Here is a 57,671-nt window from a genome sequence, read left to right as displayed (position 1 = left end):
TAGATCTCCTTCGGCAACACCCTGATCGACAATCACGATCTCGCTGGGGTTAAGCCAGACTATCCGATGATCGGCAGGGATATCAACCTTTTTCCTGACTACATTTTTTGTGACAAGGTCTCCTTCTTTCAGATTGACAACCGTAATGGAATCATCAATATCATCCGATTGTTGGATAAACGACTCGACCTGTGCGTTTTTCGGCATTTCAACCCACGTAATGTCACCTTTCTCAAGTGAAGTATAGGATTGGATATCCTTATCTGCTGCGGCTACTTTCACTGTTTCGCCAAGTGAATCCTGAGCCATCTGGATCTGGTTGATGATAAAACCAGCTGCTGCAACTGCTAATATGAATGCAATCGTCAAAAAAATGAACGCTTTTCGTTTGGCATCGATCATTGCTTCGTCACTCCATCAATTTAAGGTAGGTTGAGTTACTATATGTACAAATGGTACGTTGACAGGTAAATTGTAATCTTCTAATCTGTGTTGTTTCACATGATCATCAATCGGCAGATTACCTGAGAGTCCCTTGTGAACTAGCCAGGTTTTGGATCCTATGTCCTCCCTGGGCAAGATATCCCCGATCAATTCTTCCACCGTACCGGATTTTTTGATTTTCGCCTTCCCACTTTCTGAAACAAGCAGTTTGTATGGTTTTGATTTCTTCTTTTTATGAATAGATTTAATCCTATTTTTATAAAAAACTTTAGGGTCAGGTGTGATGATCCATTCTTGAATCGTATTGCTTTCTTGTTCAATAACATTGATGATCGAGCCTGATGATCCGTGATTGTATCGGGTTACTTTATCGAGCAGCATATAGAGGGTTGCGCGATTATGAAAGATGGGATAGCTGACTAATGACTGTTGTGGATACAGCCAGTTTTGCAGCCTACGAATGACATTGCGATCCGTATAAAATGGATCGTAAAAATAAATGATTTCTGAAGCATCCGATAAATTCTTAAAAAAATGGATTTCCTCCAGCTGGTTGTATACGGTAATATCTAGTGATTTTGAAAAGGTTTTAGACTCATGATCATGGATGACTTCTTTAATCCGCCTTTGGCCATTTTTCGTGTTTACCGGTTTGATGACTACACCTTCCATTTGAAAGTCACCTAATGTTTCATCGATTACAAGTTTCATAGAAGACATCCTCCAAAAATCGACTGTTTATGGTCGAAATTGCATAAATTGTTCATAGCATAAGGAAAAACTACCAAACAATGACATACCCGTCAAAATTGTTTTTATTGTAAAAATGTAAATATATGTATTTTAATTGATTCCTCCGGACTAACTTCTTGAATTCAAGGTATTTTCCTTTGCCACCTCGGGGTAAAAAGGGCCTTAGACCATTATTTTTGGTAATTTTAACCTTTTGCAGGATTATGTATATAGTTCCTTTAAGACATACCTATCTAAACCTTTTTTTGTTAAGTTTTGTGATTTTTTATATTTCATTTTTGTTACAAGTATTTTCTTTTATCGACTTTTACTAGGACTAAAATCACGTTCTTTCAGTTCTACAAATAGTTTCGAAAAAATCTGTTCACTTCTTCACGAAAATGAAAAAGGATGATCCGAGGTGTTTATAACTACACCCCAGGTCATCCCTGATTGGTTAGAAAACCAACAAAGCATTTGATAATGCTATCTACGTCAGAAACGCGAAGTACAAGATAAAGATGAAGAACATGAAATACATGATCGGGTGGACTTCTTTCGCTTTTCCTTTAACGAGCATCGTGATCGGATATAGGATGAACCCAAGCGCAATTCCTGTCGCAATGCTGTATGTCAATGGCATGGCGATGATTGTCAAAAAGGCCGGAGCTGCTATTTCGAAACGATGCCATTCGATCTTACCAAGTACAGCTACCATCAAGACACCGACGATGATCAGTACGGGTGCTGTTACAGAAGGTGTGACAACGCCAAGCAATGGTGAAAATAACAGTGCTAATAAGAAGAAGCCTGCTGTGACCACTGAGCTGAACCCAGTACGTCCTCCGGCTGCAACCCCTGAAGAGGATTCGATGTAAGCCGTAGTAGTAGATGTTCCAAGTACCGCTCCGATTACTGTTGCGGATGAGTCAGCCATAAGTGCACGTCCCGCCCTCGGAAGCTTGTTATCCTTCATCAGACCAGCCTGGGAAGCAACGGCCATAAGTGTTCCAGCAGTATCAAAAAAGTCGACGAACAAGAAAGTCAATACGACGACAAGCATATCGATGGTCGTAATCTGGTTCAAATGTTTAACCGCTTCACCGAAAGTCGGCTCTAGGCTCGGAACTGCTCCGACAATACCTGAAGGCAGTGGAATCTGTTGGAAAATAAGGCCGACAATTGCAGTCAGGACCATTCCGTAAAAGATCCCGCCTTTGATGCCTCGTACCATGAAAATGACGATAGTGATCAGTCCGAAGATGGCAAGTAACGTATCCCCACTAGCCAAATTTCCAAGCTGTACGAGTGTCGAATCGTTATTCTCTACAATTCCCGCGTTTTGTAATCCAATAAAGGCAATGAACAACCCGATCCCGCTTGCCGCAGCAAACTTCAACTCTTGTGGAATCGCATTGATGATGGTTTCTCTGATTTTCAAAACAGTGATGACGATGAAGACAAGACCGGAAACAAGTACCCCAGCAAGGGCCGTCTGCCAGGGGATCCCCATGACCATGACGACGGAATAGGTGAAAAAGGCATTCAATCCCATCCCCGGTGCCAGCGCAATCGGATAGTTCGCCAATAATCCCATCACAAGGGTACCGATTGCTGCTGCAAGAGCCGTCGCTACGAAGACAGCGCCTTTGTCCATTCCTGCATCACCTAGAATCGCTGGGTTGACGAATAAAATATAAGCCATAGATAAGAACGTAGTAAGACCAGCGATGAACTCTTTCCTGTATGTTGTTCCATACTCCTTAAATCCAAAAAAACGATCCATTCCCCAAACACTCCTTTTCCACTTAGCATTCCCCGGTGCCTGTCACCAAAAAAGAAGTCAATGGCACCAAGGGTTCTCAGATGGTGCCAGGCACACTTTCAAAACCCTTACGTACCAAGGCTTCCCAAATGGTGCCTGGCACACTTTCAAAACCCTTACGTACCAAGGCTTCCCGAATGGTGCCTGGCACTGATGAAAATCGAACAAAAAAGCTTCAGGCATGATACCTGAAGCTTTGACAAACAAGGGAATGGAACACACCTAATACAAACAAGGTTGTCCCAGATGAACCATCCCTCGTAGTCAAGCTATTTACGGTAGCCTGGTAGAAACTTTCGGGCCATATCCCCGACATTATACGATGATGTTATTATCTTTTATTTTTCATTAGTGTAATGCGAATGACGAAAAATGTCAACAGAAAAACCGAACATTCGTCATCTGATTATTCATTATTGTTCGTATCACATTCCATCTACACCATAAATCCGCTTATTTTCGTTTATTCCCACTCGATTGTAGATGGCGGCTTAGAGGTGACGTCATAGACAATACGATTCACATGATCGACTTCGTTGACGATACGATTGGAAATCCGTTCGAGGACTTCCCATGGGATCCGCGCCCAATCGGAAGTCATCCCGTCAATGGAAGTGACTGCACGAATGCCGACTGTATAGTCATAAGTCCTCATATCTCCCATGACACCGACGCTTCTCATGTTCGGAAGTGCAGTGAAGTATTGCCAGATTTCACGGTCCAATCCTGCATTCTTGATTTCTTCTCTTAAGATTGCATCCGAATCACGGACGATCTTCAGTTTCTCTTCGGTTACCTCTCCAAGGACACGGATTCCAAGGCCCGGCCCCGGGAACGGTTGACGCCAGACGATATCATCCGGCAAGCCTAATTCGGTACCGACTTTACGAACTTCATCCTTGAATAGGGCATTCAACGGCTCGATCAATTGGAATTTCATATCCTCTGGTAAACCGCCGACATTATGATGTGATTTGATTGTCTGGGCTGTATCTGTACCACTCTCGATGATATCAGTATACAACGTACCTTGCGCGAGATAATCGATTCCTTCAAGCTTGGACGCTTCTTCATCGAACACATAAATGAATTCGTTCCCGATGATTTTCCGTTTCTGCTCTGGGTCAGTTACACCCTTCAACTTTCCTAAGAAACGATCCTTTGCATCGATTTTGATTAGATTCATGTTGAATGATTCACCGAATGTTTTCATGACGCTGTCCGCTTCCCCTTTACGGAGCAAGCCGTGGTCGACGAACATACAGACGAGCTGGTCACCAATCGCCTTATGGATGAGTGCTGCGACAACAGAAGAATCGACTCCGCCACTGAGTGCACAAAGGACTTTCTTATCCCCGACAATTTCCCTGACCTTATTGATTTCATCCTCGATGAAGTTTTCCATTGACCAGAGTGCTTCACACTTACAGATGTTCATGACGAAGTTTTTCAACAATTCGATCCCGAATTCACTGTGTCTTACTTCAGGATGGAATTGAACCCCATACAGGTTTCGTGAAGGATCGCTCATACCAGCTACGGGACATGAAGGACTGGTCACATCCGTCTGGAATCCTTCTGGAGGAGCTACAACCAAATCACCATGGCTCATCCATACTGTTTGTTCTTCAGGCAGGTCCTTGTACAGCTCATTGTAATTTCGCAATGCGACCGTCGCTTTACCGTACTCACGATGGTTCGCTTTTTCAACCTTTCCACCGAAGTGATGCGTCATCAATTGCATCCCATAGCAAATTCCAAGAATAGGAATGTCCAGATCGAATATTCGCTCATCACATTTTGGAGAGTCAGGCGTATATGCGCTGTTCGGCCCACCTGAGAAAATGATTCCTGTCGGATTCAGTTCCTTGATCTTTTCTGCAGTGATTTTGTGTGAATGGAGCTCACTATAAACCCCATGGTCACGGATACGTCTTGTAATCAATTGATTGTACTGGCCGCCAAAGTCCAGTACGATAATCATTTCTTCAGTTGAATTCATGTCAGCCACCTCTCTAACGGATCTATTATTTAGTTTGTCTACTATCTCGAATCGTACTACCCTTCATTCTGAGCTGTTTCTTATTTGTTTTGACTTTCATAAGCAAATTCATGACACTCCTGCGGGAAAAGTGAACCATGCGAGACCCCGCACAAAGGATCTTCAACCATAATAATGACCTTCGACTTAATGTCAACGTCGAAGCCAACAAATCCTGAGCTAGTGATGCTTGCGGGTCGCCCTCGGAAAGGGAGTGAACTTCGTGAAATCAACTTTTCATATTCCAAAGGCTAAAACAAAAGAAAAAGAACCCAGACCAATGAAGGCAGGGTTCTGGTTGACATGCACAAACAGGCCTGCCTCCATAGTCAGATCGTTTAAGGTGATCTGGTAGAAACATCCGGGCCATATCCCCGAACATATATGAAGGGAGTAGAGTTATCCGTATAAAATATGGATTTATTCTAACAGTCGCCTATGGCGCGGTCAAGGTCGTATCCTTTTAATTAAATTTTCCCACAATTCCTTTGTATCAGACCAATCCACTTGATTTGGATTGTTGCTATAACGGGTATGCTCGTATTTCTTCGTCAAGATCCTCATATCTCCCGTATCAAGGTAACGGTCGACTTCCAGTGCATACTCACGCAAAGTCTGCTGGGGTCGCTTCTTGATCCCATATTGTTCCAACAGCCAAAGCAGTCGATGGTAAGCATCATTGAACACACGCTCATCATCATCCTTACGTTTTCTGTACCGCCAGATGAAGTATTTATGGAGCCAATTTTTACGGGTCAAGAATCCAACTAAACCTGAAATTACCAACAACGTCACAAGTGTCAGTGAAGTCCATTTCAACCATGTGAGGACTTTATCAAGATCGATCGGGAATTGAAAACCAGAAGATCCAGTTGAGTCTTCGCCGTTTCGAGCCTGTTCTTCCTGTTGATCATTTTCTTCAGGCGCATCCACTTCTGCATTTTCTTCCTCATAATCGCTTACAAAGTTAGGCAAGTCTAAAAATCCTTGTGTCGGTTCAAATGGAACCCAGCCGACCCCTTCAAAATAGACTTCCACCCAGGAGTGAGCATTTGAATTCGTGACTTGGTACATACGACGTCCATCATCTAGTGTCTGTTCATAGTCTCCACTGGTGAAACCCTTGACCCAGCGCGTCGGAATTCCGATCGTCCGGAGCATGACAGCCATGGATGTCGAGAAGTTATCACAATAACCGAGCTTCGATTCGAACAAGAATTGAGCAACATAGTCATCATCACGGCCTGGAACCGCTACGTCCGTCGTATTGTATGAAAACCCGTTTCTGGAAAAATACCCTTCCACAGCCTTGGCTTTCGCGTAAGGATCATCTTCATCAGCGGTGATATCTTCTGTGAGCTCTTGGATTTCTTCCGGGAGATCCTCGGGAAGCTGAAGATAGCGTTCAGTTATTTCAGCAGGATAATCGGTACTGCTGTTCTTAAGCATTTCTTCAGAAAACTCCGGTACTTTATAATTGACTGTATATTCCTCTAGTCCGGATTCCCCCGCTTGTTCGAAGGTCATCAATTTATTTGTGATCGTATTCATCTGGTAATCCCGATCTTCTTCACTTTCAACAGTCTGGAGTTCGCCAGGATAAACAATGAATGGATACGGGTTATTCCTCAAAACTTCTACTTCTGCTGTTAAATCTTCTGAACGTACATTGTCATCATAAGTGACAGCATGAACGGGATCGAGTGACACATCATTCGGCTGAACCTTCTCGCTTGGAGGCTCAGCAGGATCTGTATCCCAGCCTAATCCTGTATAAACTTCTTTCGATTCAACTCGCCAGTAGTGCAGTTCCTCGATCGTCGTCATGAAAACCGGGTTGTCATCGTACACGAATGGACCACCCAGCCGACTGTCATTCGTCCCATAGCCAATCTTTTGGATCCCTCCACCGTTACCCGGTCCATCCCCTTCATCTGTCTGGTTTCCGACAGCAGTAATAAACGGTACTGGATCGGGCCATTGTGGGGCAGCTTTTGGAGCGAGATAACCAAGTACCGAAGAAAATGTGATCAATATCGCCAATGGTACGATCCACATAAGCGGAAATTGGTGTTGGTGCACCCTGAAACCTTTCAATTCAATGATCCGTATGAACCTCAGGATTCCCAAGAGTACGAACCCGATGATCACTGTCCGCACGATTGCACTTGAAGCATCATACATCGTGAACGTATCGACCACCGTCACATATAGAACCGTTATGATGAAAAACAGAAATATTCTACGCGCCTGGATCAGCCAGTAATGCATCAAATAGCTGATCAGCCATAACAAGACCAGGAACAGAAACGTTCTACTGATGCTGGTCATACCTTCCCAATCACGTGAAAAAGCATTTTTCAGACTTCCTGCCAGATCGGCCAACAGATAGCTCACCCATTGGAAATCGAAAAAAGAGACTGGAAAATAGATGGAGTGCAAGGCATAGGCTAGAGCCAAAAGTTTGATCGGGAATGCCACCCAAATGGATAACTCAAAATATGAGAGTGTAAAAAGAAAGGCTGAAAACAAAACGAATATTGACAGGTAATCCGTATCTGTAAATGTAGATAATGGACGCAGCCATTCCCAAAACAACAGAAATCCAAGCATATATAAGAGGAATGAACCAACGGAAAACTTTTGCTCATTCTCATACTGTGGCATTTTTAACACCTGCCTTCACGACTTCACTAAAATCGTCATGATTCACTGGGTAAACGGTGATCCCGCGTGCGCGCAATCTGGTCAAAAGGTGCTTTTCTTCATCCGATAGGATTTTCTGCTTCGCAACATAAAAGAAAATCGTCTGTATTTTATTCGCAGCCATTCGCTCAATCGTATGCACGAATGCATCAGATAGATCCGGACTGATGATCAGGACCGAGACACCCTTCGACATCTCATGGACTTCCCTTTTCAAAACATTTGTGAGCGGTGTTTTCGTATCAAGCTGAATCCTGGCAAGATGGTGCATGAGCTTCGCTTCGAAATTTTGTCCCGATTGAAATGACATGTTCGTATGCTCTTTCGAAACGCTGTGGAATTCGACAGATGTCCCTTTGCTGATTGAAAACTTCAATATTGAAGCAGCTAGTGAGACAGCCCTTTCGAACGACTGCTGTCCATTCCGCTGATAGCTTGGATGACTTCCATCAAGGAAAATGACGAAATCATCATTCCGCTGCGTTTCAAACACTTTCGTCACCAGCTTGTTCGACCGTGCTGTCGCTTTCCAGTGCAGCCAGCTCAGCTTATCCCCAGGTGTATAATCCCTTATGCTCACAGCAGAAGTGAAATCTTGCTGGGCTTGCTTTCCTGCACGTTTCATTCCAGAAGGATGAGTTTCGAATATTTTCCACCCAGCCAACGAATGTGTCTTCGGATAAACTTGTATGGTCTTCTTCAACGGAATTTGTACCGATTTGGAAATGAAACCGAATAAGTCTCCTGATTCCAAAGTAACCCCTTTGAACTTATGGATTCCACGCGGAACAGGCTTCACGAGATATGTGAAGGTGATCCTTCTTTTAAAGAGTGGGAATAGCAGGGCTTTGGCTCCTGATTGATAGCTGTATCCCTGATCATCCGCATGTGGAACCATGAGTCCTGGCAATTCGTCTTTCACCACTAAGAAGAACAACGGAATCGGCAAACCGCTGGTAATGGTGACGGTTACCTCCATCTTTTCTCCAGCAATGAAATTCAATTTATTGATCTGCCGTTCTACAGAAAGCCTTGATAGACGGAATGTCAATATGAAGACAGTATATAATACAAGCGGCAGTACGGAATAGAACAGAAACCAGCTAACGAATCCACCCTGGAACATCGCATAGGAAAATGAACTCCCTAACAACAGAACGATCCCTATGATCCCGAAAATTGTGCGGTATTCAGCCAGTCGTTTTTTGATCATGCTTTTTCTTTCCTAATCACAGGCACTGGCGTACGCTCCAAAATCTCTTCGACGATCTTTTCTGGTGTGTACCCATCAAAACGTGCTTCTGGCTTTAAAATGATCCTGTGGCATAGTACGTGTGGCGCTAAGTATTTCACATCATCTGGTACGACATAGTCTCTGTTCAACAATAGAGCATAAGCCTGGGCAGTCTTCATGAGCGCTAATGAACCACGAGGACTCACGCCAAGATGGATTCCGCTGTGTTTTCTCGTCCGGATGACCATGTCGATGATGTATTGTTTGACTGTTTCCTCAACATAGACAGCCTTCACCTGTTGCTGCAATTCGAGTAAATCATCGAGCTGGAGGACAGGCTTTAATTCATCGATCGGATGCTCTCTTTCATTTCTTGTCAAAACCTGAAGCTCTTCGTTCGCAGATGGATAGCCCATATTGATTTTCAGAAGAAATCGGTCCAGCTGCGCTTCAGGCAATGGATATGTACCTTCATATTCGATCGGATTCTGTGTAGCCATTACAAAGAACGGTTCCGGTAAATGATGGGTAAAACCATCGACCGTAATGCTCTGCTCCTCCATCGCCTCTAAAAGTGCCGACTGTGTCTTCGGTGACGTCCGATTGATCTCATCGGCGAGCACAATATTCCCCATAAGCGGTCCCGGACGGAATTCGAATTCCATCGTCTTTTGGTTATAGACGGATACACCTGTCAAATCCGACGGTAAAAGATCGGGTGTGAACTGGATCCGGTTGAATTTCGCTCCAACAGATTGAGCGATGGAACGGACCATCATCGTTTTCCCGACACCAGGCACATCTTCAAGTAAAATGTGTCCCCCGGTCAATAATGAAATGATGCTTAATTCGGTCGCTTTTCTCTTTCCGACCATTACTTTCTCTACGTTTTCAACGATTTGTTCCAACTGTGGATGATATGACTCATACCTGAAGTTGTTTGCTGCCATTGAATACAATCCCCCTCTAGCAATCTACCTGCCGATTGATTCCTGTAAAAGTTATCGGTAACCTGACGAAACTCACACCGAATCCTGTCAGGTTGAATCTGAATGATTTGTCCCAACATGTAAAAGTCTCATCTATTATAAATTCGGAATGAATAGACAAAATCCTTGTTTATTTGAAATTTTCACTCATATTGTAACAAATTGGCATGCAGAAGGATACGATTGTATGGGGGATTACACATTGTGAAATTTGATGGGGGAGAGATGGCGCTCATTCGCTCTATGGCCAAAACCATGCCTGGTAGAGATCGATTAATGGATAATCGGACAATTTAAGGAGGCAGATCTAAACATTGATTTCAAACGATAGAAGTCATTAAAGAATGTGCGGTTCATAGAATCATGCGAGTTTAACACTGATTCCGGCAGGTTTAACTAGTATTCCGGCCGTTTCGGGTAATAATCCGGCCGATTTAACTATTGATCCGGCGGTATTCAGCACTATTCCGGCCAAAGTTTACATTTTACACTTTTCGGGATCAGAAATACCTTAAAACAAAAAAATCCCTATACTCCACTTTCGGAGTATAGGGGTCTCATCTCAGTCTGTTACTCTGCGGTCGTTTCTTCTTCTAAGTCCTAATAGTCCCAGAAGACCAGCCAGGCCGATCCATTCCCAGTTACGATCTCTTGGAGCGCCAGTTTCACGGATTCCAACACGATCATCAGCATCGCGAATACCAACTCTGTCATTGTCCCTATCGGTGCGGATACCTGTACCGATTCGATCCCTGTCGTTGTCTTCATTCATGATGCGATTATCATCATCCATATTAGCTAACGCTGGTGCTCCTAGAGATGTAAGAACAAGCGTTGCTGTAAAAAATACTGCAATCAACTTTTTAGTCATTTTAAAATTCCTCCTATTTTCCGCAATTTCTAATGCAGTCATAGATTAACCAAAAAGTTGATTATTATGCAGATGATTTTTCCATTCCTTACTGATCTAAATGATGCCTTCCTCACTTGTAGGATCGTTCTCACAAAATGAAGTTTAGTGATGATGAGAAAAGATAATACAAGTATGGAGGTGATGTCCAAATGATTAATTTTCTTGTAGGCGCAACGATAGTCTTTATCGTAATCAATCTCTTTTATTTTTTCACAAATAAAACCTACCGAAAAAGTAAATTCAGCACAGCTCTTTTTCTTAAATTATTCATCGTATTATGCGGTGTTTTGATCGGGTTCGGAATTCTGTACTATCTCTTATCTTTAAAAGGGATGATCCTAGTAGATAATCTCACTGATCAACAACCAATTGAACCTACCATCTGGAACATGCTCTACTTTAGCGGCGTGACAATGTTATCTGTTGGTTATGGAGATATGCTTCCAGTAGGGATAACTCGTTTTTTCGCCCTTATTCAAGCAGGAATAGGTGTACTTCTACCGACCGCTTATTTCATGAAAACATTCGATTCTTCAGAAGCATCACAGTGACAATGAGACATTACATCGTTCTTGGGCCGTGTACCGATTAATAACGTGAACTATTTGTCGATTTTCTACTCGGAATTTGTAGATATTTCTCGGGAAATTTGTTGAAATTCAAAAAATATTGAAGTAGACAATAACAGGTGGTAAATCCATCTTCTATGAATATCGCCATATGATACGAAAAGATTTCTTCATCAATCGATTGCGAACCTGGGGCTAATTGTTATATATCGCTTGTTGTGTTTAATTACAAGTTCACTGTATCGTAGGGCGATATGCTTGCATCTTTTCTTAGAAACATAGTCATTAATTTAAACCTTTCAAAATACGCATCCATATCGTCTGACGATACAAAACAAAAAGAACCGACCAAACACTTTTGACCAGCTCACCATGGATGTATTCTGTTTTCCTTACTTAATCAGTTTCATTGCTTTTTTCCAAATGCAAATCGCTTGCCGATATCCCCACTGAAATATAATTTCTCTAACCGATACATCAAGCTACTTATTTCGGAACATAGAGAAAAGGCCGTTCCATTTTCCTTTAGGTTTTTGTTGGATCGCTTCTTCTAACCGTTTGTTGAAATCATTCTGTGAACGCCATTCTTTAATCTGTTCCTGTCTCATATTCCGTAGTTCCTGTTGCAATTCTTCACTTCTCTGCTTTTCTTGTTCAAGTAATGTTTGATAATGCGTTTTTTCTTGTTCCATCAAAGTTTCATAATGACTTTTTTGTTGTTTGGACAGATTTTCAATTTTGACATTCGTTTTTTGTGCTGAATTTCCAATATTCGAACTAATCGCATGGTGATCATGCTGAAGTCTGGAAACCGTTGTTTTAAGATGTGCCATATCGTTTGTCAATTGGGCGTTCATTTCACGTGTGGCTGCGAGTTCATTGACGACATACTTTAAGACTTCTTTTAATTGGTTAGGGTCGTAGGGCACATTTTCGTATGTATCGGTTAGCGCTATGTCTGTTTCATCGGAACTTAGTAATTTTTCTTTCTGTTGATCCACAATCTCTTTAGCTGTACCGTCCAGGGGTTTGTCCGTATCGCGTAGCGCTACAAGCGCTCCGATATCAGATTGGACAAAAATACGCCGATCGCCATCTTTCAAAAACTCGTATCCGTTCCGCTCTAAGATTTGCCCATACTTACGGACAGTCGGGGTGGCAATTCCTACTTCTTCTGCTACTTCCTTTGTAGAGAATGCTCGTTCATTCGGTTGTATATCGCGTCGCATAGCGGGCCTCCTTTTCTTATAAATATGAAGGTTTTCGACATTAATTGCAAGCCATATCGGTAAGCGATACACAATTGTAATACATAAAAAAAGACTACCTCCTTATCCCTATGTTATGCTCACTTAAAGGACATTTAAAAATACAAAAAACCTGAATGATAGACACTTTTTTTGAAGTATCCACCATTCAAGTTAAGTTCCCAAAACAAAGTCACCTTTCTATTTTTTGCCTTTATTCATCTTCGCTTTCACATCATTGAACACTACCGTTGAATCCCATACATTTAACCCAAAATACCCCTCTCTAAATGTGGAGTCCATTATGTCAATAACTAGCATTTTGTCCAAATAAACTTTCATTCGGTCTCCTTTCGTTTCTACCTTTATACGATAGTCCCGATTGGCTTTTAACTTCAAATTACCATCGTCATTGTAGGTTGCCAGGTCAATTCCCTTTCCATCTAAAAACTTGATAAGCTTGACTTCATTATTTTTTACATCGATATTGGCTGCATATCCATTCTTTGCATCAGGATCAGAACGAAAAACCAAAGCTCCTGCCCCAACTAAATTATCGACTAAATCTTGTTCAGGGTCGTCCGGATGGGAGTCCGAATCCAGTACTTTAATATAGCCTTCATACCGAAAATCATCGCCTTCTTGCGCCGATATATTAAAAGAATCGCCATTGCTTTGGCCTTGAAAACCTTCCCTAGTCTCCGCCCATCTCCCCGAAGCAGGTTTCCAGCCGGTTAAATTTGTTTTAAAACGATTCTTATCTTTCCAAATACTTTTTATTGGATAAATTACTAACGAATTTAAGGTGACCTCTCCACCTTCGCTATATATCTCCAAACCTTTACTTGATGGATCAGGAAAAATCTGGTCGGTGATTACGGTTTCTCCATTAGTTCCGAATACTTCAACAGCTGAGCGATCAACAAAAATATGCATTTTCACTTTACCATCTGAAGCTGTCAGGGGGCCATCATGCCTATCTACAACATGATCACCATAGTCAAAATCATCGGAACTGGCACGATCAACAAAAAGCTGTTCCCCTGCAATGTCGTACCCTATTTTTGTGTATTCTTCTCCATCCCCTTTTCTGACTTTAAAACCAAACTCCGATGCATTCGTATTAGAAACATCGAATTCGGCCATCATTTCATACGTATCTCCTGAGAAATCAGAAAGAAGGCTGCTGTTGTTAGAAATAACTACATTATTATAGGAAGTCATTTGACTATTGTTTTGAATCCTTTTTAGAGAAACAGGCGTTTGTTTTAAACGAGTTCCCTCTTCGGTATGAGTAAGTTCCATTTTGCGCGGTAAAGACATTGAACTTCTCCACGTTGAGGTAGGTGTTTCATGGGCATACTGCCAGTTGCTCATCCAGCCGAGCCAGTATTTTTCTCCATGATCTCCTTCGATACCACTCCAGTCAACGGCAGCATAGTAATCCGCTCCGTAATCACTCCATAGTACTCTATCTGGTGGATTCTCATTGGTAAATGTGGTTCCATCAAAGTCACCAACAAAGTATTGCATACCAGATCCACCAGCAGGTCCCCCATCATTAATGCTTACTTGCAGAACCCACTTCGTGTTATTGGGATCTCCGTCAATCGGAAGTTCCACTAATGTCGGGCATTCCCAGATGCCGCCATTACTTCCGTGGGTTGAATCAATCCACTCCCCTGATACCCCTCTCCAATCTTCAATCGTCCCGTTCTGTTTGGAATCATTTCTTTCGGGTTCTTTAGCTACCTGGTCGACCTCATCAGGAATCGGCCCTTCATTATAAACATTGAAATCATCGATGTTGATATGACCCCACCCGCCAGTAGCCTGATCCACTGCTTTAATATAGAACACTTCTCCCACATATTCAGAAGCATCCCAGACATAACGCTTATATGTTTCGTCATCTTTAAACTTCGTGTTTGCCTGGCGGATCAGTTCCTGGCCGTCAGAAGCTCTGACCAAGGATACATAACGGTTGCTGAGATCATTCCCTCCACCTAACAGAAAGTTGATTTCCCCGGATCCGCTTAATTTGAAGTAGGAGGAACGCAACTCGCCTATTGCATTATCCCCATCATGAAGGTCAGAAAATCCCCATAAATGATAATTCCCTTGGGGTTCAAAAGGTCCACCCCAGTAATTGCTTACATCGGTAACGTGATCATCTGTAAAGGCATTTCCTTTCATAGAGGTCCATCCTGTCAAATCACCTGTTTCAAAATCATGGTTGGCGATTTCCATATCAGTAGTTTTGATATTTTCCCCCTTTTTTACATTTTGAAATAGTGTGGTAGAATTCCATACATTCAACCCAAGGTATCCCTCTGTAAAAGTGCCATCCTTAATATCATGGATGAGAGTATCATCTACATAGACCTTTATCTGATCGTCATATGCATCGACTTTCAGGTGATAAGTCTTGTCCGTCTCGATACTCATCGATTTTTCAGCTAACACTGTGGTTTTCCCGTTCTCGATCTTCATCAGCTTCGCCACATCATTTAAAGCATCAACATTGGCAAAGTAGCCGTTTTTCACATCTTGATCAGCACGGAAAACGAGAGCTCCAGCTCCACCTTCTCCTTGATCTTTGGATACTCTGATTTCCGATTCATACAAAAAGTTATCGTCTGTTTGACCACTCAAAGTAAAAGCATCTTCATTAGAAGTCCCTGTTTTTCCCTCTAAGGAGTCTTCCCAGGATCCGCTGATCACTTTCCAGCCAGACAGATTAGTTACGAAGTTGGATGTGTTTGTAAATTCGACATTACGAAATGAAGCCGTTGAGCCGCTTGATGCCAACCCATAATATCCATGGGCAAATGATTGGTCATTCTGATGTATTACAAGCTGATCATCCACAAAGACTTTTATATTGTCTCCATCAACCAGTACCTTGACGTGATACGTTGATGAAGTGTCCAAATCCATTGGTTCAGAAGTCAGCTCTTCCGTATCACCATTCACATTTTTACATAACGTTACACGGTCATTTTTTGCATCAATACTGGCGATGTACGCATTGTTTCCATCTTTGTCCGATCGAAAGACTAGTCCGCCGGAACCCTCCCGGCCATTCTTTTCATTAAGTGTGATATCACCTTCATAACTAAACGAGCTTCCGGTATAGTCGGACATAGCATACGATACCCGATCAAGACTGTTGGATTGGATACCGCCATCTGGACCGAATTCACTTGCAAATTCCCATTCTTTTAAATTGGGAGAAGTATAAAACATAATTTTATTTTTGGCCGCAAGCGACATGACCCACTGAGTAGAGTCTTCATGCCAGAAAACCTTGGGGTCACGCCAATCGGCGACAGGAGGATCCGGCATCACCGGGTTACCTTCATACTTTTCCCATGACCTTCCTTTATCAAGACTGTAAGCAAGACTTTGGACTTGTCCATTTGGGCCGGAGTGGGTAAAAATAGCGACCATTGCTTCCTTCCCAAAACCTGCTGTATCTTCCCAATCTATAACGGCACTTCCTGAGAATATATGGCCATGTTCGTCAGGGTATAGAGCAATCGGGAGGTGCTCCCACTTCACAAGATCTTTACTAACCGCATGCCCCCAGTGCATCGGTCCCCAGGTGGTGCCGTAAGGATGGTACTGGTAAAACAAATGGTATTCCCCTTCGTAATAAACCATCCCGTTCGGATCGTTCATCCAATTTGCTTCAGGAGAAAAATGAAACTGATTCCGGTAGGGCTCTTCATAATACCCTGAGTCCTTCGCAAGCGTATTTGCCGGCACACTTACAATAAGCAGACAGAGCAACAACGAAAACCTTCTTTTCCATGCAGATTTATCCAAATTGTAATTCCTCTCCTTCCTTAAATTTTTAGGAACGTAACCGATCAATTAACACGGCTGATACAATGACTCCCCCTTTGACGACAAGTTGCCAGTAATAACTGACATCCATTAGCGTAAGACCATTAGTGATGACTCCCATAATCAACACTCCAATAATGGTGCCTTGAATCTTACCGACACCGCCTGTTAATTTTGAGCCACCTAAAATGACCGCTGCGATAGCATCAAGTTCATACATATTCCCTGCCGTCGGCTGACCTGAGTAAAGTCGTCCAGCGAGGACAACACCGCCTAAACCAGCCAGTAAGCCGCTGATAGAATAAACATTCACCAATGTCTTTTTCACTTTGATACCAGTTAATCTAGCCGCTTCTTCATTTCCGCCAATTGCATAAATATGGCGTCCAAACATCGTGTATTTTAAAACGAGGAACATAACGATATATACGAGTATCATTATATAAATGGGTGTGGGAATTGATAAAATAGAACCTGCCCCTATGAATCGAAATGTAGTAGATTCCAAGACAACCGGATAGCCTCCACTTGTGACATAGGCCAGTCCTCTAACATAGGTCATGCTCGCTAATGTGACGATAAAAGCAGGCAGGCCGATTTTGGCTGTGAATACGCCATTGATGAAACCCACAAGATAACCAGCTCCAACACCGAGAAGCATAGCTAAAATCGGATTCATTCCTGTTTGGGAAGCCATGACCGAAACGACTCCTGAGAGTGCTACAATGGATCCCACTGATAGATCAATACCACCGGTCAAAATAACAATCGTCATTCCTGCAGCTAAAATGGCAGTAACCGATACTTGTTTTAGGATGTTTGTCAGATTGGACGATTCTAAAAAGTTTGGTGCCAAAACGCTCATTACGATACACAGCAAAATTAAAATAATGATCATCCCAAGCTGATTCCAGACGGTTGAAGCATGATGCCCGAGCTTGAACCGCGGCTGGACAGGCGGCTGTGCTGTTTGTTGCTGATTAGTCGACAGAATTGGTTTCAACTTTAGTTCCCTCCCGTTGCGTAATGCATAATGCGTTCTTGAGTAGCTTCATTTTTCTGAAGGTGCCCGGTGATCCTTCCTTCGTTCATAACAAAAATCCGATCACTTATCCCGATCACTTCAGGAAGTTCAGAAGAGATCATCAAAACCGCGAGCCCGGCGTCGGCAAGTTCTGAAATAATTTTATGAATTTCCGTTTTAGCTCCTATATCTACCCCACGAGTTGGTTCATCGAGCAGCAGTATTTTGGGGTTTGTTGACAGCCATCTGGCAATGACCGCCTTTTGCTGGTTCCCACCACTTAAACCAGCAATCGACTGATCGGGTGAGGCAGTCTTGATATTTAAGTTTTTGATATGTACGTCCGCTGTTCGGTTTAAAGAATTCCAATTAATCTTCAGATTCTTTTTATGCTTCTTTAGTTCCGCCAGCAAAATATTTTCTTTTACGGACATATCAAGAAATAGTCCTTGTTCCTTCCGGCTTTCTGGCACGAGGGCAATCCCATGCTTGATTGCATCGATCGGGGACTTGATTTGAACCTTTTCTCCCGCTACCCAGATTTCTCCCTGAAGGATGTCCGAGGCGCCAAAGATCGACCGCACAAGCTCTGTTCGACCTGCCCCGACTAGTCCTGCAAATCCGACAATTTCCCCTGGGTAGATCTGAAAAGACAGATCCCTTACAAAAGTCTTATCACTTAAATTCTTCACTTCTAATGCAGGCTTTTCTTTACCTCCCACTTTTATATAATTGCTGTTCGACCGTTGAAACAGGCCTTTCAAGTCACGGCCAACCATTAAACTGACTAAATGATCCGTGTTCGTTTCTTGGATAGGCCCACTTTTAATCCACTCACCATCACGCAAAACGGTATAACGATCGGAAATTTTAAAAATTTCTTCCATCCGATGGGAAATATAAACGATCGAAACACCTTGTTTTCTTAAGTCCTTTATGATTTCAAATAGCCTGTCAATTTCTTTATCCGTTAAAGAGGCTGTCGGTTCATCCATAATCAAGACTTCAGCTTTGTATGAGAGGGCTCTTGCGATTTCTACCATCTGCTGCTGGGCTACACTTAACGTCGAGACTAGTGTTTCCGGTTTTAAATCTGATCCCATGGAAACCAATACTTCCTTTGCTCGTCTATGTACTTTTTCCCAGCACACCATACCGAATTTATTTCGGGGGTATTTTGTTCCCATCAAGATATTTTCACTGATGGTCAGGTTAGGGGCCAAGTTAAGTTCCTGATGGATTACCCCAATGCCCATTTTTCTTGCCATCATCGGGTCCTTCCAGGTAACTTTGTCATTTTTATAAGTGATTGTGCCACTGTCTTGGTCAGGCATATAAACGCCTGATACTATTTTCATTAAGGTAGACTTTCCGGCTCCGTTCTCTCCCATCAAGGCGTGGACTTCACCAGGGTATAGCTCGATGTTTACATTTTTCAACACCGTTGTACCAGAAAAAGTTTTGCTTATCCCTTCCATCTTCAAGATTGGCCTTCTTGTCTCTACTTTTTCCTGTATGATCATAGCTTTTCACTCCTTCCTTGATTGAAATGACGGCCCTTGTTGAAACTACAAGGACCGTACGTTCGAGATAAAGATTACCAGCCTTTATAGGAATCTAAGTTTTCTTGAGTTACTAGATCTACTGGGATTTTGATCACTTCTTCGATAGATTCGCCATCCAATACCTGGATCCCAACATCCATCGCTTTTTTGACCATTTCACCCGGATTCTGGGCCGATGTTCCTGCAATCGAACTTCCCTCTTTCTTCATCGCTTTAATGACATCAGGAGACCCATCGACACCCACAATGTAAAACTCATCCTCGCGGCCAGCTTGCTGCTGTGCAATCTCAGCCCCAATGGCTACAGGGTCGTTGTTGGCAAAAACAGCATCAATGGTTCCTGGCTCATTCGCCTGCAGAATGCTCTCCATCACCTGCAATCCTTTTTCACGGTTTCCTTCACCATTTTGCTTAGCGATCACTTTAATATCAGTTCCTTCAATCGTATCTTCAAACCCCGCAATCCGATCTTTTACAGCGGTAACAGGAGGTCCGTCAATTACAACGACATTCCCCTTTCCACCAAGATCTTCAATCATATATTCAGCAGCCAGAACTCCTGCCTGGTAGTTATCGGATGTAACCGTACCTTCAATCCCTCCACCAGCCCCGACATCAACGCTAATGACGGGGATACCGGCTGCATCTGCTTGAGCGACAGCCCCGGCGATTCCCTCAGAATCAACAGCATTCAATAAAATAAGATCTACACCTTGGGTAATGAAGTCCTCTATTTGAGAGGTTTGTTTAGCTAAATCTGCATCAGCCGCCTGGATGATAATTTCAGCTCCTAATTCTTCCGCATATTCTTCAGCAGCTTGACTCATCGACACGAAAAACGGGTTTGCCAGATTGTTGAGCGTCAAGCCAATCTTAAGATTCCCCTTTTTGTTGCCAGCGCTTTCATTTTCTTGCCCAGAAGTTTCGTTATTCCCACATGCAGACATGAATAGAAGCAGAATTCCCATTAAAATTACGCTGAACATTTTTTGTTTGATTTGCATTTTTTATTACTTCCCCCTCCATGGATTATTTCAAGAAACCGATGAATACGCTTACAAATGAACGAACCTCCCCCTCCTTTCTGATCACTGTTACACATATTTCATTCCGCTGATTAAAGGAATGATTTTGTTATATGTGTAATAAATTCCAAGATTGGATGTGATTGTTTATGCTTATTAATGATAATATATGCGTATTTAATGATTGTCAATAAGTTTTCTAAAAATTTAAAATATAGTGAATCTCCTAATGTATTACCTCTTATTACTCTTTTTCATGATTTTTTCATCAAACAGTTTGAATCAATTTGATTACTTATGATTACTTTTAGTCAAATGGAAGACACATGAGCGTGATCGCTCATACAAAAATCAGTCATCGCGCAATCATCTTTTTACTTTAAGACATCAAGATTAGTCTATAATGATAAAAAGAAAACGTTTTCGAAGGGAGAATCGCTGTTCATGTTTATGGAAGAGCGTAAAGCGCAAATTCTTGAATACTTACGCCATATGTCTCGGGCGTCCGTCTATGATTTAAGTCAGCAATTTAATGTTTCAGAATCTACGATTCGAAGGGATCTTAAAGAGCTTGAGGAAACAAATAATATTAAAAGGACACATGGTGGTGCCATCCTTTTACAGCCTGTCAGTTATGAGGCATCAATCGGAGATAGAAAAAAAGATTATATCGCAGAAAAGCAAGCCATCGCTAAAAAAGCGGTGGAGTTCATTAACCCAGGGGATGCCATCCTTCTTGATTCAGGAACGACAACTTATGAACTTGTAAAAGAGTTAAAAACCTTTTCCAATCTTTCCATTGTGACCAACTCGATCATTATCATGCAGGAGCTAGCAGATATTCCTGGCTTGGATGTAATGCTGCTAGGTGGTAATTTACGAAGAGAAACATCTGCATTGGTCGGACCTTTTGCAGAACAATCGCTCAATATGATTCGAATTGATAAAGCATTTATCGGTACTAATGGTTTAGACCTTAAAGAAGGTATCATTACCACACCTAACCTTACCGAAGCTCGTATTAAGCGTATGATGATAACAAACTCCAGGCAAACCATCCTATTGACTGATCATAGTAAAGTCGGTAAGGTGAATTTTGCTAAAGTTGCTGATCTATCCGATATAGACTTTTGTATCGTAGGCGATCAAGTACCGGACCATTTCGAAGAGGAAATGAATCGTTATCATGTGAACGTACATATAGTAGAAGTTTGAAACTACCAGAATAGTTAATTCTCCACTCTCACAAAAAGAGGATCCTCTTAAAGGAGCCTCTTTTGTGATTGCCTCTATTGTAGTTTATTGAACTATAAAGAGCAGCCAGTGCCTCCTTCTCTCCTAAAAATCATGGAGGAGAAACTGAGAACTTAGCCCTCCTTTTCCCCATAAATTCCATCATCTAGATAGTCAATTTGTTTCATTTTTTCAATTCTATATAACGTTTACATTTTTTTGTGAGCGTTTCCGAAATCAGGTGCCCAGCGGATCACGCCTACAATGTACTATACGCTTCGGCATGATTGACGCTTTTTACATGTTTGTTATAGTTTAGGATATTATGAAGTTCTTTGGTATTTATTCAATAGAGTAGTCCTAAACCATTTTTCAATCAAATCCACTCTAACGATCCATTATCTTACTATTAAATCATATTTTTCCACTGGTCCTCTCGTGAAAGGGGCGCTTTGAGATGAAAAGCATTCAGCGCCGGTTAATGTTAATGCTGCTTGTGTTCATCATCCTCCCCTATTTTTTGTCTGTTTTTTTAATTTACAGCTATACGAAAAATAGTGTGGAGCAGAATGAACTCGAAAACAGCCGGGCACAAATGCAGGAGAGCTCAGAAGAACTCAATCAATACTTTGAGGAAATGATTAACCTCCCCTACATCCTGTATCGTGACCCTGAGTTATTCCGGATATTTAATAATGATGTAGATGATTCAGCTTACCTGGAGAAAAGCTTAGAAAATTACTATTTGATGCGGAACGAAATCCGGCAGGTACGGCTTTATTTAAATCAAGATAGGGAATCCATCGCCGTATATAATGGAATGGTCAGTGCGCGAAAATCAAAGCCTGATTTTTTAGATCGGGACTTGATGAAGAATCTCTATCATTCGAACTTAAAGTACATATTAGAACCGCCTCACCCTATTGAGAATTATAATAATGCAGCGATTGTTCCCCAGTCAGACAGCACTGTGGTCATGACACTCCATCATAAAATAGTAGATGTGCTCACGAACGAATTTCTAGGAATCCTGACTACTGACATCGATTCAGATAAGTACACTCAAATATGCAATAACCTGATTCAGGAAAACGAAGAGACCGTGTTACTGGTTGACGAAAACGATCAAGTGATCTATGCAAACAACCGTAGTCTTATCGGCAAGCCCGTGACTGCTGAGCTGCAACAGCAAATGAAAGAAGATGGCGGTAGGGGTGATGATATTATCTTATCAAGAACTTTATCCAGCCCACTCCATCAATGGAAATTGGTGAAGATCACGCCTAGTGAAATCTTATTTCATGATGTCAGGAAAACGGCCTATACAAGTATATTGGTCGGGATAGGTGTAGGTTTATTAGGGTTGTTGATGATCAGTATGATTACGATTCGAATTACCCATCCGATCAAACAACTGACTCAGAAAGTGCGTACGATAGAAGGCAGTGAAATGAACGCTCCCTTTGATGACTCTAGACAAGACGAAATCGGTTATTTGGAGAAACATATGAAAGATATGATGAATCGCATTAACCTTCACATTGATCGTGAATATAAGCTTGAGATTGAAAATAAGGAAAACCAATTCAGAGCTTTAAAGGCCCAAGTGAACCCTCATTTCTTATTCAATGCCTTGCAATCAATTGGTGCAGTTGCTTTAAGATCAAAGACTCCTGACGTATACCGTCTCGTAACGTCTTTATCAAAGATGATGCGTTACTCCATACAGGCAGACGAGTGGGTGCTCGTACAAGATGAAGTGAATTATATTGAATCCTACCTCACCCTGCAAATGGAACGTTTCCGAAATAATGTGAATTACACCATAGAAATGAACGAAACCGTTCTTGATACGACGATACCCAGCATGATTCTTCAGCCACTCGTTGAGAACTTTTTTAAGCATTGTTATGAAAAGGGCAATTATAAAGCTCGTCTATCAATACGCGGGGAAATACAAGACGGCTTCTTGCACCTTATCGTAGAGAATGACGGAGATAGTCTGACGGAGAAACAGCTCCAAATGTTAAAGAAAAAAATATATACCGATCCTCATGAAAGCTTATATTCACATAAACATATTGGTTTAAAAAACATCCATGATCGTTTGGTTCTTAATTACAATAAAAGGGCATGGCTAGAAGTAGAAACGGATCAAGGGCAAGGGTTCCACGTGAAGATTTTCATCCCTGTCCAATCCAAACGAGGAGGGATATCTTTTGAAGGCTTTAATCGCTGATGATGAAATGAATGTTCGGGACGTCCTACGCTATTTAGGACAATGGGACATGCACGGCATAACTGAAATTTTAGAAGCAAGCGATGGTCAAGAAGCAAAAACGATTATTGATGAATCTCAACCTGAACTGATTTTTACAGATATTAAAATGCCAGGAATGACCGGAATAGATATCATAGAATGGCTCGACGGCATTTCCTATCCCGGTAAGGTCATATTCATTACAGGATACAACGATTATTCATTTATGCGCCAAGCGATTAAATATAGCAGTTTCGATTATCTTTTGAAGCCGATTGAACCTGAGCCCTTTAACAAAACGTTATCTGAAGCAGTAGAAAGCTGGAAAGATGACCAAAAAACCCGACATTCGGATCAAACAGTCGACAATGACTTAAAAAAGCTGTGGCTCAATCAAATAATGACAGCGGCTTGTATGGGGGAAGCTTTTGAACCGGATGACATCCTCCCTTACCTTCCTACAGCTGATCAATATGAATTATCGTTAATTTCTTTTTATCAAATGCATCACCCTGAGCCATATGTTGACTTAATAGCAGACATGCTCGTTCAAAGAAAATTAGGAAATGCATTTTCACTACACTTTGATCGAAATCTTTGTCTTGTCATCAGCATTAAAGACGCATGGTTTACGGTAGAAGAATGGATGAGTCAAGAATTCGATATACCTGTTCGAATTGTAAGTGGTGAGCGATTATATTCATTAGTGGATATTCCAAGCTCCTATCAAACTTTACAAACAGCCATTGATAATCACGAATATCGAACAAATCATCGAATGGATGATTTAGATACACCCCGCCGAATAAAGGATATCGTGTCCTATGTAAATGATTTTTATATGGAGGAGTTGAGTTTGGAGAAACTATCCAACCTATTCTTCTTCAGCCGTGAACATATTTCAAGGAAATTCAAGGAAGAAACCGGATTACCTTTGTCTAAATATATTACGAAACTAAGAATTGACCAGGCTAAGATTTGGTTAGAAGAAACAGATGAAACCATCTACTCGATTTCTTTATTACTAGGCTATCAAGATGAGAAATATTTTTCGAAACTGTTCAAAAAGATCGTAGGCGTCACACCTTTTGAGTTTCGAAACAAAAGACAATAGCCATTTGTAAGCAGATCGTTTACGGAAAAAGAAAAGAGGTGACAGAAATGAAAAAAGTCTTACTTTTATGTTTGATCGGAACGCTGAACCTATCTCTTTCAGCATGTCAGTCAAAGTCTGAGACAAGAGAAACACCAATAAAAGAGCAGGAAATCACACTAAAGGTAAGAAATCCAAAAGTAGAGATTGCTTCACAGTTTGAGCAAATGGTCCAGGCTTATGAAAAGGATCATCCAAAAGTAAATATTGAAGTTTACACGGTCGGTGGGGCGATGGATGACTTTTCTGATCTTAAAGCCCAAATTGCTGCAGGTAATGGTCCGGACATTTTCACAAACCCCGGGTATGAAAACGCCAGAGTTTGGAGCGAATATTTAGAAGACCTATCTGATCAGCCATGGGTAGAGAATGCACTTGAAGATACATTAACGCCGATGAGATTTGATGGTAAAGTACTTGGAATGCCAATGAACCTAGAAGGATACGGCTTCATTTATAATAAAGATTTATTTAAGCAAGCAGGCATCAAGGCAATGCCTGTTACACTTACTGAATTGACAGTTACCGCTGAGAAACTGCAAGAAGCAGGAATCACACCTTTTGCCACTGGCTACTATGAGAAATGGAAATTGGGTGACCATCTTATGAATATCGCTTTTACCCAGCAGGATAACCCAGCGGCTTTTATAAAGAACTTGAATGAAGGGAAGGAAACGATTCCGAACAATCCGAAATTCAAGGACCTCCTCCATTTGTTAGATGTCACTTTAGAATATGGAAGCAATGAACCACTCTCGACAGACTACAGTATGGAAGTAAATACATTTGCAGCTGGAGATGCAGCGATTATCCTACAGGGCAACTGGATACAGCCTATGATCGATCAGCAATCCCCCGATATGAACATCGGCATTATCCCTATCCCCATTAATGATGATCCGGACAAGGAATCCTTAGTCGTTAACACACCTAGTTACTGGGTAGTCAATAAACAGACAACAGAAGAAAAAAAGAATGAAGCAAAAAAATTTTTAAACTGGATGGTTGCCTCTGAAGAAGGAAAACGATACTTGACCGAACACTTAAAATTCATTCCCGCTTTTAAGCATATCGAACCGGAAAATTCAGGCCCTCTTGCCGATCAAATCATACAGTATTATAAAAAAGGACAAACGTCGTCCTCAAACTGGTTTGATTTCCCTGTAGGAGTAAGAAATGAATTTGGTTCGGTCACACAACAATATATAAAGAATCAACTTAATAAGGAGCAACTATTGCATGAATATCAAAAGTCCTGGGAGAAGGCTCAGTGAGTCCTAGCCAGGGCTTTTTTCACTCTCTCCTCTCCAACTAATAGAACGAAAATCCTATATATCAAATCAGAACTAAATTCCAATCAATATCCTCCATATCCAGCCCGTGCATCCTCCTCTATAATTCAAATTGTCAAACAGCGGAAGGAAGAACGTTCCGCTAAAAAATGATAGGAGGAAGGAATATGAACGTAAAAAGATTGGCCAAACAAGCTACAGTAGTCATGCTTAGCACAGCAATTCTGGCAGGAGGTGAAGGGTTAACCGCGCATGCTGATTCCCGGGACCATAAAGAAGATTACGGAATTTCCCACATCACACGTTCTGATATGACGGACATGATTAAGCAGCACGATGATTATAAGGTACCCGAATTTGACGTATCTACCATTCGAAACATTCCATCAGCTACAAAAACAGACGAGAACGGCAATGAAATCAAAATGGATGTTTGGGACACATGGCCGCTCCAAAACGCGGACGGTACAGTGGCTGAATACAATGGATACCATATCCTATTCGGTTTAGCAGGTGACCCTAAAAATGCAAACGACACATTCATTTACATGTTCTATAAGAAAGCAGATGAAAAATCAATCGATGCGTGGAAGAACGCTGGACGAGTATTCGACGATGAGGATAAATACAAAGCTGACGATGAATATTTGAAAGATCAGTCAGAAGAGTGGTCCGGTTCGGCAACCTTCACCTCTGATGGAGAAATTCGTTTATTCTACACCAACCGCACAGAGTTTAATGAAGAAAAAGAGCTTTACGGTAAACAAACGCTGACAACTGCACAAGTTAACGTATCTGAACCAAAAGAAGGCACACTTAAAGTGGATAGGGTCGAAGATCATAAGTCAATTTTTGAAGGCGGCGATGGTTCTGTTTATCAAAATGTCAATCAGGCTTTTGGAAATGGGGATATCAACTATAATGAAAACCATACGTTAAGAGACCCTCACTACGTAGAAGAAAATGGCCGTAAATACCTGGTGTTTGAAGCCAATACAGGAACTGACTTTGGCTACTCTGGAGAGGAATCCCTTTACAACAAAGCATACTATGGCAAGAGCGAAAAATACTTCCAGGATGAAAAAGCTAAACTGTTAGAAAGTCCGAAAAGAGAGTTTGCTGAACTAGCGAATGGAGCCATCGGCATCATCGAAATCAACGATGATTATACACTAAAGAACGTAATGGACCCATTGATTGCTTCCAACACTGTTACGGATGAAATTGAACGTCCAAACATTTTCAAAAAAGATGGTAAATGGTACTTATTCACAAGTTCACGCGGTTCTAAAATGACGATTGATGGCATTGATGATGAAGATATCTACATGTTAGGATATGTGTCGAATTCATTAACTGGTCCATACAAGCCGATGAACAAAACGGGAATTGTTTTACACCATGACCTCGATCCAAATGATGTGACATGGAATTACGCACACTATGTAATCCCTCAAGAAAATAGCGATGAAACTGTCGTTACAAGTTATATGACAAACAGAGGGTATTTTGAAGACAAAAAGTCAACATTCTCTCCAAGCTTTAAGCTGGATCTTAAAGGACCGAAATCTTCCGTTGTAGAAGATGGAATCCTCGAGCAAGGACAAATTACAATTGATGAAGAATAACTTTAGGGTGAAAAGAAAATGCCGACTTCTCTAGGCGTTTTCTTTTCTTTTACAATCAACCCATTATAAAAGCGGTGAACAAATGTATGTTGAAGCAGAATCAAAGAAAATGGCTTGTTGTCTCACTTCTCTTTTTCTTGATCATAGGCTTATTTTTAATCTTTATACGACAAGACCATAAGGAAAAAGTACCGCCAGATAAGGAAACGTATCGTGCAGACTATCATTTTACAGCTCCGGATAACTGGAAGAATGACCCGCAAAAACCAATCTATCTGGATGGGGAATATCACTACTATTATCTTTATAACGGAGACTATCCCGAAGGCAACGGGACAGAGTGGCGTCATGCGACCTCTAAAGATTTAGTCCATTGGAAGGATGAGGGGGTGGCTATTCCTAAATACACGAATGAAAACGGGGATCCGTGGTCAGGTTCTGTTGTGGTAGACAAGAATAATACAGCCGGGTTTGGAGAAGAAGCCGTAGTGGCACTCGTTACCCAGCCATCTGCAAATGGACAGCAGGAACAGTATCTCTGGTATAGTACGGATAGAGGCCAAACGTTTAGCTCCTATAGTGACCATCCGGTAATGTCCAACCCAGGAGCTGAAGATTTCAGAGATCCTAAAGTTATCTGGAATGACCGAGAACAGAAATGGGTCATGCTCATGGCCGAAGGAACAAAAATTGGTTTTTATGAATCGAAAAACCTAAAAGAATGGAATTACACCAGTGGATTTCAGACAAAAGATATTGGGCTCGTAGAATGTCCGGACTTGTATAAGATGCGGGCAAAGGACGGAACAGTGAAATGGGTGTTGGGCGTAAGTGCCAATGGGAAGTCGATCGGTAAGCCGAATACTTATGCTTACTGGGTCGGTCATTACAACGGTACTGAATTTATCCCCGACCACGAAGAGCCCGAATGGCTTGATTACGGTTTCGATTGGTACGGCGGCGTTACGTTTGAAGATGGGACAAGCGATAATCAGCTCAGCCACCGATATGCTTTAGCTTGGATGAACAATTGGGCATACGCAGACCATAGCCCTACCCTCAAGGAAAACTTTAACGGATTGGATTCCATTGTTCGAAAAATAGAATTGAAGAAAAGTGATGAGGACTCCTATTACTTGGGTTCCCAGCCGGTAGAAAAACTAAATCAATTAACAGATTCCTCAGATTCTTATCAACAAATCGAGGTCGACGGCTCAAAAACAATTGGGGCAACTGGTACGGCTTACCAGATCGAAGCGGAGATATCCTGGTCGAAGATCGGGAACGTAGGGTTGCGCCTTCGGGAATCAACCGACAAAACGCGTCATGTGGACGTCGGTCTCTCGCCAAAAGGCCAATACTCTTATGTCAATCGAAAGTCAACAAACCAGCCAGATGAAAGTGGTAAGTATATCGAAAGTATTGCTCCTTTTGATGCAAGTCAAAAAAAGGTTCACTTAAAGATCCTTGTAGACAAAACAAGTGTTGAAGTATTTATTGACGACGGTAAAGTGGTCCACTCCAATCAGGTCTTCCCTCCACTAAAGGATAAGAACATAACACTTTATTCTGAAGGCGGTCCCGCAACTTTTGAAAATATAGAAATAAAACACTTTCACTCCATTTATGATTAGGATTATAGCGTAGGCTTTTATGTCACTAACGAAACGTAAAAAAGGTCACAGGATAACCTGTGACCTTTTAGACCTTGTAGCTATAAGGTTGTTTGGGTGGCGTTACATCATGCCGCCCATTCCACCCATTCCGCCCATGCCGCCCATGTCAGGCATTCCACCGCCGCCGTTGTTTTCTTCCGGCTTGTCAGCGATGACTGCTTCTGTTGTAAGGAGCATTGCAGATACGGATGCTGCGTTTTGTAGTGCAGAACGAGTAACTTTCGTAGGGTCTACGATACCCGCGTCGATCATGTTGACCCATTCGCCAGTCAATGCGTTGAAGCCGATTCCAAGGTCTTCACCTTTCAAGCGTTCAACAACAACAGATCCTTCAAGACCAGCGTTGTGTGCGATTTGACGGATCGGTTCTTCGAGGGCACGTAGAACGATCTTCACACCTGTTTTTTCGTCGCCAGCTGTTTCGATTGCTTGAACAGCCTTCAATACGTTGACGAGTGCAGTTCCACCACCAGATACGATACCTTCTTCAACTGCTGCGCGAGTTGAATTCAATGCGTCTTCAATACGGAGCTTGCGTTCTTTCAATTCAGTTTCAGTTGCAGCTCCAACTTTGATGACTGCTACTCCACCTGCAAGCTTAGCAAGACGCTCTTGTAGTTTTTCCTTATCGAATTCAGAAGTTGTTTCTTCCATTTGCGCACGGATTGTGTTCACGCGGCTAGCGATCTTTTCAGAATCTCCAGCACCTTCGACGATTGTTGTGTTTTCTTTTGTAACCACAACTTTAGACGCTGTACCGAGTTGACCGATGTTTGCAGATTTAAGGTCTAGACCTAGATCTTCCGTGATCACTTCTGCACCAGTCAAGATACCGATGTCTTCTAGCATCGCTTTACGACGGTCACCGAATCCAGGAGCTTTGACAGCTACTGCATTGAATGTGCCGCGAAGTTTGTTCACAACAAGTGTTGCAAGGGCTTCCCCTTCAACATCTTCAGCGATGATCAAGATCGGCTTACCTTGTTGAACAACTTGCTCAAGAACAGGAAGTACTTCCTGGATGTTTCCAATTTTCTTGTCCGTTACAAGGATGTATGGATTCTCGAGTACTGCTTCCATCTTGTCAGAGTCTGACACCATGTATGGAGAAGCATATCCGCGATCGAATTGCATACCTTCTACGACTTCTAGTTCAGTTGCGAATCCTTTAGACTCTTCAATTGTGATGACGCCGTCGTTTCCAACGCGCTCCATCGCTTCAGCAATCAATTGACCGACTTCATTGTCACTAGAAGAAATTGCAGCTACTTGTGCGATGGACTCACGGCCTTCGATCGGCTTGGAGATTTTCTTAAGTTCTTCAACTGCAGCTGCAGTCGCTTTTTCGATCCCTTTACGGATGACCATCGGGTTCGCACCAGATGTTACGTTCTTCAATCCTTCACGGATCATTGCTTGTGCAAGGACTGTCGCTGTAGTCGTACCGTCACCAGCTACATCGTTTGTTTTGCTCGCAACTTCTGAAACCAATTTTGCACCCATGTTTTCGAATGCATCTTCAAGTTCGATTTCTTTTGCGATGGTTACACCGTCATTTGTGATAAGTGGAGAACCGAATTTCTTCTCAAGAACCACGTTGCGTCCTTTTGGTCCAAGAGTTACTTTTACTGCATCAGCAAGAGCATCTACACCACGAAGCATGGAGCGACGCGCATTTTCACTAAATTTGATATCTTTAGCCATTTTTAAAAGAACCTCCTTGATTGGTTATATGTAGGGATTACCCCTATTCACAACTTACTGTCAACGTTTACCCAACAACAGCCAATACGTCAGATTCACGAAGGATTAAGTATTCTTTACCTTGATATTTCACTTCAGTACCAGCGTATTTGGAATAGATAACAGTATCTCCTTCAGTCACTTCAAGCGCAACTTTCTCTCCATTATCTGTTACTCGGCCTGTACCTACTGCAACGATTTTACCTTCTTGCGGCTTTTCCTTTGCTGAGTCTGGAAGTACGATTCCGCTCGCAGTTGTTTCTTCGCCTTCTACAAGCTCAACGATAATACGATCACCTAACGGCTTTAACAAGTGAAACACCCTCCTCAAGGATAAAATTTTTAATTATTAGCACTCTTAACAAGTGAGTGCTAATTCCAGTTTTAATATTAATCAATCTTCATTTTTTTTGCAAGTAGAAAGATGAAATTTTCTAAAATCATTTTCAGTTGAATTCATGAGAAAGGAATTTCAGAAGAATCTATGTTAAAATGGGGCATTGAGTCAACGAGAAATCTCGAATGAAAGAGGAGAAAAGTTTGAACAAACGATATGCATGGATCCTAATCATATATATATTGATGCTGCTTTCTGGAATCGTTGGGGGTCAGCTTTTACTCTCATTAGATGTTCCAAGGGAAAAGATTCCCGGACTGTGGAACGTCATCAGTTTTTCCATCGGCCTGATCATCATCCTGATCATGTTGATACCGGATATCAAAAATCCGATGTACCGGGATGAGCGGGCCACGATTCCACAGACGATCGGCTGGGCATTACTTGGTGTCCCAATGGTCTTCATTGCACAAATCATCGCAGCTACGATTGAAATGCAGGTTTTCGGAGTGGAACCTGGTTCAAAGAACACGGAAATGATCGTCGATTTGACATTATCGGTTCCGTTATTGATTCTTGTGGTTTCTGTCATTGGTCCGATCCTTGAAGAAATCGTGTTTCGGAAAGTCATATTTGGCACAATCTATAAACGAACGAATTTCATCATAGCTGCTTCAATCAGCTCTCTTATATTCGCTGTCGTCCATCGGGACTTCACTCATCTGCTCGTGTATGCCGCGCTTGGGTTCACTTTCAGCTTTTTATATGTGAAAACGAAGCGCTTGATCGTACCGATTGTGGCCCATGTTGCCGTCAACACCTCGGTCATGCTTGTACAAGTGGTCTTCCGCGACGAAATACAAGAGCTTGAAAAACAACTACAGAGCACTCAACTTATCCTTGGAGGCTTACTATGAGATTTTCACCGACATTTTGGATCTTTGCCTATTTCATCTTAGGCGTGATCTTTACGTATTTAGCGATCTTCTATGCAGGAGAATACGGGGTATGGTCGTTCTGGCCGCTTATCAACATGGCCCTCGCAGCATACGACTTCTTCAATGCATACCGGATGATCGAGTTACGGAGAAAGATAAATAAAATGAAGAAGAAATGAGAAGGACTGCAGCCGCAGTCCTTTTTTGATATTGGGGATTGAGTTTTCGAAGGGTGAGTGTCCACATCAGAGCGAGCTTGGACTTATTCTGTTCACTTTTCCAAATAATCTGTTCACTCTCCTTCCCACTAAAAAAAGCGACCACCCTGAGGCGATCACTTTCATAATCATGCACTGTCTTCTTCCTCTTCAGCTTTTGCTGCTGTCCTCATCGCTTTCCGATAGGCGAATCCGGAGATCAGGATGCTGATTTCGTATAACAGGATCAACGGTACTGTCACCATCAGATGTGAAATGAGCTCTGGCGGTGTGATCAGCCCTGCTACCACGAGCAAGACAAAATAGGAGTACTTACGTATTTTACGGAGTACTGCAGGCGTCACCAGCCCTAACCGCGTCAAAAACATGATCACGACCGGGAACTGGAACAGAATCCCGAATGGCAGCGTCAGCCTGAACAAGAAATGAAAGTACTCATTGATTCCATACTCTTCTTCAACTCCCAAAAGATCAGCCAGACCATTCATGAAATCGATGACGAACGGAAACAAAATGAAGTAGGAAAAGGATAATCCCGCGATAAATAACAAAAATGTAAGCGGAATGTACATCAGCGTCGCCTTCCGCTCTTTTTCAAACAAACCAGGGCTTACAAACGCCCACAGCTGATAAAACGCAATCGGTGAAGTGATCAATAACGCGATCAGAAAGGCGAAATCCATGAATACCCGCAAAGGGTCTGTCAGATTGAATACATTCAACTCTAATCCAGCCGCCTCCGGGGTTTGCTGCAAATATTGTATAAGCGGCATCGCGAGGAAGAATCCTGCAATGAACGCTACTACAAAAACAAGTATGACGATAAAAACCCTTTTGCGCAGTTCTTCAATATGATTTTGAAGTGTCATTTGTTTTTCCGTCATACAAAACTACCTTCCTATCTATTCCTCATCTGTTTTCGTTTGAGTGTTCTTCTTTTCTTTCTTTTTATCATCATCGTCTTCTACGAGCCCGCTTGTTGCGTTCTTGAACTCTTTCAACGTTTTTCCTGCCGCTCTTCCAAGCTCAGGCAACTTCTTAGGACCGAAAATCAATAGTGCTACAACTCCGATTATTATCCAACTTCCTGGACCAAGCATCCTGGTCACCTCCCTCAAAAAATGGATGGACAAATTAATCCAACGGGTAATGTTTTAAGAAATAAATCAACGATTGCAGCTCGACTGCAAGATCTATGTGATGAATACGTACGTGTTCGGGTACGGTCAACCGTGCTGGTGTAAAGTTCAGGATCCCTTTGACCCCGATTTCCACCAATTGATCTGCTACAGCCTGTGCGTTGTTAGCAGGAACAGTCAAGATAGCGACAGATACATCAGCATCAGCGAAATTCTTCAATTCATCCAAATGATGGATCGGTACACCACTGATATCTGTACCTACCTTCTTTTCATCAACATCAAAAGCCAACTCGATGCGCGTGTTGTCATTTTTCAAGAAGTTATAATGCAATAGCGCTGTCCCCAAGTTTCCTATCCCGATCAACATGACCTTTGTCACTTCATCTTGATCAAGTGTTTTTCTGAAAAACGTCAGCAGATAATTGACATTGTATCCATAACCCTTCTTACCTAGTGCTCCAAAATAGGAAAAATCCCTTCTTATTGTGGCAGAGTCCACTTTCACAGCTTCACTAAGTTCAGAAGAGGATACACGAAGTTTACCTGATGAAGAAAGATTTTTTAAAAACCGATAGTACAATGGCAGACGTTTTGCTGTAGCTTGCGGAATTTTTTGATCTTCAACGCTCATCGGACCCCTCCATTCATTATCAGAACACAACTGAATCTATTGTTTGATCTATGTTTTATCCTTTACGATAATCGCCGCTTTTACCACCTGTCTTTTCTAGCAGGTAAGTCGGTCCGATCACCATCCCTTTATCGATTGCTTTACACATGTCGTACACCGTCAGGGCGACGGCGGATGCGGCTGTCAAAGCTTCCATCTCCACACCTGTGTTCCCTTTCGTCTTGACCATCACATCGATGAGCAGTTCATAGCTGTCGTCGATTTTCCAGTCAAACGATACATCTACAGCTTTCAACGGCAATGGGTGACACATCGGAACGATATCAGGCGTCTTTTTGGCGGCCATGATCCCAGCAACCTGGGCTACTGACAAGACATCGCCTTTTTTAATCTTACCACCCTGGATAGCGTTGTAAATTTCTTCAGTCACCTGGACGCTGCTTCGTACTCTTGCCGCCCGGACTGTTTCTTCTTTTTCTGAAATATCGACCATCCTAGCGCGGCCCTGATCATTGAAATGCGTGAAATCGCCCACAGAATCACCACCCTAACAGAGACTATACACCCTTTTTTATAAAAAAGTAAGACATCAAATAAGGGAAATTATCACAAATCCTTGAATATTGTTTGGTTGCCTGAACTTTCTAAGATAAGCTACACTAATAGTAGCTGTTCAAAGGTTTCATTATGCTATCAACGAATTAGAAACAAGAAGTTCAAGGCACGATGGTTTTGAGGACCGGTAAAACCGAGTAACGATCACTCCCTAAAAACGTCACTTCCTGTGACAACGGCAGTACTAGCGCGTCCTGCGCGTCGGAAATTCGCCGTTTATCATTCGTTGACCTTTGAACCTCAACTACTGAGGTGAACAAACATGATCGTCATGCAAGTCCAGGACATAACTAAATATTTTGGTGCTGACCTTATTTTATCGAATATTAAACTTGAAGTACAATCCCGCGACCGTATCGCGCTTGTCGGCAGGAATGGGGCAGGCAAATCTACATTGCTGAAAATCATCAGCGGACAGCTCTCCCATGATTCTGGTTCCATCATGAAACCGAAGGAAATCGAAATCGGCTATCTCGCCCAGGATGCTGGCCTGGAATCCGATCACTCGATATGGGAAGAAATGATCGCCGTTTTCAGTCATCTTCAACAGATGGAAAATCAGATTCGTACACTTGAGGAGAAGATGGGGAAAGAGCATATCCTGAATGATGAGGTTGCTTATGGCAAGGTACTGGCCGAATACGATGGACTTCAGCACGACTTCCAGCTGCGAGGCGGATATCAATACGAGAATGATATACGTTCGATCCTTCATGGGTTCCGTTTTTTTGAAGAGGATTATGATAAACCGATTTCTTCTTTAAGTGGGGGACAGAAAACGAGGCTCGCTCTCGTCAAGCTGCTTCTCACCCGTCCTGACCTCTTGATTTTGGACGAGCCGACCAACCATCTCGATATCGAAACGTTGAACTGGTTGGAGGGATATCTTCAATCCTATCCTGGTGCACTGCTCATCGTATCCCATGACCGCTACTTCCTTGACAAGGTCGTCACGCAGGTTTATGAAATCTCTCGGCATAAAAGCAAGAAGTATCTAGGAAACTACAGCAAATACCTCGAGTTGAAAGCCGAGCAATATGAGCAAGAAATGAAAGAATACGAGAAACAACAGACGGAAATCGCTAAGCTCCAGGATTTCGTGCAGCGGAACATCGCCCGTGCTTCCACAACAAAACGGGCACAAAGCAAACGGAAGCAGCTGAACAAGATGGAGAAGTTGGACAGACCTGAAGGTGGTGAGAAATCAGCACAGTTCGGTTTTACAATTGAACGCCAGACTGGAAATGATGTACTGAAACTTAACGATGTGGCGATCGGCTACCACCAGGAAATTCTCGCAAAAAACATCATGGCCCAGATCCAAAAAGAAGAAAGCATCGCATTAGTTGGACCGAATGGAATCGGTAAATCAACGTTGATCAAAACGATCATGTATCCGGAACGAAAAATAACCGGGACTATCCAATTCGGTTCGAATGTGCAGATTGGATACTATGATCAGGAACAGGCGAATCTCAATAGTAATAAGACCGTATTGCAAGAGCTCTGGGATGAGTACCCTACCCACCTTGAAAAGGATATCCGGACGGTTCTTGGAAACTTCCTGTTCAGCGGGGATGATGTCCTGAAAGGCGTCAATGAACTGAGCGGCGGCCAAAAAGCGAGACTCGCCCTTGCCAAACTGATGCTTCAGAAAGCGAATGTTCTTATACTTGATGAGCCTACGAACCATCTGGATTTGGACAGTAAAGAAGTTTTGGAAAATGCCTTGATCGACTATCCAGGCACAATCCTCTTCATCTCCCATGACCGTTATTTCATCAACCGGATCGCCACGAGAGTCGTAGAGTTGTCTCCAGATGGATTGGAAAACTACCTTGGTGATTACGACTATTATACTGAGAAAAAAGCAGAACAGGCGGAGCTTGAACGGATTGAGACAGAAGAGCAGAATCAACTTCAGCAGTACACCCCTGCTACGGAACAGAAGGAAAAATTCCAAATTGATAAACAGGCAAAAAAAGAAGAGCGGAAGCGCCTCCGCAGAATTGAAGAGATTGAAGTGAAAATCGAAGAATTAGAGAATGCGATCGAAACCTATGAAAACAAGCTAAGCAAGCCAGAAGTCTTCCAGGACTATGAAAAATCACAAGAATTCAATCAACAGCTGGAACAATCCAATCAAGAATTGGAAAATCTTTTGGAAGAATGGGAAAGTTTACAACTGAATTAAGAGGGGTAGCTAAGAATGAATGGCTCATTGAGTCTTCATTCTTTTTTATCTGACAAAAATAATCAACATATACACATAATCCACAGAGTTATACACAGTCACAGTAGCAATTCTTTTGTTTAATTGTCGATTTTTCCACAATATCCACACAAAACCCTTGATTTATCCACGAAAAATTATTCACATCCACAAGAGCTTATTTTCTTTCGGTCTCAAGTTGTTATCCACATTGTTCACAACTTGTGGATAAAAGTTTTCCACACTTCGTTTCGACGCTATTCGACTATTTGTGATTTTTTTGTTTTTTTGAATGCTTCGGGTTCATCCACTCAAAGATAAACCATTGACAGAGACTACTGAATCACTGGCTTGTTGGGGTTTCTTCAACTCAATGAGGCTTATTCAATAATTGTGTAAGGATGGTTAAAAAGACATTATTCTCTTTTTTGATTTCTTGAGATTCACCTTTAAAATTATTGATAGATAATACATTTTGTCGATTTATGATGAATGATCGACATAAGCTAATTTGGATGTTGATGCTGTTCTTATCCACAACAATTGGGGATAATCGCATCGCCAGATGATCAGCGACTTAAATAAGCAACATAGATATGTCGAGGAACGTATATTAATTATTTTCACAAGGCGAAATCAGCTGAAAAACGGAAGGAATCTTGCATCTCAGCCTCAAAGCAACAAAATCCCTCAGCTTCAAAAAGACATTGTTCGGGTGGAAAGCGACTATAGTCCGCTTTCCTTTTTCGACAATCTACGGTCCTCATGTTCAGGAAGCATGAGAACCGTCCCCACTAAAGCCAGGAAGCACAAGAACCGTCCCCAACAAAAAAACGGTCCTTATGCTCAGGAAGCATGAGAACCGTCCCCAAGTTCCAAGCCCGGGTTACCATTGAGCTTCATATCGGCGCGTTTTCCTTTTTGATACTCGATCGAGCCTGCTGCGGCAATCATTGCTGCATTATCGGTACATAACCACAACGGCGGAATCGACAACCGGACCCCTGTCTCAGCAAACCGTCCAGTCAATCGTTCCCTCAATCCTCTATTCGCTGCTACTCCACCTGCTACGACAACCTGCTTCACGCCATACTCCTTGGCAGCCCGAAAAGTCTTCTCAACAAGGACGTCGATGACACTCTCCTGGAAGCTTGCGGCAAGATCATTCGGATTGATCTCTTCCCCACGTTGGGATGCATTGTGTAGCGTGTTGATCACCGCAGATTTCAGACCGCTGAAGCTGAAGTCGAACGAATCTGCTTCAAGCCAAGCGCGTGGCAAATCGAGCACCGGTGAGCCTTCTGCTGCCATATTATCGATATGCGGACCACCCGGATACGGAAGCATCAATGTACGAGCAACCTTGTCATACGCCTCACCGGCAGCGTCATCACGGGTTTCCCCGATAATCTCATAGGTTCCATGCTCCTGCATCAAAATCAATTCCGTGTGACCACCCGAAACGACCAGCGCCAGCAACGGGAACTCTTCCATTGGTTCCTGCAAGCGGTTCGCGTAAATATGACCTGCGATATGATGGACCGCTACAAGTGGAATACCATGTGCTAAGGCAAGGGCTTTCGCTGAATTGACTCCGATCAACAAGGCACCGACCAAACCAGGCCCTTCCGTCACAGCGATTGCAGACAAATCCTCAAAACCGATGCCCGCTTCTTTCATCGCTTCTTCGATGACAATCGTGATCTGTTCAACATGGTGACGGGACGCAATTTCCGGTACGACACCGCCGAACCGCTTATGGCTTTCAATTTGAGAAGCGACGACGTTCGAAAGCAGCTCTGTACCGTTTTTTACAATGGCCGCAGCTGTCTCGTCACAGCTTGTTTCTATTCCTAATATGATTTCATCTTTTTCCTGCATTATAAATTCACCCACATTACTAACGCGTCTTCTCCATTATCCGTGTAATAGTTTTTCCTGATGCCACCGTTTTCGAATCCGTATTTGCGATAGAGCCGTTGCGCGACCACATTGCTTAACCGGACTTCAAGTGTCATCGTCTTGGCACCCATCGTCCGAGCTTGTTCCATCGCTTTTTTCATCAGGACATCACCGTATTTCTTCCCTCTGAATTCAGGAATGATCGCGATATTCGTGATATGCGCTTCATCGATGATGATCCAGATCCCGCAATAACCGATCGGTCGTTCATCCACCTCGAGGAGCAGATAGGTGGCGAACTGATTGTTCACGACCTCATTGTAAAATGCATCCCTGCTCCATGGATTCGGAAAAGAGGATTTTTCTATTTTCAACACGTCTTCAAGGTCATCTAATGTCATGACGCGGAAAGTCAAATTTTCAACCATTTCAGGCACCTACTTTTTTTGGTTCGCAAGCCACTTGGCTTCTGCTTCAGCTAATCGCAAATAGCTTGGAGTGAAGGTGTGAGCATCCTCTCCTTCTCGTTCCACGCCAAGTGCCGCAAGCTCTGAAGCACGAGGATTATGATCGGCTGCTAGTCCGAATACAGCCCTCTCCCCGAAGTGTTCTTCAATTTTCTCCTGATGGAGCGGAAGGTCATTCCCTAAAAACAACACCTTCTCAGACCCTTCCTCCAGCAGCTCGAGCCACTCGGTCAGCTGGACGATCCGCTCTTCCTGCAAAAGCTGGAAACGCCCATCAGAAATCCCATATAGACCGGTGTAAATCTGCCCTCTCCTGCCGTCAAACAATGGACAAACCATTCCATCAAAATACTTCCCGTTCTGGGCAAGGACCTCAAGGCTTGATACTCCAGTAACCGGAATGCCGAGTGACCATGACATCGTTTTCGCCACAGAAACGCCGATCCGGACACCTGTAAAAGATCCGGGACCTTTCGCTACGATGATACGGTCGAGTTCCTTCGGTGTCATATCGACTTCTTTCAGAAGACTGTCGATCGCCGGCATCAATCGTACAGAATGGTTCTTTTTCATATTCGTCGTCATTTCCCCGACGATTTTGCCATCGGATATTACGGAAACACCCATCACAAGGTTGGATGTATCAATCGCTAATGCTTTCATTCCTAAGCTCCTCACATACGCTGTTCGAACGTTCTCCTGTCGGTTCGATCGTCAATTCACGCTCATCATCACCAACTCGGCGGATCGTGATTCCAAGCCGATCATCCGGTAAAAAATCTTCGATGAGGTGAGCCCACTCGACGACCGTTACGCCCTCTCCCTCGAAGTACTCATCGAAACCCAGATCTTCATCGCTGTCTTCCAATCGGTAGACGTCCATATGATATAAGGGTAGTCGTCCTTTATATTCACGGATGATCGTGAACGTCGGGCTTTTCACAACCCTTTTGATATGTAACCCTTTCGCAAGTCCTTTTGTTAAAGTCGTCTTCCCGGCGCCAAGGTCACCCTCCAGGGTGATGACATCGCCTGGCTTCAAAAAATCCGCCAGCCGAGCTCCGAACTGCATCGTTTCTTCTGGACTTGTCAGTTTAATTTGTAATGTATCCACTTCTATCACCTTGTTCTCATTGACTAAAATGGTTATACCCTTTTTTGGAAATCGGAATCAGATCGTCGCCTTGTAGCAAGGTGACCCCTGTATCCCCTTCGACTACTTCCCCGATTCCATGGAGCGGTTGTCCATTTTCGCTGAAAAGCTTTACTAGAGCTGGCCAGTCATCACGCGGGACGGTTCCGACTAATTGAAAATCTTCTCCTCCATACAGCATCCAATCCAACACTTGTTCGGATTTAAAGTGATTGAATTCATCAACCGTTGGAAGCTGATCATATCGAAGTTGGATGTGGACCTGGCTGGCTTCAGCAATTTCATGTGATTCACTGGCTAGTCCGTCACTAATATCGTTTAACGCAATTTTAAACCCACTCTCAGCGAGAAGCAACCCCGCTCGTACTTGCGGCTCGGGCAGCTGATGGGCATCAATCAGTCTTTTGAAATCATTGGAAACATGATTTTTGAGCAGAATCTCAAGTCCCGCAGCCGATAATCCGACTGTACCTGTCAAAAACACAGTATCACCTGGCTGGGCATTTTTCCGTAACAGCTTTCGGCCCTTTTGGACCCGTCCATGGGCGGTTATTGACACCACGAGAGGACCTGCGGTAGAGACCGTATCCCCGCCGATAAGATCAACCTTGTATTTGTCAGCGAGATCTTCCATCCCTCTGTAGATCTCTCGAAGCTCTTCCTCTGTCCATTCCTGAGGGATCGCGATCGATACGAGATAAAACTTCGGTGCGCCCCCCATGGCAGCGACATCACTGATGTTTACTGCTAAAGCTTTGTACCCGATTTGATAAGGACTCATCGTTTTTCGGCTGAAATGGATGTTTTCGACCATCGTATCCACACATAAAATATCATCGAACTCTGTTTCCGGGCGGATAAGTGCTGCGTCATCGCCTATCCCTTCGATCATTGTCGGCTGATGATTCTTTTTTGGTGTGATGCTCTCGATCCATTCGAATTCATCCTTCATCGGCTACAACCCCTTTTCGTTCTCTATCTATTCTCCATTATAGTCTATCGTGCGAAAGAAAAACCTTAGGCATTTTCTCCTAAGGTTTTTCTGACATTTACATTCTTTATTTTATCCTACTTCCAATGAAAATCCTATTCAATCGTTCGAGTTCAAGACATTGAGGTCAGCGGTTTCTCATCCAGAAATTGATGACTTAATTTCCTATAATGTTCGATTTTACTGAGATCGACATTCCCTCCACTGACGATACAGCCGACCTTGTTCCGTTGACCATCAATCTTGTTGCATAGGAGAGAAGCAACAGCTGCTGCACCTGCTCCTTCAACTAGCGTCTTTTCCCTTTCAAGCATGAACATGATGGCATAAGCGATTTCTTCATCACTGACCGTCACCATTTCATCGACGAATTGTTCAATGACCGGATATGTGCGCTTCCCAGGTTTTTTCACGACGATGCCATCCGCGATGCTTTTCGCCTGGTTCATGTAACTGGTGTTTTTCCCTGTGAACTGGTTGTACGTTGCCGGGGCTCCCTGTGATTGTACCCCGATCACCTTCAACTGAGGATGGAAGGTCTTCGCCGCTACAGCTATGCCCGAAATCAAGCCTCCACCTCCGACTGGTACGACGATCGCCTCCAAATCCGGACATTGCTGCATCATTTCTAATGCGATTGTTCCCTGTCCGGCCATCACTTTCTCATCATCAAAAGCATGAACGAAGGTAGATCCGTTCGCAAGCATATCTTCACTCGCAGCTGTAAAAGCTTCCTGATACGTCTCGCCTGTCAACTTGATTTCAGCTCCATACGATTTCGTCGCTTCTACTTTAGCGAGAGGTGTCTTTTTCGGCATGAAGATTTTAGCTGAAATCCCTCTTTCTGAAGCTGCAAGCGCCACCCCTTGTGCATGGTTGCCTGCTGAAGCACAAACGATTCCATGTGAAGCCTCTTCCTCTGTCAATGAACAGATCTTATTCAACGCACCACGCAATTTGAAAGAACCGGTCCTTTGCTGATTCTCCATTTTCAAAAAGACTTGACGGCCTGTTAGACGGTTTATGGTTTTCGACTGTTTCAAAGGTGTCCTGTGGACGTCATGCATCAAATTTTCTGCTGCTTTTACGATCTCAGTTCCATTTAAGAAATTCCCAACACACTTCACTCCTGTCTTGATTTTTCATATTGTTCGATCTGGTCCTCATAAGTGAGGGTGATCGATATTTCATCCCATCCGTTCAACAGCATCTGTTTCCAGTAAGGATCGATGTCAAATGATGATTCGAATCCTTCTGCATCACGAATGGATTGTTTCTCTAAATTAACGGTTAACGTATAATCCGATTGCAAACCTTTATCGAGCAACCTCTTGACTTCCTGATCACTCAATTTGATCGGCAACATCCCGTTCTTCAAACAGTTGTTGTAAAAAATGTCTGCAAAGCTCGGTGCGATGACCACATCAAAACCGAAGTCCTGCAAAGCCCATGGCGCATGCTCTCTCGAGGAACCGCAGCCGAAGTTTTCGCCTCCGACCAGGACCGAAGCTCCAGCATATTTCGCATCATCGAGGTGAAAATCACTGCGCAACGCTCCATCGTCATCATATCGCCAATGATAGAAAAGGAACTTTCCGAATCCCTGGCGGTCGATCTTTTTCAGGAATTGCTTCGGGATGATCTGGTCGGTATCAACATTGTCCCTGTTTAACGGGAAAACCTTCCCGCTGATTTCACGGATTCCTTTCATGCTTCTCACTTCCTCTAATGTACTACTGCCATCATTTCACGGACATCTGTAAAACGTCCTTCGATCGCGGCTGCCGCAGCCATCGCCGGACTGACGAGATGTGTTCTTGCGCCATTTCCTTGCCGACCCTCAAAGTTACGGTTCGACGTCGACGCACATCGTTTTCCAGGTGGGACGATGTCATCATTCATGGCAAGGCACATGCTGCACCCGGACTCCCGCCATTCAAAACCAGCATCCTGGAAAATTTCGTGTAAGCCTTCTTGCTCTGCCTGGTTTTTGACTGATTGTGAACCCGGAACGACAAGAGCTGTGACACTACGTTTGACCTTCCGTCCCTTCACAACTTCAGCTGCTGCCCGGAGGTCACTTAACCGTGAATTGGTACAGGATCCGATGAAAACGAAATCGATTGAAACTTCATCAATTTTCGTTCCACCTATAAGATCCATATAGGTAAGGGCTCTTTGCACGGCTTCCTGATCCGATTTCCTGTCATACTGGTCTGGTGAAGGCACTAAATCGCTGATGCCGATGCCCATTGAAGGATTCGTCCCCCACGTCACTTGAGGCTCGATTTCAGCTCCATCGATTTGAAGGGTTTTGTCATAGCTTGCGCCTTCATCTGTTGCGAATGACTTCCATTTCTCAACAGATGCCATGAAACGGTCTCCCTCTGGAACATGGCGTTTTCCTTCCAAATAATCGAATGTAACCTCATCAGGACTGATGATTCCAGCTTTAGCACCTGCTTCGATCGACATGTTACAGACTGTCATCCTCTCTTCCATCGAGAGATTTCGGATTGCTTCTCCTGTGAATTCGATGACATGCCCTGCACCTACACCGACCCCGAATTTCGCAATGATCCCGAGAATCAGATCCTTGGCTGTGACACCGAAACCGAGTTTTCCGGTGACTTCGATCTGCAGTGTTTTCGGTCTGGCTTGCCACAGCGTCTGGGTAGCGAGGACATGTTCGACCTCACTCGTCCCGATCCCGAATGCCAGAGCGCCGAAAGCACCGTGCGTGGAGGTATGGCTGTCTCCACACACGATCGTTTTTCCTGGTTGCGTGAGACCAAGCTCTGGTCCGATGACATGGACGATTCCTTGATCCGGGTGATGGATATCTGCAAGTTCGATCCCGAATTCCTTGCAATTTTCCTCTAGCCTGGTCATCTGGGTCTTTGCCACCTCGTCTTTGATCACTGTCCGATTGATCGTCGGAACATTATGATCCATCGTGGCGAAAGTCCGATCAGGACGCCTCACCGATCGATCTTTAAGCCTCAGTCCTTCAAAGGCTTGCGGAGACGTCACTTCATGAACCAGGTGGAGATCGATGTAAAGGAGATCAGGTTTGCCGCTTTCCTGATAGACGATATGTTCATCCCACAACTTTTCAATGATATTTTTTGGTTTCACTTCAATTTCCTCCACTGGACAGTGTCATTCTTACAACGTTTCGTATAGACAGCCTTCTTACAAATAAGCCGCCAGGATACCTGACATTGCATAATTCGGCTTCATTTGTTCGACGACTAAATCGATCATTTCTTTCGTTTTCGAAACAGGAACGATGGCATTGCCTGCCAGGTCTGCTGTTCTTGCCCCTGTACGAAGGACTTCCTCAACGGCAGCTTCGACCATATCAGCTTCTTCCGTCATCCCGAAAGAGTGGCGCAGCATCATGGCAACGGATAAAACCATTCCGAGTGGATTCGCCTGGCCTTTACCGGCAATGTCCGGTGCTGAACCGTGGACAGGTTCATAGAGTCCGAAATCGTCTTCTCGTAAACTAGCGGATGGAAGCATTCCTAGTGAACCGGTCAACATGGAAGCCTCATCACTAAGGATGTCTCCGAACATGTTCTCGGTTACGATGACATCGAATTGGTTCGGTTGGTAGATGAGTTTCATAGCTGCGACGTCTACAAGAAGATGCTCGACTTCCACACCTGGATATTCCGGTGCGAGCTGATCGACGACCTCTCTCCACATCCTGCTTGATTCCAACACATTCGCTTTATCAACTGATGTCAGCTTCTTCCGACGTTTGGAGGCAAGTTCGAATGCTTTGCGGACGACCTTCTCGATCTCCTTCTTCTCGTATTGGAGCGTATCAACAGCAATCTCCTGATTCTTTCCTCTTCGTTCTCTCGGTTCACCGAAATAAAGGCCGCCGGTCAATTCCCTTACGATGATGAAATCGACACCCTCTACGACACTCGGTTTCAATGGTGAAGCGTCAACGAGAGCTTCAAATGTTTTGACTGGACGAAGGTTCCCGAACAGCCCAAGCTCTTTGCGGATTCCTAGTAACCCCTTCTCAGGGCGGATCTCCACAGGTACATCGTTCCATTTCGGTCCGCCTACTGCACCGAGTAGGACGGCATCGCTTTGTTTACAGGCTTCAAGCGTTTCCTTAGGGAGAGGAGTGCCATGATGATCAATGGCAACACCACCAATATCTGCTTGAACAACCTTGAATTGATGTCCATAGTGGTCTTCGACAGCTTTTAACACTTCAAGGGCCCCATTCATGACTTCTTGCCCGATTCCATCACCTGGTAGTACTGCCACTTGCTTTTTCATCATAATCCCTCCATTTTTAAAAAGTTTAGTTGTCTTACTGAATTTACATAAGTTTAGAGGACACCAGAGACCTTATTTGCCTCAAATTATCGAAAAACAACCGCTTTTGTCACAGATAAGGTCCCTCATGTCCGTTAAGATCCAATAAGTCTAATCCTTAGTTATTACACAGACGCTTTTTTCTTCTCGCGTTGGTGTACGTTTCGAACTCGGTTGACTGCATCCAGGTATGCTCTTGCCGATGCTTCGAGTACGTCCTGGGCAGTTCCTCGTCCGCTTGATTGGACGTCATTGTATTTGACTTGTACATAAACCTCTGCCAGTGCATCTCTTCCTCCGCCGACTGAATGAATCTTGTAGTCGAGGAGAACGACTGAGTCTTCAACGAGCTTCTCGATCGTATTATAGATCGCTTCGACACTTCCGAAACCAGTCGCCGCTTCCTGCGTATGCGTTCCATCCGGTTTCACGACTGCAATCGTTGCAGTTGGAATATTATCCATCCCGTATTGCACTTGCAAGCTCTTCAAGTCGTAAGTTGGTACGCCTTCCGCTTCGGTCTGCTTCTCCATAAGGAGAGCGAAAATATCATCGTCGGAGACTTCTTTCTTCTTGTCAGCGAGATCCTTGAACATCTGGAATGCTTCGTTCAGCTTTTGATCCGTCAATTCGAAGCCCATGTCCTTCACTTTGTTTTTGAAAGCATGACGTCCGGAATGCTTTCCTAGCACAAGGCGGTTGGTCTGCACACCGATCAGTTCTGGACTGATGATTTCGTAAGTCGTCTTCTCCTTCAACATGCCATCCTGATGGATTCCAGATTCATGTGCGAATGCGTTGTTTCCGACAACCGCTTTGTTTCCTGGTACATTCATTCCGGTAAGCTTGCTGACAAGGTTGCTCGTACGTTTCAATTCATCGAGCTTCAATCCTGTCTTCGCCCTGTAAAAATCGTTCCGGATATGAAGCGCTACTGCAATTTCTTCAAGACCAGTATTTCCGGCTCTTTCACCGATTGCATTGATCGTTCCTTCAACTTGATCTGCTCCATTTTCAATCGCGGCCAGTGTATTGGCTGTAGCCATTCCGAGATCATTGTGGCAGTGTGCCGAAAGTTTTACCTTATCGACGTTCGGTACGTTCTCCTTGATGAACCGGAACAGTCCGCCGTATTCTTCAGGTGTCATGTAGCCGACCGTATCAGGAAGGTTGATGACCGTCGCACCTGCATTGATGACCTCCGTGATGATCTTTACGAGAAAATGTTTGTCTGAACGGCACGCATCTTCAGCTGACCATTGGACATGTGGAAAATTCTTTTTCGCATAACTGACAGCCTCGACCGCTTTTTCAAGCACCTGATCTGTCGTCATTTTCAGCTTGTAGGTCATGTGGATCGGTGATGTGGCAAGAAACACATGGAGTCTTGGTTCAGCCGATCCCTTCAACGCCTCCCAAGCTGCGTCGATGTCTTTGCGGTTCGCACGGGCAAGCCCCGTCACCGAACTGTTTTTCACAGATTCTGCAATCCGTTTGACTGATTGCAGATCCCCTTTGGACGCTGCCGGAAAGCCGGCTTCAATGATATCGACGCCCAAACGTTCTAATTGATGAGCGATCTCAAGCTTTTCAAGATGGTTTAGATTGACGCCAGCTGATTGTTCACCGTCTCTCAGGGTTGTGTCAAAGACATCAATTTTTGCCACTGCCGACCACTTCCTTTTCTTTTTCTTTTTTGATGAACGGCATCAGCTCTCGTAATCTCCTTCCCACTACTTCGATCTGATGGTTCTTCTCCCGCTCATTCGTAGCGTTATAGACAGGACGGTTCAATTGGTTCTCAAGAATCCAGCCCTTGGCGAATTCACCTGATTGGATATCTTCCAATACGTCTTTCATCCTTGCTTTCGTTTCTTCGTTCACGACTCGTGGACCTGATACGAAATCACCCCATTGTGCCGTATCCGATACCGAATACCTCATTCCTTCGATTCCATCCTCATACATGAGGTCGACGATCAGTTTCAGTTCATGGAGACACTCGAAGTAAGCGACTTCTGGCTGGTAACCAGCTTCTGTCAACGTTTCGAAGCCTGCTTTTACGAGAGAGGTGAGTCCTCCGCAAAGGACAGCCTGTTCACCGAATAGGTCGGTTTCTGTTTCCTCCTTGAAGGTCGTTTCCAAAATTCCAGCTCGGCCAGCACCAATCCCTTTCGCGTAAGCTAACGCGAGATTCGCCGCTTCACCTGTCACATTCTGTTGGACACCGAAAAGTGCAGGGACCCCAGCACCGCTTTCAAATGTTCTTCTCACTAGATGTCCTGGACCTTTAGGTGCTACAAGGAAAACATCGACATCTTCCGGAGGGACCACCTGATTGAAGTGGACGTTGAAACCGTGTGCGAAAGCTAAGGCTTTCCCTGGAGTCAATGCTGGTTTGATTTCGTTTTTATAGACGGTAGGCTGCCATTCATCCGGCAGCAGCACCATGACAACGTCCGCTTCTTCACTCGCTTCTCGTACAGATTTTACAGCAAATCCGTCTTTTTCCGCCTGATCCCATGACTTCCCAGGCCGAAGTCCGACAACGACGTCATAGCCGCTTTCCCGTAAGTTCTGGGCGTGTGCGTGACCCTGGGAACCATAACCGACAACAGCAACTTTCCTCCCTTTCAACACATCGTTCGTTACATCATCGTTATAATATACTTTGACCATTTTCCATCATCCTTTCAGGTTATTTTAAAAGTGTATATTGCTTAAGATCAGTGACTGATTTCTGAAATCCTCTTGTGAATGCTGTGATTCCGGTACGTGCAAGCTCCTTGATTCCGTATGGTCTTAACAGTTCGATGATCGCTTCGATCTTTTCTGTATCACCAGTGACCTGGACAGTGAGGGTATCCCGTGACATATCGATGATCAAAGCCCGGAACGGCTCGACGATACCGCTGATTTCCGCTCGGGTCTGCCCATTCACGAGTACCTTGATAAGTGCAAGTTCCCTTGCCACAATCGCCTGATTGGTGATGTCGGATACCTTGAGGACATCGATCTGCTTATTCAGCTGTTTCAAGAGCTGTTCGATTTGCCGATCATCCTCGACATTGACGACGAACGTCATTTTCGAGATGCCTTCTGTTTCGGTATGACCGACTGTAATACTCTCAATGTTGAAGTGACGTTTCGTAAAAAGTCCTGTCACTCGATTCAAGACACCACTCTGGTTGATGACTGTTGCTGTTACAATTCTCCTTTTCATGGTTTCACCCCGATCATTTCGTGGAGCCCTGTTCCTGGTGCTACCATCGGATAAACGTTTTCTACTGGGCAAACACGGCAATCGATCAATGCCGGTTCATCATCAGCCAATACTTCAGATAGTAAAGTCTTAGCCTCTTCCTCTGTTTCGACCTTGAATCCTCTCACGCCATATGAGTCTGCCAGTTTGACAAAGTCTGGCTGCAGGCTGAAGACAGATTGTGAATACCGCTGTTCGTAAAAGGATTCCTGCCATTGCCTTACCATTCCGAGAGCCCCATTGTTGACGATGACGATTTTGACTGGAAGATCCAATTCCCTTAAAAGGATGAGCTCCTCGGATGTCATTTGAAAGCCGCCGTCTCCGACAATGCTTACAACCTTTTTATCCGGCTCAGCAATTTGAGCGCCGATTGCTGCTGGGAATCCGAATCCCATCGTTCCAAGTCCTCCGGAAGTGACCCATTTGTGCGGATCGTTGAAGGTATAATATTGGGCTGCCCACATCTGATGCTGTCCGACATCTGTTGTCACGATCGCTTCTCCGTCTGTCAGCGAATGGATTTCCGTAATCAGTTTTTGAGGAGAGATCGCATCCTCCAACTCCTGATGCCAGTAAGGATATTCTGTTTTGTATTGTCCCAGGTGCTCTACCCACTCATCACACATTGAACTTGATCCTTGCTCGTCTACAAGTTTCTGCAGTGCCGATTTTGCATCTCCGACGATCGGAATGTGTGTTTTCACGTTTTTCCCGATTTCAGCGGGATCGATATCGATATGAGCGACTGTTGCATTCGGTGCGAAGGTTTTTAGATCACCTGTGAGCCGATCGTCAAACCGGGCACCGACATTCACGAGCAGATCACATTCGTATAAGGCCATGTTTGCGGCATAGCATCCATGCATTCCTCCCATTCCGAGAAACAACGGATGGTCTGCCGGGAAACCACCTAATCCGAGCAAGGTATGGACGACTGGGATATTTTTCGATTCCGCTACTGATCGCAATTGCTCAGATGCCTTGGCGTGCAATACCCCTGCTCCTGCTAATATCACTGGTTTCTTTGCTGATTCGATCGCTTCGTTCAACTTTTTGATTTGCAAGACATTCGGATTCGTCGTCGGCTGGAATCCCGGAAGATTTACCACTCCATCAAAGTTCACATCCGTCGCCGTCGCTGAAACATCCTTCGGAATATCGACCAGCACTGGACCAGGACGGCCATGCGTTGCAATATGAAACGCTTCTTTCACAATTCTAGGGAGGTCTTTCAAGTCACGGACTTGATAGTTATGTTTTGTAATCGGCATCGTAATTCCGGTTACATCCGCTTCTTGAAAGGCGTCTGTACCGATGACACCAGATGCCACCTGGCCTGTAAAGATGACAAGCGGCAGTGAATCCATCATCGCGTCGGTAATACCTGTGATCAGATTCGTAGCACCTGGTCCTGATGTTGCTAAAACGACGCCGGGCTTTCCGGAAACTCTTGCATAACCTTCAGCCGCGTGAATCGCCCCTTGTTCATGTCGTGCCAGCACATGCCTGATCGGGTTACGATAAAGTGCATCATAGATTGGTAAAACCGCTCCTCCCGGATACCCAAAAACAACTTCGACTTTTTCTTGCTTCAAGGCATGGATCAGAGTCTCGGCACCAGTCAGCCGCTGCTCTTCAGGTTCTGCCTTCATTTTCACCTTCATTTCAATCTCCTCCCTGAATTTTTTGCTTAATGGTTGGTTCTTTTGAATTTCCTCCATTTCCGCTGTCGAATCCGTAAGCCTCCTCGCATGGACATCGCCTGTTGCGGGGCGTTGCTTGGCTCGCTTTTTCCGCAGAAGTGTCGGGAATTCACCTGAAGAAAGTAACTCTTGAACATCAACTTTTAATTCATAAAGGCTTTTTTACAAAATGAAAAGCCTTTCCACCCACTACGACAATGTTTCATTTCGTAAAGGATGAAAAGGCTTTGATCTGATCCTCTTCATGGTACCACCTTCGTTCATAGCATCCTTACAGATGCTATCTCATGGGGCTGATCCAATTGGTCAGTCCCTTTTTAGTAACAAGTGTTTAAAAACACTCGGTCGCACCTACTAGAAGTTCAATGCGACACTCAGAGGGGATGTCGTGAATGGGTGTATTACCGGCTTCCACCTTTACCGGCTCTCTGGAAATACGGAATCCATCCACTTTTACCTCGTCGTCGATTTGGTGATATCAAATTTTCATGATTCCGCCTGTACTCGCGGATGTGACTAGTTTTGCATATCGAGCTAAATAACCTTTTTTAATCTTTGGAGGAGGTTGAACGAAATTTTGCCTGCGCTCCTCAAGTTCTTCCTCTGAAACCATCAGGTTGATTGTACGGTTCTGAAGGTCGATGAAGATCGAATCGCCATCTTGTACAAATGCGATCGGCCCGCCTTCTGCTGCCTCCGGTGAGATGTGTCCGACTGAGATGCCCCTGGAGGCTCCTGAGAACCGGCCATCTGTTATCAAGGCGACTTTCTTATCCAGCCCCCGTCCTGCAATCGCTGCGGTCGGAGCTAGCATTTCCGGCATCCCTGGCCCGCCTTTCGGACCTTCATAACGGATAACGACTACATCGCCTTCCTGGACCGTTCCGTCATCGATTCCTCGCTGGGCTTCGTCCTGTGAGTCGAAGCATACCGCTTTCCCCATGAATGTCTTGATTGAAGGATCGACAGCGCCGACTTTGATGACGCCGCCTTCTGGAGCGATATTCCCATTCAGGATTGATAAGCCGCCGACTTTACTATAAGGATTATCCCTTCGCCGGATCACTTCATCATTTTTGATGTCATACGGTTTGACCGTTTCATATAACGATTTTCCGGTTACAGTAATTCGATCCCTGTTGACCAATCCATCGATTTGACAAAGCTCTTTGATGATAGCGCTGATTCCTCCAGCATGGTGTACATCATCCATCGTATAATCCGATGCCGGACTTATTTTTGACAGGTAAGGCGTTTTTTCAGCGATTTCATTGATTCGGTTGATGTCATATTCAACCTCTGCTTCATTCGCGATCGCTAAAGTGTGAAGAACGGTATTCGTTGATCCTCCCATCGCCATATCTAGTGCGAATGCATCATCAATCGCCTCTTTCGTAATGATGTCTCTCGGTTTGATATCCTTCTTGATCATGTCGACCAAATGATGAGCAGCCTCTTTAATCAGTCGATGACGTTCATCTGATGTAGCGACGATCGTCCCGTTTCCTGGTAACGCCAGACCGACCATTTCCATCATGGAATTCATCGAGTTCGCCGTGAACATTCCTGAACATGAACCGCATGTCGGACAAGCGTTTTGTTCTATATCAAGAAGTTCCTCGGATGTCATTGTCCCGGATTGATGAGCACCGACGCCTTCAAAAACGGACACGAGAGATAACGGTTTACCGTCTTTCGAAGTTCCGCCTTCCATCGGGCCACCTGATACGAAAACAGAAGGTACATTTGTCCTTGCCGCCGCCATCAGCATTCCTGGGGTGATTTTGTCACAGTTAGGAATGAAGAAGACCCCATCAAACCAGTGGGCATTTATTACGGTTTCGGCTGAATCAGCGATGACCTCTCTGCTCGGTAAGGAGTATCGCATGCCGATATGCCCCATTGCGATTCCATCATCCACGCCAATCGTGTTGAATTCAAATGGAATGCCGCCTGCTTCCCGAATCGCGTCTTTCACGACTTGAGCAAAAACATTCAAATGCATATGGCCTGGAATGATATCGATGTAAGAGTTGCAAACACCGATGAATGGTTTTTCTATATCTCTTGTCTTGACGCCCGTAGCACGCAACAAACTCCTATGCGGCGCACGGTCTATCCCTTTTTTGATCATGTCACTTCGCATCTAATCACCACCAACCTGCTATCCTGCTTGAACCTTTTTATCTGAGTACACTTTGTATCCATCTTCTGCTACTGTATTTCGAAACGCTTCTAAAAGCTGACTTGTATATTTGCCTGGACGTCCATCGCCTACTTGCCTGCCGTCGACTTTTACGACGCCGATCACCTCAGCAGCAGTTCCAGTGAGAAATACCTCATCAGCGGTATAAACATCATGACGGGTAAATACCTCTTCCCGCATCTCAAAACCTAACAATTGGGCAATTTCGATGATTGCGTTTCTTGTAATGCCTTCTAATGCTCCAACATAGCCTGGAGGCGTTTTGATGACATTTCCTTTGACGATGAACACATTATCTGCGGAACCTTCCGCCACATATCCCTGATCATTGAGCATCAATGCTTCACTCACACCAGCGAGATTCGCTTCGATTTTCACAAGGATGTTATTCAAGTAATTCAATGATTTCACCTTTGGAGATAATACATCCGCGCGGTTCCTTCTGCTAGCTACCGTGGCGATTTCAATACCCGCATCATACAGCTGCCTTGGGAACAAAGCGAGCTGTTCAGCAATGACGATGATCTGAGGGTTCCGGCAACTATTTGGATCGAGGCCAAGGTTTCCGACTCCTCTTGATACAACGACACGAATATATGCATTACGTAAATCATTCTTACGCAGTGTTTCTGCGATGATTTCCGATAATTCTTCTTTCGTTTTCGGGATGTCGAGCATGATTGATTTCGCCGAATCATATAGGCGATCAACATGCTCTTTCAGGCGAAATATATTGCCATCATACATTCTAATACCTTCGAACACCCCATCTCCGTATAAAAATCCGTGGTCATACACAGATACAACAGCTTCATTTTTATTAACAAAATGGCCGTTCAGGTAAATCCATTGTTCGCTCATGTCGATCGCTCCTTTCATATCATTTTTTCTTTGTAAATAAATTTGCTTGAAGCCCTTTCTGACGGGGCATGAACTTTTGTCAGAAAATTATGTTGATGACAATATTACTCCGATGTTTTCGAGAGGTCAACCTTATTTTTTGATAATTTAGACTAGTCAGTTATTTAGTAAACGCTTACATCATATTAACCATGGGCTTTTTGGGAGAATAAATTTTTTTAGTGGAAGCGCTTTTAAGGGATTATAACTCACCGTATGAAGGGAATCGTTTCCACATCCAAGCTGAAAGACAGGGTAAAAGAAGGCAGTGCAAGAGATTTATAATCGATTGATCTAATAGGAATTATTGAGAGAAAAGTCGGGATTTGAAGGAATTCGTTTTTTAATCCCATTTGACTAGATGGTGGATTTCTTTTGATGAAGAGGAAGATTAAATAATAGTTATCTAAAAGTCGGTAAAGCAGTAAGAAGGTTCATGGACTCCGTTTTATGGCATAAAAAAACACGAAACCTTTGTTTCATGTTGATGGCGGACCCGACCGGATTCGAACCGGCGATCTCCTGCGTGACAGGCAGGCATGTTAACCCCTACACCACGGGTCCAAATATGTATTTTTGAATCATTACGTTCAAAACATGTATTCGATGAGTTTTAATTGGTTGCACTCATTCGGGTACTCCTTGTCCATTGGAAGCAAGATAACCAACGTAGTGCAATGAACTTAATTGGGTTGCACCACTGGCACCAATATCTAAAACTAACTTTGATGATTACTCGACGTAGTAAGTTTTAATTGGTTGCACCCCTTCGGGTACTCCATATGTTCATTGAAAGTAAGATATCTCGACGTTGGACAATGAACTTAATTTGGTTGCGGGGATAGGATTTGAACCTACGACCTTCGGGTTATGAGCCCGACGAGCTACCAGACTGCTCCACCCCGCGACGATAATAGTATTTGGACGATGTCTTTGTCCTGTTTGTAGTCCCTTCCTCTACTAGCTATGCTTCCGTTGCTAGCTGCGTCGGGACAAGTCGACGTGATTTCTCAAAAGGAGTTATGCTCCTTGCTCCACCCCGCGACGATAATAGTATTTGGACGATGTCTTCGTCTCAACTTTTTGCATTGTCCCTTTCAATCGGACAATATCTAATATACCACGGTAACCAAAAGACTGCAAGTACTTTTTCAATCTTTTTGTTAAGGTAGGAAAGTACTGCCAAAAATCAGCAGCACTTTCCGCATATTAAGATAAAGCCTTTCGGAATGCATCCTCGATATCCAAATAATCTTCAATCCCGACTGAGATCCGAATCAATTGCTTGGTTATCCCTAACCGCTCTTGATCCGAGGCTGGGATAGCTCGATGTGAAGTCCCGATCGGATACGATACAGTCGTTTCCACTCCTGCCAATGTAGGTACTACGCCGATCCAATCAAGTTTCTCGGTAAATTGATTAGGATCGATATCATCACGTAAAATGATCGATACAATCGCTCCATTCCCTTTTTCAGAGGCGTCCGAGGGATAATATACTTTTTCGATACCTTCGTGCTCTGATAAAAAGCCTGCAAGCTTCTTAGCATTGCTTACATGCCTCTCCATACGAAGACTTAAGGTCTTTAGTCCTCGGCACGTCAACCAGCCTTCAAATGGACTTAGATTGCTCCCAAAATTCGTGACTTTGCTCCGTGCTTTTTCGACAAGAGCAGCATCACCGACAAGTACACCTGCCGAAATATCTGAATGTCCTCCAATATATTTCGTTGCACTATGTGCTACCAGGTTCACTCCTTTTAAATATGGCTGAAGCAGATAAGGTGTTGCAAACGTGTTGTCAATCATCGTGTGGATACCTGTTTCTTCGGCAATTTTCACGATTAGATCTACATTCTCCACTCGTAAAAATGGATTTGTAATCGTTTCGGAATATAGTAGAACCGTATTAGATTTCATTGCTGAGCGGATGCTCTCGTCACTTTCAAAAGAAGTGAATGACACATCAATCCCTAAAGACGGTAATTCTTTAGCGAGCAACTGATATGTACCGCCGTATAAATCTTCACATGCAACGATATGCGATCCTTGCTCAGCTACAGAGAGTATTCCTGCTAAAATTGCTGAAATCCCAGAGGAGGTCGCAATTCCATTTGGTGCTCCCTCGAGCTGAGCTACACCTCTCCCTAAATCATCCGTGTTCGGATTGTTCACTCTTGAGTACATAAATGGTGATTTACCTTCAAAAAATCCCTCAAGCTCATCAAGATTTTTAAACTTGAAAGCTGAGGTTTGATAGATCGGTTGCGCTTTACTTGTTGCTTCTGATTTGAGTCGTTTATGAAAATGTACTGCTTTTGAATCAAAACGGAAATTATCCAATACTATCGCCTCCATCTAAAAATAAATATAACACGAACGAAACAAACACGGAAAATCATACACCTTATTGGGAATTACCTCCGAGTTCTTGTAAGTTCATTGTTCAGCATTTACATTCGATAAACGAGCTTCTTTTTTAATTACTCCATAACGCTCTCATGAGTACATCAAAACCCGGTTTTTCTATTTTGAACACTTCATGACTCTTTCATGAGCACGCCAAACCTCGGTTTTTCTATTTTGAGCACATCATAAACCTCTCATGAGTACATCAAAACCCGGTTTTTCTATTTTGAACACTTCATGACTCTTTCATGAGCACGCCAAAATCCCGTTTATCTATTTTGAGCACTTCATGACGCTCCCATGAGTACATCAAAATCCAGTTTTTCTGCTTTGAACACATCATGACGCTCCCATGAGTACATCAAAATCCAGTTTTTCTGCTTTGAGCACTTCATGACTCTTTCATAAGCAACTCATACGACCATTCAGGGAGTAAAAGTTGGTTTTTTTGTCCGTATGAAAGCTCTATACGACCATCAAAGAGCAAAAATCGAGTTTGTTTGTCCGTATGAAAGTTCCATACGGCCATTTAAGGAGCAAAGTCAGATTTGTTTGTCCGTCAAGTGAATCAATATCTTGCCTGTGCAACCACCTTTCTGAATACATCAAATCCGGTTTTTCTCCTTTTCATGTATTCAGAACGGCTTTATGAGTGCATCATACTGGCTTTCTTGTACTTTCATGTACTCAATACCTTCTCTGAGTTCTACATTTCTTCCTTAAACACAAAAAAGAGCAGTCTCTCGACTACTCTTGTTGTTGCCCGGCGACGTCCTACTCTCACAGGGGGAAGCCCCCAATTACCATTGGCGCTGAAGAGCTTAACTTCCGTGTTCGGCATGGGAACGGGTGTGACCTCTTCGCTGTCGTCACCAGACTGTATGAAGTTGAAGGAAACCATTCCTTCAAAACTAGATAATGTCTTTCTTGAAAACACGACGCACAGGATGTGCTAGTGCTGACGTTGTCACAGGACGTGACGATGTTCGTCAGCGTTCATTATGTGTGGTTAAGTCCTCGATCGATTAGTATCTGTCAGCTCCACGTGTCGCCACGCTTCCACACCAGACCTATCAACCTCATC

Annotated in this window: 45 protein-coding genes, 2 tRNA genes, 1 rRNA gene, 1 pseudogene and 2 riboswitches (1 of these 51 running past the window's edge); of the genes and pseudogenes, 10 read left to right on the top strand and 39 right to left on the bottom strand. The window is 43.6% G+C overall.

The window, feature by feature from the left end:
• The 8 genes from cpaB to N8M93_RS21045 all read right to left on the bottom strand — a co-directional run.
• Nucleotides 1-402, bottom strand: the 5' portion of a protein-coding gene (gene cpaB, locus N8M93_RS21080; protein WP_261134626.1) for a Flp pilus assembly protein CpaB. 363 nt of this gene lie to the left of the window's left edge; 402 of the gene's 765 nt are visible here — the first part of the coding sequence; its start codon is at nt 400-402; its stop codon lies off the left edge, out of view.
• Between the two features lie 15 nt (nt 403-417).
• On the bottom strand, nt 418-1,155 hold the full coding sequence (locus N8M93_RS21075) for a hypothetical protein (RefSeq protein ID WP_261134625.1): 738 nt from the start codon (nt 1,153-1,155) through the stop codon (nt 418-420).
• Between the two features lie 511 nt (nt 1,156-1,666).
• Complete coding sequence (locus N8M93_RS21070; protein WP_261134624.1) at nt 1,667-2,962, bottom strand: NCS2 family permease; 1,296 nt, start codon at nt 2,960-2,962, stop codon at nt 1,667-1,669.
• Between the two features lie 280 nt (nt 2,963-3,242).
• Nucleotides 3,243-3,344, bottom strand: a riboswitch (purine riboswitch).
• A gap of 120 nt (nt 3,345-3,464) precedes the next feature.
• On the bottom strand, nt 3,465-5,003 hold the full coding sequence (gene guaA, locus N8M93_RS21065; RefSeq protein ID WP_261134623.1) for a glutamine-hydrolyzing GMP synthase: 1,539 nt from the start codon (nt 5,001-5,003) through the stop codon (nt 3,465-3,467).
• Nucleotides 5,004-5,348: 345 nt separating this feature from the next.
• Nucleotides 5,349-5,450, bottom strand: a riboswitch (purine riboswitch).
• Nucleotides 5,451-5,489: 39 nt separating this feature from the next.
• Nucleotides 5,490-7,709: a transglutaminase domain-containing protein gene (locus N8M93_RS21060; RefSeq protein ID WP_261134622.1), complete on the bottom strand. Its 2,220-nt coding sequence runs from the start codon at nt 7,707-7,709 to the stop codon at nt 5,490-5,492.
• On the bottom strand, nt 7,696-8,961 hold the full coding sequence (locus N8M93_RS21055) for a DUF58 domain-containing protein (protein WP_261134621.1): 1,266 nt from the start codon (nt 8,959-8,961) through the stop codon (nt 7,696-7,698). Before N8M93_RS21055 ends, N8M93_RS21060 begins: the two co-directional genes overlap by 14 nt.
• Nucleotides 8,958-9,932 carry a MoxR family ATPase gene (locus tag N8M93_RS21050; RefSeq protein WP_261134620.1) on the bottom strand — a complete coding sequence of 325 codons (975 nt, stop codon included), beginning with the start codon at nt 9,930-9,932 and terminating at the stop codon, nt 8,958-8,960. The genes N8M93_RS21055 and N8M93_RS21050 overlap by 4 nt, the downstream gene beginning before the upstream one ends.
• A gap of 601 nt (nt 9,933-10,533) precedes the next feature.
• The gene (locus N8M93_RS21045) at nt 10,534-10,842 is read right to left on the bottom strand and encodes a WGxxGxxG family protein (RefSeq protein ID WP_261134619.1); all 309 of its coding nucleotides are present in this window, start codon (nt 10,840-10,842) and stop codon (nt 10,534-10,536) included.
• Between the two features lie 191 nt (nt 10,843-11,033).
• Between N8M93_RS21045 and N8M93_RS21040 the strand changes: the two genes are divergently transcribed.
• Complete coding sequence (locus N8M93_RS21040) at nt 11,034-11,435, top strand: ion channel (RefSeq protein ID WP_261134618.1); 402 nt, start codon at nt 11,034-11,036, stop codon at nt 11,433-11,435.
• A gap of 500 nt (nt 11,436-11,935) precedes the next feature.
• On the opposite strand, the gene N8M93_RS21035 is transcribed toward N8M93_RS21040, so the two are convergent.
• The 6 genes and pseudogenes from N8M93_RS21035 to N8M93_RS21010 form a co-directional block, all read right to left on the bottom strand.
• A complete protein-coding gene (locus N8M93_RS21035; protein ID WP_261134617.1) occupies nt 11,936-12,682 on the bottom strand; it encodes a hypothetical protein in 747 nt (248 codons plus the stop codon).
• 219 nt (nt 12,683-12,901) lie between these two features.
• Nucleotides 12,902-15,883 carry a GH32 C-terminal domain-containing protein gene (locus N8M93_RS21030; protein WP_396125754.1) on the bottom strand — a complete coding sequence of 994 codons (2,982 nt, stop codon included), beginning with the start codon at nt 15,881-15,883 and terminating at the stop codon, nt 12,902-12,904.
• Nucleotides 15,884-16,498: pseudogene (locus N8M93_RS21025) on the bottom strand (glycoside hydrolase family 32 protein); the annotation flags it as partial.
• 61 nt (nt 16,499-16,559) lie between these two features.
• On the bottom strand, nt 16,560-17,555 hold the full coding sequence (locus tag N8M93_RS21020; RefSeq protein ID WP_396125753.1) for an ABC transporter permease subunit: 996 nt from the start codon (nt 17,553-17,555) through the stop codon (nt 16,560-16,562).
• Between the two features lie 2 nt (nt 17,556-17,557).
• Entirely contained in the window at nt 17,558-19,099 is a 1,542-nt protein-coding gene (locus N8M93_RS21015) for a sugar ABC transporter ATP-binding protein (protein WP_261134616.1), read from the bottom strand.
• 74 nt (nt 19,100-19,173) lie between these two features.
• Complete coding sequence (locus N8M93_RS21010) at nt 19,174-20,145, bottom strand: substrate-binding domain-containing protein (protein WP_261134615.1); 972 nt, start codon at nt 20,143-20,145, stop codon at nt 19,174-19,176.
• 465 nt (nt 20,146-20,610) lie between these two features.
• Between N8M93_RS21010 and N8M93_RS21005 the strand changes: the two genes are divergently transcribed.
• The 6 genes from N8M93_RS21005 (at nt 20,611) to N8M93_RS20980 (ending at nt 29,366) form a co-directional block, all read left to right on the top strand.
• Nucleotides 20,611-21,381, top strand: coding sequence for a DeoR/GlpR family DNA-binding transcription regulator (locus tag N8M93_RS21005; RefSeq protein WP_261134614.1), 771 nt, complete (start codon nt 20,611-20,613; stop codon nt 21,379-21,381).
• 475 nt (nt 21,382-21,856) lie between these two features.
• Complete coding sequence (locus N8M93_RS21000) at nt 21,857-23,638, top strand: sensor histidine kinase (RefSeq protein ID WP_261134613.1); 1,782 nt, start codon at nt 21,857-21,859, stop codon at nt 23,636-23,638.
• A complete protein-coding gene (locus N8M93_RS20995) occupies nt 23,619-24,773 on the top strand; it encodes a response regulator (protein WP_261134612.1) in 1,155 nt (384 codons plus the stop codon). The genes N8M93_RS21000 and N8M93_RS20995 overlap by 20 nt, the downstream gene beginning before the upstream one ends.
• A gap of 47 nt (nt 24,774-24,820) precedes the next feature.
• Nucleotides 24,821-26,086, top strand: a complete 1,266-nt coding sequence (locus N8M93_RS20990) for an ABC transporter substrate-binding protein (protein WP_261134611.1) — start codon at nt 24,821-24,823, stop codon at nt 26,084-26,086.
• 185 nt (nt 26,087-26,271) lie between these two features.
• Nucleotides 26,272-27,732, top strand: a complete 1,461-nt coding sequence (locus N8M93_RS20985; protein WP_261134610.1) for a glycoside hydrolase family 68 protein — start codon at nt 26,272-26,274, stop codon at nt 27,730-27,732.
• An 86-nt stretch (nt 27,733-27,818) separates the two neighbouring features.
• The gene (locus tag N8M93_RS20980; protein ID WP_261134609.1) at nt 27,819-29,366 is read left to right on the top strand and encodes a glycoside hydrolase family 32 protein; all 1,548 of its coding nucleotides are present in this window, start codon (nt 27,819-27,821) and stop codon (nt 29,364-29,366) included.
• Between the two features lie 102 nt (nt 29,367-29,468).
• Here the strand turns inward: N8M93_RS20980 and groL are convergent, their stop codons facing one another.
• Together groL and groES are read right to left on the bottom strand one after the other, a co-directional pair.
• Entirely contained in the window at nt 29,469-31,112 is a 1,644-nt protein-coding gene (gene groL / locus N8M93_RS20975) for a chaperonin GroEL (RefSeq protein ID WP_261134608.1), read from the bottom strand.
• Nucleotides 31,113-31,179: 67 nt separating this feature from the next.
• Nucleotides 31,180-31,464, bottom strand: a complete 285-nt coding sequence (groES, locus tag N8M93_RS20970) for a co-chaperone GroES (RefSeq protein WP_261134607.1) — start codon at nt 31,462-31,464, stop codon at nt 31,180-31,182.
• 227 nt (nt 31,465-31,691) lie between these two features.
• Here groES and N8M93_RS20965 point away from each other — a divergent pair, with 227 nt between their 5' ends.
• Both N8M93_RS20965 and N8M93_RS20960 read left to right on the top strand, forming a co-directional pair.
• Nucleotides 31,692-32,405, top strand: coding sequence for a CPBP family intramembrane glutamic endopeptidase (locus N8M93_RS20965; RefSeq protein WP_261134606.1), 714 nt, complete (start codon nt 31,692-31,694; stop codon nt 32,403-32,405).
• Entirely contained in the window at nt 32,402-32,605 is a 204-nt protein-coding gene (locus N8M93_RS20960) for a YdiK family protein (protein WP_221569108.1), read from the top strand. Before N8M93_RS20965 ends, N8M93_RS20960 begins: the two co-directional genes overlap by 4 nt.
• Nucleotides 32,606-32,772: 167 nt before the next feature.
• Here the strand turns inward: N8M93_RS20960 and tatC are convergent, their stop codons facing one another.
• From tatC to moaC, 4 genes are read right to left on the bottom strand one after another with little or no spacing between them, the layout of a single operon-like run.
• Nucleotides 32,773-33,528: a twin-arginine translocase subunit TatC gene (gene tatC, locus N8M93_RS20955; RefSeq protein ID WP_261134605.1), complete on the bottom strand. Its 756-nt coding sequence runs from the start codon at nt 33,526-33,528 to the stop codon at nt 32,773-32,775.
• 18 nt (nt 33,529-33,546) lie between these two features.
• Nucleotides 33,547-33,744 carry a twin-arginine translocase TatA/TatE family subunit gene (locus tag N8M93_RS20950; protein WP_221569106.1) on the bottom strand — a complete coding sequence of 66 codons (198 nt, stop codon included), beginning with the start codon at nt 33,742-33,744 and terminating at the stop codon, nt 33,547-33,549.
• Between the two features lie 34 nt (nt 33,745-33,778).
• Nucleotides 33,779-34,417: a redox-sensing transcriptional repressor Rex gene (locus tag N8M93_RS20945; RefSeq protein ID WP_261134604.1), complete on the bottom strand. Its 639-nt coding sequence runs from the start codon at nt 34,415-34,417 to the stop codon at nt 33,779-33,781.
• Nucleotides 34,418-34,472: 55 nt separating this feature from the next.
• Nucleotides 34,473-34,952: a cyclic pyranopterin monophosphate synthase MoaC gene (gene moaC / locus N8M93_RS20940; protein ID WP_261134603.1), complete on the bottom strand. Its 480-nt coding sequence runs from the start codon at nt 34,950-34,952 to the stop codon at nt 34,473-34,475.
• Nucleotides 34,953-35,294: 342 nt separating this feature from the next.
• Here moaC and N8M93_RS20935 point away from each other — a divergent pair, with 342 nt between their 5' ends.
• On the top strand, nt 35,295-37,226 hold the full coding sequence (locus tag N8M93_RS20935; protein WP_261134602.1) for an ABC-F family ATP-binding cassette domain-containing protein: 1,932 nt from the start codon (nt 35,295-35,297) through the stop codon (nt 37,224-37,226).
• Between the two features lie 864 nt (nt 37,227-38,090).
• Here the strand turns inward: N8M93_RS20935 and tsaD are convergent.
• The 19 genes from tsaD to rrf form a co-directional block, all read right to left on the bottom strand.
• Entirely contained in the window at nt 38,091-39,125 is a 1,035-nt protein-coding gene (gene tsaD, locus N8M93_RS20930; protein WP_261134601.1) for a tRNA (adenosine(37)-N6)-threonylcarbamoyltransferase complex transferase subunit TsaD, read from the bottom strand.
• Nucleotides 39,125-39,574: a ribosomal protein S18-alanine N-acetyltransferase gene (rimI, locus tag N8M93_RS20925; protein ID WP_261134600.1), complete on the bottom strand. Its 450-nt coding sequence runs from the start codon at nt 39,572-39,574 to the stop codon at nt 39,125-39,127. The genes tsaD and rimI overlap by 1 nt, the downstream gene beginning before the upstream one ends.
• A gap of 9 nt (nt 39,575-39,583) precedes the next feature.
• Nucleotides 39,584-40,276, bottom strand: coding sequence for a tRNA (adenosine(37)-N6)-threonylcarbamoyltransferase complex dimerization subunit type 1 TsaB (gene tsaB, locus N8M93_RS20920; RefSeq protein ID WP_261134599.1), 693 nt, complete (start codon nt 40,274-40,276; stop codon nt 39,584-39,586).
• Nucleotides 40,257-40,727 (bottom strand): tRNA (adenosine(37)-N6)-threonylcarbamoyltransferase complex ATPase subunit type 1 TsaE, encoded by a 471-nt coding sequence (gene tsaE / locus N8M93_RS20915; protein WP_261134598.1) that lies wholly within the window; start codon nt 40,725-40,727, stop codon nt 40,257-40,259. Before tsaE ends, tsaB begins: the two co-directional genes overlap by 20 nt.
• 16 nt (nt 40,728-40,743) lie before the next feature.
• Entirely contained in the window at nt 40,744-41,718 is a 975-nt protein-coding gene (thiL, locus tag N8M93_RS20910) for a thiamine-phosphate kinase (protein ID WP_261134597.1), read from the bottom strand.
• 152 nt (nt 41,719-41,870) lie between these two features.
• Nucleotides 41,871-42,824, bottom strand: a complete 954-nt coding sequence (ilvA, locus tag N8M93_RS20905; protein ID WP_261134596.1) for a threonine ammonia-lyase — start codon at nt 42,822-42,824, stop codon at nt 41,871-41,873.
• 56 nt (nt 42,825-42,880) lie between these two features.
• Nucleotides 42,881-43,468, bottom strand: a complete 588-nt coding sequence (gene leuD, locus N8M93_RS20900) for a 3-isopropylmalate dehydratase small subunit (protein WP_261134595.1) — start codon at nt 43,466-43,468, stop codon at nt 42,881-42,883.
• Nucleotides 43,469-43,482: 14 nt separating this feature from the next.
• Entirely contained in the window at nt 43,483-44,895 is a 1,413-nt protein-coding gene (gene leuC, locus N8M93_RS20895; RefSeq protein ID WP_261134594.1) for a 3-isopropylmalate dehydratase large subunit, read from the bottom strand.
• Nucleotides 44,896-44,952: 57 nt separating this feature from the next.
• Nucleotides 44,953-46,065 carry a 3-isopropylmalate dehydrogenase gene (leuB, locus tag N8M93_RS20890; protein ID WP_261134593.1) on the bottom strand — a complete coding sequence of 371 codons (1,113 nt, stop codon included), beginning with the start codon at nt 46,063-46,065 and terminating at the stop codon, nt 44,953-44,955.
• 164 nt (nt 46,066-46,229) lie between these two features.
• Nucleotides 46,230-47,771, bottom strand: coding sequence for a 2-isopropylmalate synthase (locus N8M93_RS20885; RefSeq protein ID WP_261134592.1), 1,542 nt, complete (start codon nt 47,769-47,771; stop codon nt 46,230-46,232).
• A complete protein-coding gene (gene ilvC, locus N8M93_RS20880; protein ID WP_261134591.1) occupies nt 47,758-48,783 on the bottom strand; it encodes a ketol-acid reductoisomerase in 1,026 nt (341 codons plus the stop codon). Before ilvC ends, N8M93_RS20885 begins: the two co-directional genes overlap by 14 nt.
• A 19-nt stretch (nt 48,784-48,802) precedes the next feature.
• Nucleotides 48,803-49,327, bottom strand: coding sequence for an acetolactate synthase small subunit (gene ilvN, locus N8M93_RS20875; protein ID WP_221569091.1), 525 nt, complete (start codon nt 49,325-49,327; stop codon nt 48,803-48,805).
• A complete protein-coding gene (gene ilvB, locus N8M93_RS20870; protein WP_261134590.1) occupies nt 49,324-51,033 on the bottom strand; it encodes an acetolactate synthase large subunit in 1,710 nt (569 codons plus the stop codon). The genes ilvN and ilvB overlap by 4 nt, the downstream gene beginning before the upstream one ends.
• 517 nt (nt 51,034-51,550) lie before the next feature.
• Entirely contained in the window at nt 51,551-53,218 is a 1,668-nt protein-coding gene (gene ilvD, locus N8M93_RS20865; protein ID WP_261134589.1) for a dihydroxy-acid dehydratase, read from the bottom strand.
• Between the two features lie 18 nt (nt 53,219-53,236).
• On the bottom strand, nt 53,237-54,139 hold the full coding sequence (ilvE, locus tag N8M93_RS20860) for a branched-chain-amino-acid transaminase (protein ID WP_261134588.1): 903 nt from the start codon (nt 54,137-54,139) through the stop codon (nt 53,237-53,239).
• Between the two features lie 527 nt (nt 54,140-54,666).
• Nucleotides 54,667-54,742: transfer RNA gene (locus N8M93_RS20855), tRNA-Asp, on the bottom strand.
• 266 nt (nt 54,743-55,008) lie between these two features.
• Nucleotides 55,009-55,085 (bottom strand) — tRNA-Met (locus N8M93_RS20850).
• 302 nt (nt 55,086-55,387) lie between these two features.
• A complete protein-coding gene (locus tag N8M93_RS20845; RefSeq protein WP_261134587.1) occupies nt 55,388-56,521 on the bottom strand; it encodes a PLP-dependent aspartate aminotransferase family protein in 1,134 nt (377 codons plus the stop codon).
• 827 nt (nt 56,522-57,348) lie between these two features.
• Nucleotides 57,349-57,464 (bottom strand): 5S ribosomal RNA (gene rrf, locus N8M93_RS20840).
• Nucleotides 57,465-57,671 lie beyond the last annotated feature (207 nt).

The sequence above is a fragment of the Bacillus sp. Marseille-Q3570 genome (genome assembly GCF_946151055.1).
Taxonomy (GTDB): Bacteria; Bacillota; Bacilli; order Bacillales; family Fictibacillaceae; genus Pseudalkalibacillus.
This window is presented reverse-complemented; position numbering and strand designations above follow the sequence as displayed.

Bases quoted from the DNA above. Each gene is read 5' to 3' on its own strand.
- N8M93_RS21075 (WP_261134625.1), bottom strand. From the start codon at position 1,155: ATGAAACTTGTAATCGATGAAACATTAGGTGACTTTCAAATGGAAGGT.
- N8M93_RS21070 (WP_261134624.1), bottom strand. From the start codon at position 2,962: ATGGATCGTTTTTTTGGATTTAAGGAGTATGGAACAACATACAGGAAA.
- guaA (WP_261134623.1), bottom strand. From the start codon at position 5,003: ATGAATTCAACTGAAGAAATGATTATCGTACTGGACTTTGGCGGCCAG.
- N8M93_RS21060 (WP_261134622.1), bottom strand. From the start codon at position 7,709: ATGCCACAGTATGAGAATGAGCAAAAGTTTTCCGTTGGTTCATTCCTC.
- N8M93_RS21055 (WP_261134621.1), bottom strand. From the start codon at position 8,961: ATGATCAAAAAACGACTGGCTGAATACCGCACAATTTTCGGGATCATA.
- N8M93_RS21050 (WP_261134620.1), bottom strand. From the start codon at position 9,932: ATGGCAGCAAACAACTTCAGGTATGAGTCATATCATCCACAGTTGGAA.
- N8M93_RS21045 (WP_261134619.1), bottom strand. From the start codon at position 10,842: ATGACTAAAAAGTTGATTGCAGTATTTTTTACAGCAACGCTTGTTCTT.
- N8M93_RS21040 (WP_261134618.1), top strand. From the start codon at position 11,034: ATGATTAATTTTCTTGTAGGCGCAACGATAGTCTTTATCGTAATCAAT.
- N8M93_RS21035 (WP_261134617.1), bottom strand. From the start codon at position 12,682: ATGCGACGCGATATACAACCGAATGAACGAGCATTCTCTACAAAGGAA.
- N8M93_RS21015 (WP_261134616.1), bottom strand. From the start codon at position 19,099: ATGATCATACAGGAAAAAGTAGAGACAAGAAGGCCAATCTTGAAGATG.
- N8M93_RS21010 (WP_261134615.1), bottom strand. From the start codon at position 20,145: ATGCAAATCAAACAAAAAATGTTCAGCGTAATTTTAATGGGAATTCTG.
- N8M93_RS21005 (WP_261134614.1), top strand. From the start codon at position 20,611: ATGTTTATGGAAGAGCGTAAAGCGCAAATTCTTGAATACTTACGCCAT.
- N8M93_RS21000 (WP_261134613.1), top strand. From the start codon at position 21,857: ATGAAAAGCATTCAGCGCCGGTTAATGTTAATGCTGCTTGTGTTCATC.
- N8M93_RS20990 (WP_261134611.1), top strand. From the start codon at position 24,821: ATGAAAAAAGTCTTACTTTTATGTTTGATCGGAACGCTGAACCTATCT.
- N8M93_RS20985 (WP_261134610.1), top strand. From the start codon at position 26,272: ATGAACGTAAAAAGATTGGCCAAACAAGCTACAGTAGTCATGCTTAGC.
- N8M93_RS20980 (WP_261134609.1), top strand. From the start codon at position 27,819: ATGTTGAAGCAGAATCAAAGAAAATGGCTTGTTGTCTCACTTCTCTTT.
- groL (WP_261134608.1), bottom strand. From the start codon at position 31,112: ATGGCTAAAGATATCAAATTTAGTGAAAATGCGCGTCGCTCCATGCTT.
- N8M93_RS20960 (WP_221569108.1), top strand. From the start codon at position 32,402: ATGAGATTTTCACCGACATTTTGGATCTTTGCCTATTTCATCTTAGGC.
- tatC (WP_261134605.1), bottom strand. From the start codon at position 33,528: ATGACGGAAAAACAAATGACACTTCAAAATCATATTGAAGAACTGCGC.
- N8M93_RS20950 (WP_221569106.1), bottom strand. From the start codon at position 33,744: ATGCTTGGTCCAGGAAGTTGGATAATAATCGGAGTTGTAGCACTATTG.
- N8M93_RS20945 (WP_261134604.1), bottom strand. From the start codon at position 34,417: ATGAGCGTTGAAGATCAAAAAATTCCGCAAGCTACAGCAAAACGTCTG.
- N8M93_RS20935 (WP_261134602.1), top strand. From the start codon at position 35,295: ATGATCGTCATGCAAGTCCAGGACATAACTAAATATTTTGGTGCTGAC.
- tsaD (WP_261134601.1), bottom strand. From the start codon at position 39,125: ATGCAGGAAAAAGATGAAATCATATTAGGAATAGAAACAAGCTGTGAC.
- rimI (WP_261134600.1), bottom strand. From the start codon at position 39,574: ATGGTTGAAAATTTGACTTTCCGCGTCATGACATTAGATGACCTTGAA.
- tsaB (WP_261134599.1), bottom strand. From the start codon at position 40,276: ATGAAAGCATTAGCGATTGATACATCCAACCTTGTGATGGGTGTTTCC.
- thiL (WP_261134597.1), bottom strand. From the start codon at position 41,718: ATGAAGGATGAATTCGAATGGATCGAGAGCATCACACCAAAAAAGAAT.
- ilvA (WP_261134596.1), bottom strand. From the start codon at position 42,824: ATGCATGACGTCCACAGGACACCTTTGAAACAGTCGAAAACCATAAAC.
- leuD (WP_261134595.1), bottom strand. From the start codon at position 43,468: ATGAAAGGAATCCGTGAAATCAGCGGGAAGGTTTTCCCGTTAAACAGG.
- leuB (WP_261134593.1), bottom strand. From the start codon at position 46,065: ATGAAAAAGCAAGTGGCAGTACTACCAGGTGATGGAATCGGGCAAGAA.
- ilvC (WP_261134591.1), bottom strand. From the start codon at position 48,783: ATGGTCAAAGTATATTATAACGATGATGTAACGAACGATGTGTTGAAA.
- ilvN (WP_221569091.1), bottom strand. From the start codon at position 49,327: ATGAAAAGGAGAATTGTAACAGCAACAGTCATCAACCAGAGTGGTGTC.
- ilvB (WP_261134590.1), bottom strand. From the start codon at position 51,033: ATGAAGGTGAAAATGAAGGCAGAACCTGAAGAGCAGCGGCTGACTGGT.
- ilvD (WP_261134589.1), bottom strand. From the start codon at position 53,218: ATGCGAAGTGACATGATCAAAAAAGGGATAGACCGTGCGCCGCATAGG.
- ilvE (WP_261134588.1), bottom strand. From the start codon at position 54,139: ATGAGCGAACAATGGATTTACCTGAACGGCCATTTTGTTAATAAAAAT.